Here is a 57,671-nt window from a genome sequence, read left to right as displayed (position 1 = left end):
GCATCAATAAAGTAACCTTTGTAGGCTAGCTCATTGCTATCAATATCAGGTAACCATCTAGATGAAAAAGCCAAAGTAATCCCACACCCAATAACCAAAGCAATTCCAAGTAAAGTAAACGAGAAAAATGATAGACTTGAGCCAGTTGCGTCAATAAAGAGGCTGTTTACAATGAGGTTGGTAGAAGTACCGATTAAAGTTAAAGTTCCTCCTAAAATTGCTGCATAAGATAGAGGAAGCAACAATTTACTAGCACTATGATGTGGATTATTCCGAATAGGAGAAATTAAAGTCGCGACAACGGCTGTATTATTCAAAAATGCGGAACATAAGGCTGTAATACCAAATAAACGTAGCCAAGTAGACTGATAAGAATTAACCATAACTTTGGCTGCAATAATGCGTAAAAAACGCGTTTTTTCTAGCGCAAAAGAGCAAAGAATCAATAATATTAAAGTCACTAAACCAGGATTAACCATACTCGTTAAAAGCTGCTCTTTACTGACAAGCCCTAACATTGTTAATGCAAGTAAAGCGCTACCTAAAACTGCTGCAGGCTTTCGTTGAAAGCGAATTAACCCTGCAATGGTTATAATGAAAATAAATACAGTTGTGTAAATCTCAATTGGCATAATTTTTAGTTAACCAGACAGTAATATTAAATCCGAAATATACAGTGACTTTTTATAAAGAAAAGTCGCTTAAAGTAAATCATCAGATTACTAAAAGCGACTTTAAACATCATAGAGGTATTTAGAATATGAGACTTTTCTCATACAATAATTTAGCCTCTTGAAATATCCTTCGAATTCCAATGAGGAAAGTGTTTACGAACTAAAGCATTCATTTCTAATTCAAATTCTGAATAGCTATGAGTAGTTTTTTCATTAACACTATCAATTGCAGAACGAATCATTCCCGCACCGACTGTGACATTTGTCAAACGGTCAATAATGATAAATGCACCAGTGGTTCTGTTTGTCTTATAAGCATCAAATTGAACTGGTGAGGTGACTGTAAAGTTGCAATTACCCATTTCATTCAAAGCTAATTTCTGAGCAGCATGTTTTTCTAAGGTATTGACATCAACTTTAAAATTAATCGCATCCGCATAACCGTAAACGGCTTTACTTCCCAGTTTAAAAGCATACTCTCTGTCTAATTGTAGTGGCTCTTCTGCCATCCATACGACATCTGCTTCTAAATGGCTTGACGATGAAGGTTGATCATGAGGTCTGACTAACATATCCCCACGACTAACATCAATCTCATCAATTAAGGTTAAAGTAACAGCCATTCCAGCTGAAGCTTTCTCGATTTCACCTTCAAAAGTTACAATAGACTTAATTTTGCTTTCTTTACCTGAGGGTAATGATACTACGGTATCACCAACTCGAATTTCACCAGAAGCAACCGTTCCACAAAAACCCCTAAAATCTAGATTAGGACGATTTACATATTGAACTTGAAACCTGAATGATGCACTTAGATCATGTGCAACTGAAACTGTGTTTAACAGCTTTAATAAAGTAGAGCCGGGATACCAATTCATGCTCTCGCTTTCATTAACAACGTTATCGCCTTTTAAAGCTGAAATAGGCACAAATCGAACGTCATCAAACGATAATTGTTCTGCAAATTCACGATATTCTTGTTTTATCTTTTGATAAACAGATTGATCGTAATCTACAGCATCCATCTTGTTTATTGCTATTATAACGTGCTTAATACCAAGCTGAGAGCAAATAAAGCTATGTCTACGAGTTTGAACTTGTAAACCATGCCTTGCGTCAATTAAAATTATTGCCAGATCAGAAGTTGAAGCTCCAGTGGCCATATTTCGTGTATATTGCTCATGACCTGGAGTGTCAGCAATGATGAACTTACGTTGCTCGGTAGCAAAATAACGATAGGCAACGTCAATAGTAATACCTTGTTCTCGTTCCGACTGTAAGCCATCAACTAATAATGCTAAATCAAATGCGTTATCAGTTGTATTAAAGCGTTTAGAGTCCTTTTCAATCGCTGCCATTTGATCTTCAAAAATCATTTTACTATCGTAAAGCAATCGACCAATCAACGTTGATTTACCATCATCAACACTGCCACAAGTTAATACTCGTAACATATCTTTGTTTTCATGTACTTTTAAATAAGCTTCAATATCTGATGCAATTAAATTGGCGCTATCGCTCATGTTTCTTCCTCTGCAACTACCCATTTAACACTAGTAGTGTTAAATCGCTTAAATTTTAATAATTTTTTCTTATTGAGAATAGATTTAAGTTTTAAAAGTAACCTTCCATCTTCTTTTTCTCCATAGAGCCCGAAGAATCATTATCAATGACACGGCCTTGCCTTTCCGAGGTAGTGCAAAGGAGCATTTCTTGAATAATTTCGGGAAGCGTGGTTGCTTGAGACTCTACTGCACCAGTTAGTGGATAACAGCCCAAAGTACGAAAACGTACCATTTTCTGCTCTACTACATCATTACTTTCTATTGGCATTCTCTCATCATCAACCATGATAAGTGTTCCATCTCGCTCTACCACAGGGCGTGGTTTAGCTAAATACAAAGAAGGAATCTCGATACTCTCTAAATAAATATATTGCCAAATATCTAATTCGGTCCAGTTCGACAATGGAAAAACACGAATGCTTTCTCCTTTATCAACTTTGCCATTGTAAATATTCCACAATTCGGGACGTTGATTTTTAGGATCCCAGCGATGTTTACTATCTCTAAACGAATAAACTCTTTCTTTAGCTCTAGACTTTTCCTCATCGCGCCTCGCCCCGCCAAAAGCAGCGTCAAAACCATGCTTATCAAGAGCTTGTTTCAGGCCTTCTGTTTTCATAATATCGGTGTGCTTAGCACTACCATGACTAAATGGACCAACATTCATCTCTAAGCCACGAGGGTTCTTATGGACAATTAAATCAAAACCATGCTTTTCAGCCATTTGATCCCTAAATGCAATCATTTCCTTGAATTTCCAATTGGTATCGACATGCATCAATGGAAATGGAATTTTACCGGGGTAAAAAGCTTTTCTTGCAAGGTGTAACAAGACCGAAGAGTCTTTACCGACTGAATAAAGCATTACAGGGTTATCAAATTCAGCAGCGACTTCACGCATGATTTGAATAGACTCTGCTTCCAACTGTTTTAAATGGGTAAGATTAACTGACATATAGAGTTCCGTATCCAACTTAAAGAAGACAAATGCTTGAGGCATTCCTCAAATTTGCGTTACATCATACCACCACAGGCAACATTTAAAAGTTATAATCATGAAGATTTATATAACAAAAGGTGATATTAAATTTATTTTTGTAGCAAAAACACTATTATAATTAAAAGTTATGTCTGGGGTTGAGAATTAACAAATATAGAGATTACCTCAGGTAACAAACACAAACTATCTGAGCAAGCCTGTAAAGTAAGTTGCAGATTTACAGACTTTAGGTTTTCTTCAACGTCCACAATGCTAACAATAAAATCGCCTTCCAATAGCGCAAGGTAAGAATCATCAAACCCAAGTAACTTTTTTACAGGTTCAGGGAATATAACTTTCGATTCCTCTAAATCTACTATGACATTAGTTGCAATAAACTTATTATTAGTTAATTTATGTGCATTAATGTGCCAGTTTTTTCTTAAAGAAAAATATAAGTTAATCTGATTGCCTATGATTTTAGCCGTTACCTTCCCATTTCCTCGGGCAAATCTAGCTTGATTAACTTGCACGTTTTCAGTAATTTTTGCTTGTTGAATGACATAAGAATACTCATTAATTAATTGAGAATGGCTGTTCAAACCTATCGAACTAACAGCTGTAGCATAATGCTGATATTGACGGTTATATCCCAATTCGTAACCAAGAATTAAAGCAGAGAAAGTTGCAGATCGAGCTGAAGGCAACTCTCCATCCCGATTTAAATTAAGGACTGTATTTAATTCATTAAGGTCTGACAGTCGTATTTTCACCTTATTCAATAAAAACTCAGCCCGTGACAATGGGCTGATCCTGTTATCTGAAGTATTACTATCAACCTTTGACCAGTTTTCATAAAAACTTAACATATATTGAGATGTAGCAAACCAAGCTAAATCTTCAATTTCAGCGTCGATAGCAACATTGTTGGCAAACGCACTGCGGTACACCAGATCACCTTTAACAAGGTTATTCCAAAGTTGTTGTGATATTAATTTTGCAGAATTAAGTAGCTGAATATGTCTTGTAACTTGATAAGCCTCTAATAGAGCAACAATATACAAACTATTCCAACTAAGAATGACTTTTTCGTCAATTGGAGGTGGAATTCGATCTTGCCTTTGCTTCACCATTTCTTGCACAGCTTGGCTATTAGGCCAATCTTTCGATAAATCGATACTTAGAAGCTGCGAAGGTGTCATTTGATAATACAAACCCTCAACGTTCTCTGACATTGCAGACATCGCAGAGCCAATCCCATTAAGCTGTCCAAGTCGTTGCTCTGTCCATTTGGCCGTCTGAATGATTGCCCTATCGTACTTAATGTTGCCAGTTACCGCATACAATCTGGCTAAGACACGCATCATATTTGCTTGCGTGTATAACATTTTTTCATAATGTGGTACTTGCCAGTTTGAATCCACCGCATAACGATGAAAACCGCCGTCAACAGCATCATAAGTTGGGCTAGCTAATATTTTGTCAACATGTAACTTTACTTGATTCAAGAATAATGAGTTATCAGTTCTTAAATAGTCATCTAATAAACCAATTGCCCAATAGGCCCGAAGAAATCTAGGTCCATTCGCAACTTGCTGTTTTGCTAGCCCAGTGGAAATATCATTGTGAATCTGAAGTAGCCATTGTTGCCATTCTTTTCTAGATAAATTTATACTCTTACTTAAAAGCACTGGAGGTTTATCTAGTAGTAATTTTTCTTCAATTCGATTTGCGAGCGCTATAACCGAAGATGGCTTTGATTGCCAACGAATAGCCAGCCCCTTAAGTACCTTATTGAACTCTTGTTTATTAACATATGAGTCAATCCAAACTAACTGTCCATCAGGTGTTAATATAGCATTTATAGGCCAACCAGCATCGCCTTTCATAGCCTCTAGTGCTGACTTAAACCGATTATCTACTAAAGGCCATTGCTCACGGTCTACTTTAACGCTGACATAGCTCTTATTTAAAATATTGGCGATGACCTCATCGCTAAAGCTCTCTTGCGCCATCACATGACACCAATGACAAGTAGAATATCCTATTGAAATAAAAAGTAATTTTTTATCGTTGCCGCTGCCTAAATTAAAATCGGAACGCCATTCAAGCCAGTCAATAGGTTGTAATGCATGGCTTAGTAAATAAGGAGAGTTTGCGTTTATAAGTGCATTAAGGTGTTGAGGATCACCAGAATCATCAGATATCACTTGTTGTGACACTAGCCAATCTTTTACTTGTATATACGCATTCATGCGTTCTTCATCGGCCAACACATTAATAGAGGTAGCCAATAAGCAGAATGCGCCCCCTAGTATCAACCCCTTTATACTTTTCAGAAAGTTAATCATAAAAATTTAGTTTGTATTCTTTGGATAAGAAATCGTATAACGGCGATTTGCATCTACTTTAGTGAAATTCTGTCGCTTACCATTTGGCCAAATTACAGTAACCTCAGCAACTGAAGCCTTACCTAAACCAATATGCTGTTCTTTCGGGTGAACTGACATATAGCCCTGACTGCCAGTAACCTGACGCCAACTGTAACCTTCATCATCGGTATGGACAATAACTTGAGCTCCAATTCCATCCAAATTCACCCCATTTTCAGGAGAGCCTTCCAAAGATATTTTTAGCCAATTATTATTTAATAGTTGGGCTTGATTAGAAAACAGTTGAGCAGTGTCATGATAGTTATTAACAGCAACATCAAGATCACCATCATTATCTAAATCAAAGTAACTCGCGGACCTAGAATTACCAATAAAGTCTAATCCACTCATAGTTGAAACATTCTTGAGTTTCCCATCTGTATTTAAGAAAAATACATTGCTAGCTTTGGCTGCATCAGGGAAATCAACATCTAGAGTTTCTCCAGTCATAGGATCGGTATAATAAGGGTTCTTTTTAGAGTACACATAATAATCATTCATACCATTTAGAACATAGAGGTCCTCATCACCATCATTATCAACATCAAAAAAATCAGCATCCCAAGCCCAGCCAGTAGAGGAGTAACCCCTCCCGACCAAATCACTGTGTTGATATTTCAAAGCACCTTTCGCATTTTTAGCCGATAAGAACAAATCATTGCCTTCAACAACACGCATATTCGCTAATTTTTCAGGATTGAATTCAGCAGTAGTATCTTCAGTGGGCAGCACATACTTTTGATCTTTGTTCATAGTGACAATATTTGAGACATAAATATCAGCAATACCGTCACGGTTTAAGTCACTAAGACTTAGATTCATCGTATACGAAGGCTTATCAGTTCCGATACTACTCGCATAATCATTAAAGCCTTTGCCTTGCTGATTTATATAATAGGCATTAACCCCAAAGTCATTTCCTACAATTAAATCTTGCCAACCATCTAAATTAAGATCGGTATGAGTAACAGCCTGCCCCCATCCCGTATTATTAGCACCTAAGGCTCCTTCTACTTTTTCAAATGTAAAATTACCCTTATTAATAAATAAAACGTTTTCACCACCATTATCATTTCTACGTTTTAAGGTTGGTAAATCTCCTTTTAAATAGTTTCCAAAATACTGAATATAAATATCTAACAGTCCATCATTATTTATATCCACCGTAGTAGCAGGCCCACCAACATAGCCTGAACCACCTAAATTAACTGACATAGTAAGATCTTCAAATTGGCCTTTACCATTATTTCTATATACATGATGGGGCTCATCAACATATGTAATGACAATATCCTGATCGCCATCATTATCCCAATCAGCAATTAATGGTTGCCTTGGTTCTCCCGAACTATGTTGAGAACCTGCTCGTCTACTAATGTTATTCAATCCAGATTTTTTAGTAATGTCGACCAACTGCTTACCGTTATTTAAAAATAACTTATTACCAAGTCCACTCAACACTAGAATATCTACAAAGCCATCTCCATTGATATCTTCAGCAGCAATACCACTCCCACCAAAAGCTGGCGGAATAGTGATAATTCCGGTGTCGGCATCTTTTTCTAAGTAGCTCCGTAGTTGGCGACTTAGCCAGTCAGATGATCTATGTTCAATTGCAAACTTTTGTAAATCTGTGACATTTTTAAAGTAGCGTACATCACTCTTTGTTTTTGGGCTGTCAGTACCAGCTGATACTATTTCAGTTTTCAACTCGTCATCAGGTTTATATTTTGTGTATAGCTCAATATCAAAATTAATTTTTTGATAACTTTTCTCGATAAGATCCGCTGAAAGCGTAGACTGGTTATTAGCCTTTCCTAACTTTCCAGCTTCTCGTAATAAAAGTACCCCATAATGGGCTATTGCTTCACTTAATAATTCTGCCGCAAAAGGATCTGCTTCAAGTTTAACCATGTCTTTAGCATCTTTTAGTGCTTCTTTCAGATAGACCCAGTGAAGGCCCGAATCTCTAAATGCATCCATATCATAGGATTCAATGATTATTTTTTTCTCTTCTTTATAATTGGGGTAAAAAATAACATCTTCATATTCATTAACTTCATGCGGTAATAAATAAGCAATTGCATCAGCTACATTTGACTCTTTGATCGTTTGACCTGCTTGAGCCTGAGCTTGTGAGTTCAAATATAATGTTCCAGAAAAAGCAATCATCGCTTCTGTAAAGTATTGTTTAAAATCTGCTATTTCTTGTTCAGATGCTGGCATGGATAACTTTGCAAAATATACTTGTAGATTTCTAAGAAACAAAGTTTGATTGACATCATTGTACTGTGAGAAAGCTGTAATTTTTTGCTCAATTAACTTTGTGAATAATCCAGAATTTACTTTTCTGCCCTCTATTTTAAGTGTATTTACCTGCGGTTTTTCATCTAAAGTAGGAAACAAAGTCCGCCAACTTTGCTCAATATAAACAGCTGTTACTTCGTAACTATCTTCTATACGGGCTTCTTGGTCCGCTAACTTTAATAAAGATAAAGTGACTAAATCAACTTGTTGAGTTAAGTAGCTAGCAGCATCATCAGAAAGGTCTGGTAATTCACTTTCAAAGTCTAATAAAACATCTTGCTGTGCTGCCAACATTGCTCTTAGCGTATAAGCTATCGACCCGTAATGCTGTTGGTCACGCTCAGTTATTTCAATGACTTTGTTTCCAACTTCAACTTTCCAAATAGGCAAGCTTGAGTTGTTATCTAAAGACGTTCTAAAAAGCTTGTTTGTAGTTAGTTCAACGGCACTTCTTGATAATGGATGTTGAGATGTAGATTGTGCAGCCTTTTTCCAAATTCGTTTAATTAATAGTTTCTGATACTCACTTTTAGCGTACCTGGCATCTTCACTTAGCGGCGTGCCGTAAATTAATCCTTCTAACCTTGTTGCTGTAGCATGACACTTGGGATCTTTGTCAGATTCAAGTTTTCCCATTAACTTTAAAATACCGTCATCAATAGGGTCGAATTCGAACTCAGAAGCAACGACATCAATAGTTAAAATAAACAAAATTAAGCAATTTAAAAACAGCCCTTTTAACATAAAAAGTGGTGTAAAACTAACTTCGGAATTTTTCCCATAGTTATACCAGCCCATGATCTTCTCCATTGCCATTGATATGGCATATCATTTTTATAGTTCAAAATTCATTACTGCTAAATTAATAAAATGCCGATATACATAGTACATCGGCATTCATTGTTAACGTCTCACTATACTAAAACGCCTTTGCTGCTTATATAATACCCACATTAGCAATAGCAATATTGTCCACCAAGACATCATGCCACCACTGCTGCTTTTCTTTTTCGGCTTTTCAGGTACTAACAAACTAATAGTTATATCGTTATTCTCTGCATTAAAGTCATTATCAGATACGGTGACTTGGCCAGTTATCGAATAAGTACCAGTATTATTAGTTGATACCCAAATAATTATCGATACCTGTTCAGCGGGTTGAATTTGAGAAATGCCACAAGTAACTCCAGAGTCATTTAAATTACACCCAGTAGGAAGCTGACTGAACGTAACTGCTGAATCTGCGTTAATCATCAGTTCAAGCTCATCGCTTTCCATTAATGAATTATTAGATATGATAAATTCAACTGGTCCAGTTTGATCTGATTGAGGAAAGTTTGGTGCTTCAGCAAATATACTAATATCAATTTCCTGGCCTCCATAACTAGCAGCACTTGTTAGGTACCACAAATTGACACCATCTTGGGCATCTAAGGTCACCATATCCATATCACCGTCAGTATCAACATCAAGTAACAACACTGCTGCAATCTCATTTCCCACAATTACGCTATCACCACTACGAATGTCTTCCGATGAGTAATAATGCCAAATACTTACTCCCTGTGGTGTTACAAAGAGTATTTCAATCACATTATCATCATCTATATCATGAACGACAATGTCGCTTGCCATAGGAAAGCTTACCGAACTTATTTGAGGAGCATCAGACAATAAGTCAAAGATTAAAGACCATTGCCCATCGTGAAAAACAAAACCATCAATATCTTCATTACCATTCAGCTCTGTTGGGATAATCCTTTCGACTTTACTAGGTAAATTATCGACATTTTCAGATAGCCACTCACCTTCTGTGTATTGAGCTAAAATGGGGGCTGACTCAGCATTAGAAATCAACAAATAAGGAACCTGTTCAATTTCTACAACATTAATATTCGAAATACTGTTGGTGCCTTGTAACTCTGAATTAACACTTAAGGTTTCTTCTTCTTTGTTCAGGCTTCTTTGAGATATCAGGCTGGCTTCTAAAGAAAGTTGCTGTAACTCAATAAGGTCAAAAAAGTTGACAATTTCTACGATGGTATTACCAGATCCAATGCCTGAATATATCGCAACCTCTGCTTGATATATGCCAGCCAAAATTAACTGTGGCCCCATTCCAGTGAAGTCTGCAACCATTGCAACATCAGCATTAACAGCATCCAAAAGCTCCTGACTAAGCAACTTCTGGTTACTGTCTAACATATAAGCGACATTACTCCCTTTATTCGCTCCTGTCGTAATAATATCAGCATTACCATCACCGTTAATATCTACCACTAAAACAGAAGTAACAGGTGAACTAACGGCAATAGCTTCTTCTTGAGTAAGGTGTCCTAGTCCATCATTAAAACGTAACTCGAGCTGGTTTGTTATTTGGTTAAACGTAATTAAATCAACTAAATCATCATCGTTTATATCTGCTGCATAACCGACAGTCATAGGAATGCTAGAGAGCAACTCACCAGCGTTTTTCGAAAGGGAATTAGCTACTAAGACTTGTGCCTGACTAGAGATTGATTGCTCAATATTATCCGCTGACACATCCACCTTTGCAGTTTCAAAGCCACTTTCATTTCCAGTTAATAACGTTACCACAGCTGAGAAAAGTACATCACTTGTAATAACATCATCAAGTGAACAGCTAACAAGAGCGCCAACATTAAAACATTCAGAAGGTAGCGATGATATTGTTAACCCTTCAGAAAAAGTCACATCAAAAGATACCATTTCAGCATCAGTTAGACCGGTGTTATTTAGCTCAACAATTAGACTAATTGACTGTTCTGGCGCTACTGGAGCCGGAGTAAAGTAAACATCTACCAGCAATTCCGTACTGCCAGGTTCAATAACTAAAAGTGTATATTCTTGCAACACTGGACTGTCTAATTCCCCATCAGTCACAGCAACAACAACATTAAAAATATCTCCAATTGCATCTGCTGGTGCTAGGCCTTCCACTAAGCCACTAGAAGTAATGCTAAGCCATGCAGGTCCTGAAACTAAGCTATATGTTAATTCATATAACTCATCGACATCTTCAGCATCTAATTGATAAACATACTCTTGCTCTGCAATCACCTCTGTAACAGGAGTAGAAGTAAATACTGGGGCATCGTTCACATTAATAACTTCAATACTAAATGGAGCAAGTGAATCGGTTTCACCAGCCTCATCAGTAACAGAGATTTCAATACCAACAGTTACACCAACGTCATTATTATCAGGTGTACCAGATAAGAGACCTAATTGCTCATCAAATACTGCCCATTCAGGCTTGTTAGTAATGCTAAAGGTTAAACTGTCATTGTCGTCACTATCTATAACAGTAGGAGTAAAGGAATAGTTTTGATCTTCAAGTACTGAAGTTGCTGCAACACCCGATATTTCAGGAGCATCATTCACATTAACGACTTCAATATTGAAGGCTGATAAAGATGCACTCTCAACCCCATCAGTAACAGTAATAACGATAGCTGATGTAATCCCAATATCAGAACTACTCGGTGTACCCGATAACAAACCATTAGTGCTATCAAAAGAAGCCCAACTCGGTTGATTAACAATACTAAAGCTAAGTGGATCGCTATCTTTGTCTGTTGCTGTAGGCATGAAGCTATAGCTTAGGCCTTGTTCTACCATAGTTTGTGGAGAACCAGAAATTTCTGGTGCATCATTAACGTTTACAACTTCAATGCTAAATATAGTTAATGACGCTTCTAATTCACCATCTGAAACTGAAATCTTAATATTCGTCGTTATACCGATATCTGAGCTTTCTGGAGTACCAGTAAGTGAACCACTTACCGTATCAAAGGATGCCCAACTCGGTTTATTTACAATACTAAATGTTAATACATCATCAACGTCTACATCACTGGCTGTAGGAACAAACTCATATAACTGTCCCTCTTCAACTTGAATCGTTGGAAGACCAGTTATCATAGGGGCTTCATTGACATTAACTATTTCAATAGAAAAAGCCGATAAAGACGCTGATAATTCACCATCACTTACACTGATAACAATACCTGTAGCTATTCCAATATCACTGGTTTGAGGTGTACCAGTCAAAGAACCATCCGCAGTGCTAAATAAAGCCCAATTAGGCTTATTAACAATGCTAAAGGTTAAATTATCACCACTATCAATATCATTCGCTATTGGAGTAAAGCTATAAGTATTACCCTCACTGACCTTGGAATTAGGTGCACCTGAGATAGTAGGAGCATCATTAACGTTTACTACTGTGATACTAAAGCTTGCTAAAGGTACTGAAACAGTTCCGTCAGAGACCGCAATAATAATGCCAGTACTCGTTCCAATATCATCATTAGATGGCGTACCCGTTAACGCACCACTTACTGAGCTGAAGTTCGCCCAACTGGGTTTATTAATAATACTAAAGACTAAATTGTCACCTGAATCAACATCATTCGCTACTGGAGTATAGCTATAAGCGGAATCTTGGTTAACAGTCAAACTCGGTGAACCAGAAATACTAGGTGCATCATTAACGTTTTCTACTGTGATACTAAAGCTTGCTAAAGGTACTGTAACCGTTCCGTCTGAGACGGCAATAATAATGCCTGTACTCGTTCCAATATCATCATTAGATGGTGTACCCGTTAACGCACCATTTACTGAGCTGAAATTCGCCCAACTGGGTTTATTCATGATACTAAAGGCTAAGTTGTCACCCGTATCAACATCATTCGCTATGGGAGTAAAGCTATACGCTGAATCTTGATTAACGGTCAAACTTGGTGAGCCTGAAATGCTTGGTGCATCATTAACGTTTTCGACTGTGATACTAAAGCTTGCTAAAGGCACTGAAACAGTACCGTCAGAGACTGCAATCACAATACCTGTACTTGTACCAACATCATCATTAGATGGGGTACCAGTGATTGAACCATTTACTGAGCTAAAGCTCACCCAACTTGGCTTATTAACAATGCTAAAGGTTAAGTTATCACCAGTATCAATATCATTTGCTGTGGGTATAAAGCTATAAACAGTATCTTGATCAACAGAGGAACTAGGAGAGCCAGCAATAGTAGGCACATCATTTACATTTTCAACTGTAATACTAAAGGCAGCTAGAGCTGTAGAGGTATCACCATCAGATACAGAGATAATAATGTTAGAAGTGGTGCCGACATCTTCATTGGCAAGTAAACCTGTCAACGTTCCATCAGCTGAATTGAATGTCGCCCAACTAGGTTTGTTCGCAATGCTAAAGGTTAATGTTTCGCCTGTATCAATATCATCTGCTGAAGGCGTGAAGCTATATACCTCCCCTTCACTCACAGTAGTAGCTGGAACACCTGAAATAGTTGGCGCATCGTTAGCGTTAATAACTTCTATATCAAAAGCAGCTAAATCAACAGGCAACGCCCCATCTGAAATGCTTATAATAATGCCAGAGTTTATTCCAACATCATCGTTAGTAGGGACACCTGATAATGTGCCATCAATAGCACTGAAAGTGGCCCATGTCGGTTTATTAATAATACTGAAAGTAAGTGTATCGCCAACATCTGCATCGCTGTAGTTCGGTGAAAATAAATAACTAGCATCTTCATTTATAGATGTCGCGGGGACTCCACTAATAAATGGTGCATCATTAAAGTCATAAATAACGCTATAACTATTAGAAGCCGTATTATCATTACCTAAGTTATCTATAGCAATGGAAGCATCTATTGAAAGTTCAACACCAGCTTGAGTGATTGGCGTGACAAAAACAGTATACTGCTGGCCATTAACATCACTAAAGCTCGATAATGTTGCATTGGTGAACTGAATATCCGCTTCAACAAAATTTGAGACGACCTCTGAGAAATCAATCGTTGCAGTAAAACCAGTAGTCACAGGGCCAACAGGGCCTGTGATATTTACAGTCGGCATTATGTCGTCATAATTAACGGTCACAGAATTAGAAACACTATTACCATTGCCTGCACTGTCATTAGCGACACTATCGACAACGACAAGCGAAATCGTCGTTTCACCTGTAGCACTGACTAACACTGAATAGTTCAGAGCATCATCAGCTTGAAAGTCAGACAGAGTACCGTTTGTCACTGATATATCACTAATATCGAAATCGGTAACCGCCTCTTCGAAAACAATACCTAACCTAAAATCGTCAATTTGATTATTCGATGATGTAGATAAAGTTACAGTCGGTTGATGGGTATCAACAATAAAAACATTCGAAGGGCCTGCGGCTGGCGCAAGATTAGTATTATTTCGCGCGGTTTCTGCAGCAATATTGATCCCCAAAGCACCGTCACCTGTAAAACCACTCAACACCACCGTCGCAGTAGTTTCATCACCATTTAAAATCGAAACATTAGCATGAGCATCATCATTGCCATTACTGTCAGCAGTCTTGTTGAAAGTGATATCGCCAGCGAGTAAATTAACTGTTTCTGCATCGGTATAAGTAACCGTATAGGTAATCTCATCGGCATCGTTTAATAAAGACGATGGGGCCGATATAGCAATACTTGGTGTCGGCGATGAAGGGGCTAACTGATATTCAAACGATATCGGCACTGCACTCGTATTGGTTAACGTCGCGTCCGATATATCTTTAGCCACACCAGCGGCAATATTCAATGTGACGATTCCGACCTGAGGCGTCACTTCAACAGTATATTTACTAGCAGAAACCACGGTAAAATTACTTAATGTGGCATTGGTAACACTGATATCACTTTCAATAAATTCCTGTACATCTTCTGAGAAATTTATCGACATAATAATTGATGTTGCTGAAGTTGGGCTACTTACATCAATAGAGGTAAGGACTGAGATTTCATTAACAGTAAATTTCGCGTTCATGGCCTCGAACACTGTATTGTTACCATTAACTGTCGCTGTTATTGCAGAACTAGTATTAGCGTAAACATTGGCTGGCATATCAGCAGGCAGGCTAAGTGTTACATTAAACGTACAACTTGTGAGTGGATCGAGTGCTCCGCCAGCAAGAATGAGTGTTGAGCCTGATACAATAACTAAGGAGCCAGTCCCACAAACATCAGCCTGATTGACAGAAGTCACCGTGACACCGCTATATATACTATTAAACTGCTCTGTAAAAGAAATATCAGTGACGGGGTGAATGGCATCTGCATTATTAATCACATAAACACTTGTAATTTCAGTAGCGACATTACCTACCCTTAACGTACTAGGAGAAAAGCTTTTTGTGGCTGTAACATTCGTTACCTGCAAGTCAGACGATGCCAAAGCAGAAGTTAATGTATCCCCATTTATTGATGCTGTTAATATTGAACTGTTAAACGTATATGAGCCGGATATGGCATTAGCAGGCACCGCAACAGGGACAGAAAACTCGCAAGTCTCATCAGGAGTCAATAAGCCTGATGCCAATGTTAGAGTAGAAGTACCTGAAATGACAGAACCTACTCCACATGGTTCCGTGGGTAAACTCTGCACTGTCATTCCGCTTAAAACCGAATCTAAATCGAGACTAAAACTAATATCATTAGCATTGTAGGTAGAACCTGCACCATGGCTAATTTTAAACTCGATAGTAGATGCACTGTCTGGAGCAACAGCCCCAGGGTTAAATACCATTGTCAGCTGTGGGGCTGCATCGACAGTAAAAGCACTCGAGGCTGATGGAGCTGGTGATTGTACTGCTATGCTATTTATGGTCGCATCGATAGCACCTACTGAGAAAAGGTACGAGCCTGCATTAAAATCATCAGGGACAGTATAGTCAACACTAAACGTACAGCTAGCGCCAGCAGCTAGACCCAAGCCAGAGAAAGACACAGAAGGAGCAACAAAACTATAAACATCATTAGAGGTCGGAGCAAAAGTGGCAACTCCACTACCGTTACAAAAATTGTCAGCTGGAACAGCTGCTGTAAAATAGGGCAATCCCGTCAACTCATGAGTCATCGATATAGAAGACGCTGCATTAGCGCCATCGACGTTAGTCAGAACATACTCAACACTAATCACATCACCTGCCGCAACGGATGTCGTTGGAGTGCCGCTTTGATTAGTCGAAATAGACAGCGCAGGAGCACTATTGACGGTAAACGTACTTAAGGCATCATCAGGAGTAATGGTCGAGCCATCGAGCTCGTAACTAATTGCTGAAATGGTGTTGATGTAATTATTAGGCGCTGCATTGCTTGGTATAGCCACATTGATACTAAAATCACAACTTGCGCCAGCAGCGAGGCTACCGCCAGAAAAGGTTAATAGACCTGTTCCAGTTAAAGAGGACCCTGTACCACATACATCGTTTAAATCCCCAGTCGAAACAAGACCAGTTAAAACGCTATCCAGATCATCGGCAAAGCTAATATTTGTGGCAGGATTAGCTCTATCAGTATTTAAGATAGACACTTCTATCGTACCTGTTCCACCCGGAACTAAAGCTGTTGGAGAAAAAGTAGCATTAATGAAGCTTAATTGGGATACATAAGCAGTACTGATTTTACCTATGGTTTGGCCATTTGCAGGATTAGAAAGACCCCCACTAATAAGTTCCATCGTACCCGCAGTACTTGCCACTATATCAAAAGTGATCTCACAACTCGTAGAATCAGCGAAAGAGCTAAATGGAAGTACAAAACTACTGCTTCCAGCTGTATTACTATTAGTGACAAGGCTTCCACAAGTTGTGGTAAAATTAACAGGAGAAGCAACAGACACCCCACTTGGTAGGTTAATTGTCCCTGTTGGTGTGTAATATCGTGTGCCAAACCAGAGCGGTAAGTTAGCCATCGAAACAGTCACAGTATTAACACTGCCAACGGACAATGACGCATTAGAAACAGCAAGCGAAGCTCTGATATAGTTAGGGTCAATAGATAACTGTACGGGCCCTGCAGGATTAGTACCTGCGCCAGCACTTGAAGATAAATCAGATACTGTAACCCCAAGCACCTCAATGCTCTCATCTACTTCAGTATGACTAGCAGTGACATCAAGGGTAAAATAACAAGACTCACCACTGACTAACAAATAATCCGTTACACTGAACTCCGTAGCAGTAAAAGAGTAATTACCACTAGAGCAATTAGTAGAAACATTGCTTGGTTCAGCAAAGTCCATAAAGGATGGGTCATCAATGGTTGCTAAAAAGTTTATACCAGATAAGGAGCCACCAGTTTGATTATCTAAGGTCAGTGTCAAAGAGTTAATATTACCACTACCAATAGTCGTACTACTGAAGTCACCAGAAATAGTTAGATCTGAACTAGCAGCTGATGTGACACTAGAAAAAGCAACTAATAAGCAATAAAAACCTACATAAAATACGTTACAACGAGCGTTTATTTTGATTAACAGATTAATCATGAAGGCATCCTTTTCTACTTATTCTGATTTTTTGCATAATGAATTAACATTATCTGGCCGGCCACACAAAAAAGCAGGCCATTAACATAATAGCATCATCAATAACAATTAGTAACAAACAGTAATAAACAGTAACAAGATATTGAGTAGAAAAAACATCAAAGTAGACACAAATAAAACGACATCACTTTACGCCACAAAGACCAAACCATGACTCAGTAAACCCAAACAAGCTTAACTTTAAGTCTCTCTTACCAATACTAAGTTAAAGGTTCATGTGCATTGATTGAGCAAAGACCATTGCAACAGAAGAGCGACAAACAAAGATCACCTTATGTTTTACTAAGGTGTGAATTTCATCAATCTCAATTGCAAAGTCATCACATAAAGTCCTAACTTCGGTAAAACTTTTTATTACAGCAAACTTTCTTAGAATTTCACCATCTATATCAGTAATACTTGAGTAAGCAGTATTTAAAAAAGGGTGACGTAACAATAGATGCCTTACAAAGTCTTCTTCAAGCCTTAAATGCACCTTGTAATCCTCCGTGATTTTCAACAATGGATTGAAAAATACTTGGCTTGTAGAGTTAATATTGATATTGGATTCATAAAGATAACTAAAATCTTCATGAGCCACCCAAATAAAGCCATTATAATGATCTGTTTCTGGGTTTGTGACCATCGATGATGTAGATGAGTTTCGGTAAACATCTAGCTCACTCATCACACTAACTTCACGACCATTATTTTTAATGTGTTGTTGAAAATAATCTTGGTAGTACTTTCCTTTTCGATATGTGCCACCTCGCTCGAAAAAAGGCTCAGGTTCAGCATTCGACAAATGTACATGAGCAAAATTAATAATCCCATCTGGTTTTGTAACTCTAAAAACCTCATCCGCAATACCTTGATAACGATGTAAACTATCGTAAGCAAAGCAAAATGCAACTGTATCGCTTTTTATTGGCAGTGGCTTATTCGGGTCGTGGAATATTATCGTATGATTTGAAGCACGATCTACTTCATTAAACAAAGCCTGAAATCCTTTGTAACCTAAAACCGAATTATCGCCCTCCCAAATAGAGATGACTTTTTGATTTGGAAAAGTCGTCGCTAGAAAGTCTCCAGTCCAACCTGTACGACACCAAGTGTCTAAAATAACATCACCAGGTTTAAGGGCATTCTTAAGGTTATCAATACAATTAAGCAAGGTTTGAAAAGACTCATTAAATGGCTGGAATGCGGCGTAAGGCTCAATAATTCCCCGTTGCTTTTTTAGCACCATGTATTGTGCAAAGTTATTCTTTTGCAATTTTGCAACTAAATTAGAAATGTCTGGTTTCGACCAAGGCGTAGTTTTAAACATAGGCAAAAAATAATATTGCCCATTAATCACAGGATAAGTATGACCTAAAGCACAAAAGCAACGATCGATATCACGTGTTAAGTCACCGCCACATTCAGGACAACTAAAAACATTAATCATATGTTGATATAACCACCTTGAGTCGTCCCTACAATCGAATAAGTATAAATGGCTAAGATAGCCAAAGTTAAAGTGATAACGGTTAACACAACGGCCAACCCAGAAGGAAGTGTTTGATTTAGTTTCTTATATAATTTGCTCATGTTACCCCAACAATTGCATGATAAATTGGTTGATAAAAGAAGTTATTGGGTAGCTAGAAATGACAAATGTCAAAGTAAATACAACTGCAATAGGTTTGGGTAAAGCAATACGCCAAGCTTGTTTGCAATACCATTGGAAAGCAATTAACCCCGTAGCATGATAAATTCCCCATAACACATACCTAAAAGAGAACTCATGCCATAGACCAATCACAACCATCGAAAACAAAGATGCAATAAATAACGAGCGAGTCACGGCCAAACTAGGAGTAAATACGTAGTGCTTACACCATTGAGATAAACTAATATGCCAACGCTGCCAAAATTCATTTATGTTCTGACTAACAAACGGGTAATTAAAGTTCTCTGCTATTTTAATCCCAAGCATCAACGAAAAACCTATCGCAATATCAGCAAATCCGCTAAATACAACATACAAATTTATCCAATCAAAAAAACTACTGGTTAAAGTCAATACACTCTCATTTAGCCCTTTACTTAAATGCAACCTGACTAAAGATAAAAGAGCGCCCGCCACAACAATCACTTTGAAATGGCCCCAAACCACCCTTTCTAATCCACAAGATATTTTCTCAAGCGTAACTTTACGGCGACGAATCTCTTTCTCAAAGTCATCAACTCGGTGAATAGGGCCTGCAATTAAACAAGGTAAAAAACATTGGTACCTTAAATATTGAAAGTAATTACATGGCAAACTCGCTGTAGTTAACGTTTCAATTAAAAAGTGTACTTGCCTACACACCACATAAATAACACCAATAAAAATAACACTACTGCTTTCTACATGTAGTTGCTGAAAAATAAAAAAAACACTAATACAAAAAGCAATGCCGGCAAAAATAACAACTTTGTTTTTTGTTTGAATGAAGCAGTATGCAATACCGAAACAAGCACTACTAAAGCTGATAAGCCCAATAACTGTAGGCATCGAAATAACACTCAAAACTAATAATGATAACAAAAAAAAGCAGTTAATCTGATACTCTTTAGCTGGCAGTAAGCTCAACCAAACCGCTAAAAAAATACCGACACTGATATACAAAATAGGCTCAGTCATTATTGCTGCACCTTACTCACTGCCTCAGCAACAACCTTTTCTAACCAGGTCATGTAGTAATCACTTCCATTGATATTGACATGCACTAAATCTGTGTAGCTTTGATACCCCTGACTTTCAATATAAGGTAATAATTCAACACCCGTTTCATGACTTAATTGCAGATGAGCTTTCTTTAACTTTTTCTGCCAGGCAGCACCTTTATGCTCAAGTAATTCACGAGCAAAGTTCGGATAAAAAAACTTAACTCTATCAGCCCGTCCCTCCAATGCCTGAAGAGTAATAGGTGAAAACCCAGTCACATAGGGTTGAAAACCACTAAACTTTTCAAAACTAGCACCATTGGGCATAACAAATTTGTCGGTATTATTCGCCATAAAACTACGTAAAAATATAAAACGATGGGGGGTAATACCAAAACGACTTTGAATCAATGTTGCAAGCCAATATCGATGTAATGTTAACGCATGCCCTATACCAAACCTTAAGCTCCAAGGATTTATCTCAACTAAAATTAGATCTGCTTGACTGCCAAGAGCCTTTATAATTAACGGTTCTAACTCCTTCGCCCCACTCGCTGTAATGGTCACTTTTGAGAAGTGAACTGGATAGGCTGAATCGGCAAAATGCAGATTTAATTTATCTTCAGGCAAAAAACCCAAAACAGACAAACTAGTGCCGATAATCATCACATTAAAATCGGTGTCTTGCATTTCATTCACTCGGTCAAATTGGGTTAACTCACCAATTAACTCGACTTTTCGCTCAGTGATTGAGAATGCAGACTGCCAACTTAAATACAATGCCAATATCACCAAAAAAACTATGCTAATCCAGACGGTTAGAATAACGCTTACTTTCATTAGTTAGCCTTCGAGGTGACTAACTTAAATAGTTGAGAAAGAGTCGTAATTTGCATGATTTCAATCGGCGAAAGTTGTACATTAAATTGTTGTTCAGCCTCTGTAATTAACATCAAGTGTCCTAACGAATCCCAACCTGCAGTAGTTTGTGCACTAGAATTTAAGGACAACTCAGCTAACTCAACGCTAAAAATGGATGCTGCTATGTTCAGCAACTTAAGTTGCTGGTTTTCATAATCGATATTCGTTGATGAATCTTGTTCATTAATTAATATCTCGGCTTGTTCTTGATTCACTTTTCCAGAAACACCCAACGGTATTGAAGCTGTAAAATAAACCGTTCGAGGCAGTTTATGTTCTTCTAGGTATTGTCTTGCATGATTAATAACATCAAAGCTTGATAATGTTGTAGACAACTCTATTAAACTAACTATGTACTCACCATATACATCATCATGACGTGACGTTGTGTAAGCGTTAGTAATACTTGGATGAATGCAAAGCGACTCATTAACCTCTTGTGGATAAATAGCATAGCCACCAGCATTGATTAAATCTTTCTCACGACCGATAATGGATAAAGTGCCATTACTATTCAATCGTGCAATATCACCAGTATTAAGCCATTCTCCTTTAAATACCTTATGTGTTTCATTAGGTGAGTTTAGGTAACCCGTCATAACGTTATTACCCTTGAGCCAAAGCACCCCTTCATCAGAGTCATTTAGCTGTTCTGGGACACCTAATACAAACTGCATATCAACTGCCTTGCCAATACAACCAATACGGGCAGGATCATTTGACACTTCAGTAAACACCCCTCCAGCACAAGTTTCCGTAAGGCCATATAAATTGCTGATTATAGTTTGATATTTCCCTTCAAAACCTTGCCATAATTCGGCTGATAATGCACCGCCCGTTGATACCACACAATAAAAATGTTCTGACTGAAAAGCATCGTCAAATGGCGCGTACTTGTACAACAGACCAAGAACGATAGGAACGGTTATCAAATGGCTGATATCGTTTGCGACAATGTAATCAAAAATATTTGCTGCCTTAGAAATTTCAAACAAACCAAGATGAGACCAAGTAATACTATTGAATAATGCAAGCATTGGCCCTTGAACCAAACCATCAGCATGTGACAATTTAAGAGAGTTTAAAATGTGACTGTCTTTTTTATATCGATAAACCTCAGACAAGGTTCTCAGGTGGCTAAATAATGCAGCGGTTGATATCTGCACTCCTTTAGGGGTCGAGGTTGTTCCAGAAGTAAATAAGACATAAGCCATTAATTGGTTATGCGAAAAATCTGGTAAGCGTTCTGTGTATTTTTTTAATACATGGGGGTAGCAATCTTTTTGACTATCACCTTTGAATATTGAAGCGATTGTAGAGGCGGGTTTTGATTCAGCTAACAGACAAAAATCATTTTTTAATTGAATCGTTAAACCTGAATCCATAAAAATAAAATCAGGCTTAAAGCAATCGACAACACTATCAAATCTCGGCTGTTTGGTATCAGCATCAACCACCGAGAAAACGACCCCATTAATTAAGGCTGCTATCGATATCTCAGCAATAAATTGTTCATTATTAGAAATCAATAACACCGATTTAAGGTTGTTATGATAAAAAAAACCAGACAACCTTTTAATATTTTCAGCTAGATTTTTATAGGTGATTTTTTTATTTTTAACATAAGCAAAAATTTGTTTTTTTGCTGCTTGTTGTTCGATCGTCTGCCAAAACGACATAGACAAATCATTTACGCTCATAATGTCAATCCTTGAAAGCTGCTACAGGAAGCTTACCTAAACTTGTTCGCTCAATCTTATCTACAATAGCGAAGTTGACAGGAATATATTTGGTTTCTAAATCGTTTTTCATACTAGAAACGAGATCAAGTTTCGTCAGACTGGTGACAAGTCGTGCATGCCAACCGTCTGGGGTTTTAATCACATGGGCATCATAAATATAATCAACTGACAATAAAATAATGACCAAATCATGTGGATAAACCAGCTCGGTACTTGACAGCAAAATACCATCATCTGCACGTCCACTTAATACTATTTCACCTAATTCATTTTTGTAGGCTAAATCTCCAGTTTCAAGCTCGCTTAAGGTCATTTCATCACAACCTAAATACCCTGCAAATAAGCGCTCACTTTTAATATAAAGTCGACCTACGCCACTTAAGTTCGGCTCTTTAATCACAGCTTCAACACCATTAACTTCAACTCCAATATTATTTTGGCTAGAACTATTAGCTGAAATTTGTTGTGCAATACAGAAACCATAAGTTTCAGTTAGTCCATAATAATTGAGCACTTTAACTGACAGGTACTGGCCAATTTTTTTGACATCATCACAGTTTAAATTTGCACCAGTGCAAAGAATATACTTTAGGGATTTGACTTGTTCTATTGAAATACGAGGGGCAATTAAAGCAAGCATTTTTACGAAAGGGGGGCCAACAATGACATGACTAATTGCTTCTGTTTCAATGATATTAATATAATCGAACACACTACAATTATCTTGACCAGAAAAAGAAATACTACAGCCGCTAATACTAGGTAAATAAAGTAAACTGCGCACACCTGACATAGTAGGCAAAGGGGCAAGTGACAAAATGGTTGATCTAGTATCAATATCAAACCAATGACAAAACTCAATAGCGGACTCATTAATTTTTACTGGGTCTAACTTAATACACTTTGCCGCTCCAGTGGAACCCGAAGTAAACAACATCACACATTGTTTGTTATTTATTGTTGAACTTAATCGATAGGTTAAGCCACTTTCAAAATTGGCTAGATCTTCATCCGTAATAATGGTCGTGAGTTTAAAATCAATTGCTGAACGGTTAATATCAATATGCTTTGCACATTTATCAATAAGAATTAAATTTTTACCTTGGGCGATGAGCATTAAGCAAAAATTGATAACAAACTGATTAACCACCGATACTTTTAATAGCACATTAGGTCTATCAAAATACACTTCCTCTACTCCCTAGAAACTTAAACCCAAAATTTAACACCTACAAAATTGCAACACTATAAACATAACTGAATTCATTAACCACAATAATTAACTGCCTATTTCTACCTGACTGACAATGCCTTGTAATTTCTTAGCTAAAGACTGCTTAGCATTTTCATCACCATGCACAATAATGACTTTTTGTGGACGTTTTCTTATCCGCTTTACAAAATTAACCAAATTAGCTTGATCCGCATGGGCTGAATAACCAGAAATAGTATGTATACCAGCCTTAATCGGGTACTTTTTAGCTTCAATAATCACATATCCACCATCAGGACCGTAATACTGAATATCCCGACCTAAAGTACCTTTTGCTTGATAACCCACAAACAACACATCGGCAGTAGGCTGCGATAAAAAGCGTTTAAGGTAATTAACCACCCTGCCGCCACTGCACATCCCACTCGCAGCAATGACAATAGCGGGTTTATTACGCTTGGCTAAATAATCTATGGTTTGCAAATGTTGCTGATGGCTGTCAACAGTATATAAGCTGTCGAAATTAAGCGGTTGTCGACCCTGTTTCACTCGTCGCTTGGCTTCTTTATCCCAAAGTAGCTGAAAGCGTTGGTAGTACTCGGTAAATTTTGCCGCCATGGGTGAATCGACGATAACCTCGATGTCTGAAAGTTTAGCGTAATTTGACTTCGTTATAATTTGTTCTAATTCATAAAGTAGTTCTTGAGTACGGCCAATACTAAAAGCAGGAATAATCACGACGCCATTATCAGCAATGGCTTTTTCAAGTACACTTGTTAATTGTGCTACACGTGCTTTTCTACCCTGATGAACTCTATCACCATAGGTACTTTCAATAATCAGTAAATCTGCTTTATAAGGACTTTTAGGCGCAGCTAACAAAGGCGAATAAGTCGCACCAAGATCACCTGAAAAAACCACTCGCTGACGGTTGGATATACTCGCATGATTAACGGAGTGATGAGCTCTGGTATCTATGTGGCTATTTATATCGATTTCAATATATGCCGAACCTAAAATATGCCCGGCAGGTTGAAATTTTACTTTAGCAGCAGCACCTGTTTGTAAAGGAATATCAAACCATTGCTTATAGGGCACTGCGACTAGTTGTGCTGTTAATCGAGACAAACATGCTTCAATAATACGTTTATTACGAGTAACACCGACTTTCAAAGCATCTTCAATCACCATAGGTAACAACGCGACCGTGGCTTCAGTAGCAACAATTGGACCGGTAAACCCTGCAGCAAGTAAATAAGGAATACGGCCAACATGATCAATGTGACAATGCGTAACCAATAAAGCTTGCACTGTTGAAATATCAAAATCGATGGTTAAAGGATCATTCAAGCTAGTGTCACTAGCCGCATCGGTGAATTTATTAGCCTTGTCGGCCTTTTCATCACCTTGGAACAAACCACAATCAACTAAAAGACTATTATTAGAATCAATCACTAACTGATGACATGATCCCGTAACCCCATTCACCGCTCCGTGGTGTAAAGTTTTCATAAAATCCCTTTATAAAATTGAACGCTAAGTTAAATCAGCACGTTACTCTACTTTAAGCAGAAAATAACACTCATCGACATAGTAAATTTAGTAAACACACAACCAGGCCCATAGTTAATAATTATATTGCATAATTCCAAGGTCTATTTGCGTAGGCCATTCCAGTACATTTACTCGTGAGTGGTCTTACCCCTGAATATATATACCAATTAAAGATACAATTAATTGCATTATGTTACCACTAGGTTAAAATTAAACTATTAAACCAACTCAAATGGCACTAAAAATATAAGATGACCAAATATCTGCTAGTACTAATCACCTTAGCAACGTGTTTCAGCGCTTTAGCTGAAGAGCCTGAAACAATCGTCGCTAGTGCCACAGAGTTAGACATTGAAGTATTCGAAATTGAATACGACATTGCCACAGTCACCATTAGTGGCCCTAACGGTTACCACAGTGAGTTGCAGCTCGATACAACTGATGCCGAACTTGATTTTGACAAATTAGGGATGCTGCCAGACGGTCATTATAAATACCAAATACAATACACCCAAAATACAGGGGTTGAGTTAGTGAGTGACAGAAAAACAGGCAGAAATAAATCGGTGAGGAATTTAGGTAAGGTACAAAAAAAATCGGGTTATTTTAATGTGAAAGATAACGAATTTGTCACAGGCAGCGAAGAAAGTGAACGCTTACTACCTAATATCACCGAGATAGAACAATAGATCCCGTAATAAATATCATTGCAATCGGTTCCGTAGTAATAGTTTCCTAGAAATTAATATCGTAGGAATTAGTACCGTAGCAATGATTAAAGTGAAACCTAAACAGAATAGCGTCAGTTTAATCGAACAGAATAGAGTTAATAGGGTAAATAAAATGAAAAAAATAACACTTGCCGCAATGACAATACTGCCACTAACAGTGATGGCGACAAAAGTTATTGCGGATCAACAAATACAAGATGATTTGATTGTTGATGGCAGCGCTTGTATTGGACAAGATTGCGTCAATGGCGAATCTTTCGGCTTTGATACTATCAGATTAAAAGAAAACAATTTAAGAATTCGATTTGAAGATACAAGTAACTCAGCAAGCTTTCCAGGCAATGATTGGCAGTTAACCGCCAACGACAGCGCTAATGGCGGTGCAAACAAGTTTTCAATAGATGATATAGATGGTGGGCGCACACCATTTACTATTGAAGCTGGCGCACCATCTCACTCACTCTATGTCGATGATGGTGGAAGACTTGGTTTGGGTACCAATATGCCAGTAGTCGATATACACACAAAAACAGGCAACACTCCAACACTTCGTTTAGAACAAGATGGCAGCTCAGGTTTCACCCCGCAAACCTGGGATGTGGCAGGTAACGAAACCAACTTCTTTATCCGAGATGCAAGCAATGGTTCAACATTGCCATTTCGAATCAGACCTGGTGCCCCAAGCAGCTCAATCTACATTGATACTGATGGTGATGTTGGCCTAGGCAGTGATAGTCCAGGCGCTCCTCTGCATGTAGTTACTGGAAATGACTTTAGCGGCTTGTTGGTTGAAACTGTAGACTCAGGAACAGCACCAGATGCTATCGTACATGTAAAAAGTACTACACCGAGAATAATTCTTGAGAACTCCAATAGCACATCAGCCTTAGATAAAAACTACTTATATTTCAAAAATCTAGGTGACACTCAAATGGTTTTTGAAAATAATACGAGTGGTGTTGACTGGAAAGTCGGTAACACAGCAGATAGCTTCACAATTGTATCACCTAGTGTAGCGGGTACTGAGTTCAGCCTAGACATTAACGGCAACCTAACAACAATGGGAACTGTAAACGGTGCTTCAAGTCGCGCATTGAAAGAAAACATATTAAATATCGATACAACTCAAATACTAGATAAAATAGCGAATTTGGGTGTTTATACATGGAATTATATAAAAGAAAATGATGCAGTGACTCATCTTGGTCCTATGGCAGAAGATTTTCATGAAGCTTTCGGATTAAACGGTGATAAAACAGACAAAATATCATACACAGATATAAGCGGCGTAGCGCTAGCGGCGATTAAAGAACTAAAAAAAGAATCGGATGCTAAAGATTCTAGAATTACAGCTTTAGAAAACAAACTGCTTAAACTAGAAAGTCAATTAGTAAAAAACATTTCGAATAAATAAATGTGAAACGCTATAAACATTAGGTAAAAGTCATCTTTCTAGATGGCTTTTACAAAAAAAGTACATCATAAAAGGAATAATGATGAAAAAAAAGGCTATAGCAATTTGCCTGTCTTTAGGTATATGTGCATCTACACCAGGCAAAATTTTTGCAGCAGCAGACCCTATGATCGGTGAAGTAATGCTAGTCGGGTTTACTTTTTGCCCTTTAGGTTGGGTTGAGGCTAATGGACAACTACTTTCAATATCAAGTAACACAGCACTATTTTCATTGTACGGTACTATTTATGGAGGCGATGGCATAACAACGTTTGCGATTCCTGACTTAAGAGGTAGAACTCCAATTCATAATGGTACAGGGCCCGGATTGCAGCCGTATAGTCAAGGCAGCAAAGGTGGAAATGAATATGTGCTTTTGACCGAAGGTAATATGCCTATGCATAGCCACGCAGTGAATACCACCAACAAAATAGCAAACAAAAACGGCCCAGGAACAGACTTCTTAGCAGTTCCTGACATGCCAATCAATATCTACCATGAAGGGCCACCGAATAGAGTAATGGATTCAGGAATGATTGGTAACACGGGTGGAAGCCAGCCCTTACTCAAGCGAAGTCCTTACTTAACGATGAAATATTGTGTCGCTACTGTTGGGATATACCCTTCTAGAAGTTAGTTTGAAAAATAGATTTCTGCACCTTGTAATTAGCTTAACCAAAAAGAATATGATTTAGCTAATTACAAGGTAAAATATATTTTTTGGTTTTATGTTTACCCACCTAAGCAATTACTCCACTATGTCTTCCCGTCACCTTTAACAGCAATAATAGAAACCGTTGTTAGCCAATAGTTCATTCGAGTCAGTAGGATGGTTACTACAGATTAAATTCATCTTTGTTCTGAAACACCTTATACATAAACAGCAGTGACAACGCCACTTACATAACATTTGTAGTGGCTAACTAAAACTAACACCATTAAAAACCTTCTAATGATAGCCCAAGTAATAAAAATATCTAAAACAAAAACACAGCCACAATAAACTAGAAATTATTTACTCAAGAGGTAAACTATAAGAAATTAATTAGGATAAAAATAGATGAATCAACCTTTAATAATTGGTGGCCTTGGTGGAAGTGGTACAAGGGTGATTTGTAAAATTGCACAAGAGCTAGGTTACTTTATGGGTTCTGACTTAAATGCATCTGAAGATAACCTTACTTTCACTTACTTATTTAAAGAGATTACTTTTAAAACAGCTACGAGTAAACTTAAGCACCAAAAGCTGAATATTCTAGCCAAACACCTAACAGCTGAAAGGGTAGAATGGAATGAAAATGAAATACAAATATTGCATGAATGCTTGAGTAATAGACCTCTACATCCAGAGAAATGGGCTCAAAAGCGTTTAGATAAAATACTATGTTTGAATAGATCTGAAAATCACATGGAACATTGGGGCTGGAAAGAGCCAAATTCTCATATTTATTTAAGAGAAATTATCGATGTATTTCCTGGTTGCAAATATATTCACGTTACTAGAAATGGACTAGATATGGTTTATAGTTCAAACCAAAATCAATTACAATTATGGGGTGAGTTAGTGCTAGGCAGAGAAATAACAAATAGCCCTAAAGATGCATTTGACTATTGGCACAAAGTAGATAAAGACATTCGACAACAATCAGAGTCTCATCCTGAGAGAATATTGATGCTTAATTTTGATCAAATTTGCAACGCACCCGACATGATAATTAATGAGCTTATGGCCTTTCTTAAGAAAGACACTTTTGACAGGGATTCAATTAAGCAATTGATAAAAAAACCGAGCTCTATTGGGCGCTATAAATCATATGACAATAGCTTTATAACAACAGAGCAAGATAATTATTTAAGCGAAAATAATTTTTATGTAAAATGAATGAAGTAACAATTTTTAAGCTAATGAATTTATAAAACTAGCTTTTCTAATATTTTTTTACTTATCGTTTCAGCACCATTTTTTGTAATATGTACTGCATCATAATACAAAGGCTTATCATCAATAACAAAGAACACATCAACACCAGCAAAACCACCTGGTAAAATTTCAGGGGAAAAGTGAAAGATAACTACGGTTATAACAGCTAGCGCACGCAGACTGTTGATGTCTTTTCTAAATTCCATATCTACTGAGTAACTCCCATTTGCAAAAATATAAGATTAATTAAAAATAACAATAAAGCTGAAAATAATATAACCAGACAGTCTCCATATTAGATAACGGCTTTAAGTAGTAAACTTGATATTTGTTGGTGATATAACAAAATTGATTCTATGTCAATTAACCTTAATTCCTGTTCACTTCTTAAAAACTTTAAAATTAGATTTAATTCGCACTCCTTATCTTTCGCAAATACACTACCATTAATATATTTCCCTTCTGGAAAGTTAAAATCAAACTGAAACTCATCAGCTAATCTAGTGTTCGAATCTTCAAAGTACCAAGAAACGTATAACTTAAGCTTATCGAGCACTTTGCTGTTAAAGCAAGGGGCGATATTTTGTAGGTTGGAGAATGATAATAACCTATCGTTATAATGTTCATTTGGTATCATATCCAACCCGAGCCTATTACCATTCGCAATAACTTCTACTAAATGTTCATTATAAGCAGGGTTAATTACATTCAAACTTGTAGCATATTTCGTAAAGTAGTCTGCATTTAAATCTGATAGCCGGCAAAAATTTTTAGCTAAAGTGACGTTAGTCCCCCCACTAAGCAACTGCTCTACTTTAACTTTAATGTTTAGTGGCTTTAGCATAATAGCTAGTTGGCTATAATGCTTATACCAATCCAAGATGTTACGACCAGAACGTTGTCGAGCACTATCAAAACCCGTCAATACTGCAGCTATGTAGTAACGCTCGACACCGCTAAATAATATGGGATTAAAACAAGCTTTTCTTAATATATCATCTATTTCGATAAGCCTAGTTTTATCTCTAAAGATCCACTGAGAATAGGCCGACGCTAAAAATGCAGACTGAGGACGACAAAAACCTACTACAGTGACGCTTCTCGCGAACTGTTTTACATTAGTAGCTAACTTAACAATTGCGTTTAAATTTTGAAAAAAGAACTCATGGCTAATAATTACTAGCGGAAAGCTATTTACCAGTTTCTTTATTGCATCAAATAATTCATCTACTTCACCTGTTTCTAAACTATTACTTTCCATTGCTTTAATGGTATTAGGTGCAACTTTTATATAGCCCAGATGCCTACTTCGACTAGCATCTAGAAAAATTTTTTGAAGGCTAAAGGAACCACACTTTCCAGGACCAACATGTATAATCACTTTACAACGATTCATTTTACAATCTTGAAAAACTGCCCTATTTTCCAAAAGTAGGATTTACGGATATGCTCACGTTCTTGCTTAAATCGAGCTATATTGTCTATTAAGTGAGAATTTTGTTTTTGTATTTTTTTGTTTTTATTGGTTAATGTTCCAATTTGCGTTTCCTTTGTACGCAATATTTTTTCCAAATCTAACTTTTCATTAATAAGAATGTTTTTCGTTTGTTGTTGCTGTCTAAGCTCACTGCTTATTTCTAGTACTTGACTTATACTTTTAGAGACTTGTTGTAAACGGGTGGTAGCAGTTTTTTCAATGGATTTCATTTGCCCACTCATTAAGTCAATACTGTTACCATTTGCACCCGCCCTAACCGATAACTCATTTAAATTAGCATCTAACTGCTCGGAATAAACGTTATAAAGGTACTGTTGCTGATTCAACATACTGTTAAATTCTGATTTAAATACATTAAGTTCTAAGGATATATCTGCAGTGTGCTCTTCTATAATTTTAACTGTATCAACTTGAACTGAGTCAGTTCTTTTAGGATCTAGTACTTCACTACTAACTGTTGCAGCTAACTTTTGAATTTTCTCTTTTAGTTTTTTTTCATTGTTTAGCCCAAGCCTGTGAATCTGACAAGCCATATCAGACGATGCTAACCATTGGGCTTGTAGCGCGAACACACCAATATCAGATAAATGATTAGGTGAAGTTATCAAATTCAATTTACGAAATATATCATGGCTAAAACTCAGCACATTGCCATCTACAGACAAATTGTAACTATTTGTCTGACTGTTAATGAGCGACTTGTCTAGAAAATCATGAGCAAATGATTCAAGTTGACTCTCAACATAACTAATTGAAAAATATTTTGCTATCCGTACCAATTGACTCTTAGAATCAGCTACAAATTCATTAAATTCTATAAAGACTACCTTATGTTTTGCTAGTTCAGAGAAGTAGTCTAAGTTATGGTGTAACCACAATAACTGACCTTCAATCAGTGGCTTTTTATCTCTTTTAAGTAATGATTTCATTACGTCAATTGGGCTTCTATATACAAAAATATAATTAGGCTTGATACCCAAAATTTCAAATACATCTGACCAAAAGGGAAATAGTCTAATTATACGTGGATCTTTAATGCATAAATCTGATTTTGCATTATTTAACTTATGTTCAATAAGTAATAGTGCTTCGTTTCTAAGGTTGATAATTTCTGGTTGATGATGCCATTGTTCTGGTAGCAGGCCTAAATAATCCCAATTAACATTAAGTAACTTAAATAACTTGTTATTTAAGCCAACTATATCAGTGTCTTCCCAATGACCCTTTTGATTACTTTCAGACTCTCCCATCAACTTATTACCAAAATCTAAGCCCAACGAATTAATACCCGCTGAAATTAGGCTGGTACCGCTTCGGTGCATGCCAAGAACAATATAAAGCGCCTTATCCATTACTCTTCTCCACAGTTCATGCTTCGACTAATTCTAAATACTGCTGGGTTTCGACAACTCTACATTTTATTGCATTACTTGAACTAGAAAGTTGATAGTTAAAACCAACATGCCCTTCCCTTGGGGCTCCCAAAGAAGACATTACCACATTAAAATCCTTAGCAACCAACTCGACGACCACTTGATTACCATCAATAATTTCTAACAACAAAGGTTTGTCAGTTTTACTCCGAAAAGCCCAGCCCTGTAATTTGTTATTGTTATTAATTGAAAATTGACCATGCGAGAATTCTAAACCTCTGCGTGCTAAACTCGACCTTAATTCAAGTAACTTCACCGCTCGCTGGTAAAGAATATAGTCTTGTTGGTTTAGCGCACGAATTTCATCTAAAATATTATCATCAATTCTATCCAATTGCTTTGCTGGCGCAATATTTTCACTTAACTGGGGTATTTCTATTGAAAATACACTCTTAAAGAGAGCAATAGATAATTCATATTGCTCAGTTATCCCAACTAGCCCAATGGATGCTAAAGGGACAGATCTTAAATAGCGGCTCTGAGTATTTATATTTCGATTTTCAGAAGCAAACTCGATTAAAGAACATTTTAAATTTTTATGACGCTGAAAGTGTTTATATTCCGAGATAACTCGTTCTACAGGATCACGTAAAAAGGTAACAAAATTGACACAAGGGATAATTCTAATATATTTTTCTACCGGGAAATGTCCAGCTAATACATCAATATCCTGATTAAATAAGTACTTTTTAAACTCAAATTTATCTTGCTTTTTATAAACATATTCGAGTACTGAACTCGATGTCTCTTTTGCTGATACTGTATAGTCATTTAAAACATTTTTCATTCCAAATATGGAAACTAAACCAGTTCTAAAGCTAGTTCCTGCGGATTTAGGTATATGTGAAAATACAATAGGTCTACTTTTTAACATCAAAAAGGCCTTTAAAAGTTGTACCTGTACTAATTGAGTCTATTTTCTTCAACATAGCTTTATTTTCTTTCTCTAATAAGCTAATTCGTTTGAACAAGGTTGTAAATAAATAAGAACTTATCTTTACTGTATTCTCATTAGTATATTTGAATTCTTCCTCCAAAAAAGAAGGTTCATCCAAGAATAGTTCGCCACTTTCTCTACCTAAATAATTTTTAGCAATTTCAGAATATTTTTCTTTATTTGCCTCGTATATTTTCTTCTGTGTATTTTTAGACAAAATACCGTGAGAGTGGTGAATCCTCTGACTATCACTAGCATATAGATCCGTAGAGTAATCAAGAAGCGGCTTAGATAATACTTGAGCAGTTTTTACATCTTTGCACACCGAATTTGAAATACTTTTAAAGTGCAAAGCATCAGGCGAAAGACGTGAATTTGAGTTTTTCTCTGGAAAACATATATTATTCGGCAATTCAACATTTAGTGCCCCAAAAAAATCACTAAAGATGTTACCATCTTTAAATTGTGACTTTTCAAACACTCTGACAATTATATTCTCTTTGCCAAAAACAGAAGAGAACTTCAGAAGTTGATCTGGTAAATTATTTTTATAAGCATCAACAAATTCTTCAATTGTTTGTCCCGTTCTTAAAGAGCCTGATTTAACCCATTGTTCATAAACACTTTGAATCCATTGATCTTGACGTCTAATGTAAAAAATAATCTTTATATTAAAATTACTGAATAAAGTATTGATCTTCTCGAAAAATAATGAGCCATCTTTTGCAGAAATTCTTGAATGAAAATATTCTGATGTTAAGAGTATTTTTTTAGATTTACTACTGGCAATACTTTTCCATAACGGCCACACATCAGTACTTCGGTGAGCCCCCCAAGCACTTAATTTGTGATGGGCAATAGAACCATCCGAATGAATATTCCCTTCTTCTGGAATATAAATCCCTTTATCTGACAATAATGATTTGTTTAAGTACAAAAAATCTTGAATTGCTGTAGTCCCAGTTTTCCCTGCACCAACATGTATATATAAAGTTTGTTTCATTTTATTATCTCTTTAATCTTTCCATTACCACACAAAAGGCTTTATCCCAGTCTAGTAGGTTAAGTGATTTTACCCCTTGATCCCTTTTATCTGACCAAGTTTTTGTATCTTTAATCAAGTCATGCATACGTTGAGCAGCGATTTCAGGGACAGGCTCAATAAGTAAACTGTTTTCATGATTCAATAGCCAAGTATTTGATTCATTTAGGTTTGTCACCGTCACACAACCGCTGGCCATGTACTCAGGTGGCTGATATGAGGGATGAGGGGTCATCATATAAACTAAACCTAAATCAGCGCTTCGATATAACTCCGCAACTTCCTCCATAGTCTTAAGTAGACCACGATTTTCCAAAACGCCATCAAGATCATAATCAGCTTCATTCCAATCTTCACCTACGGAAATGATCTCTACTGCGTCACCTAACTTTCTTTTTAAGGCTTTCAAAGTCTGTGTACCTGTCACAAAACAATTTCGTGGGTTACTCGGTCTACCATAAAAAACAACCCTTGCAGGTTTGCCTATGGCTTTTTTGTTAGCGTCAGGGAAATACAGCGAGGTGTCGACACCAGGAGTAAAGATGGTTACATCATCACTGTATTGTTTAAATTTATTACCTACACCTTGCGTATTGGCAATACAAGAAAAGCCAAAACGATATGTCTGTTCTATTGCACCATATATACCGCCAGCAGGATAAAAGGTAGGCTCATAATCCTGCATTAAGTAAAACTTTCGTTGTGTTTGATTATACTTTAATTGCAGATATGCGGTTGTCCAAAGAGTACAAATACAAGCGTTTGATGCTGGTATAACCGTTATATCGTCGACACCACGCTTAAATACAGCAACCGTATATTTAAGTGTTGGGAAATTAGTTGATAATGATTCACATAATTCTGATGTAGGTAAGTCTCTTCCCGAATAGGAATAAATAACGAATTGATTTAGGGTACCCCACTGTTCTGAGAACTTTTGTGCGAGCATAAAAGCAGTTCGAACTCCACCTTTAAGAGCATGGGAAACTGGGGGTAAAAACCAAGTAATCACTTTATTTACTGTCGGTTGCAGCTTACCTACCTCGATAGTTTCCGTATTAGCTACCATATCGCTGAAAGTGGCATCAGCTAGACGAAGTAATCCTATTTCATCTTTCATCGCTTTATTCATTTATTATTACTTCCATAGAAATATTCATTAGCTAACAACCTTACTCTAACTAACGCAGGATGCCCTTCCATAATCTTTATTGACTGTGTAAGTCTGTCGGTACCATGTAGTAATTTTAATTTATTACTCCCTTTCAGCATCAACTCTGCTCGGACTTTATCATCAGAATAACTCGCAGATTTTTTATGATAAACAAAGGCATTTAAAGCAATTTTTAAATCATAACCTGCATCCCCAGCTCTGAAACAGAAGTCATTTTCTTCACCATACCCATTAGGAAATGATGACTCATCGAATCCACCTAGTTCTTTTGCTACAGATGTTCGAATCAATTGACAAAAACCATGAATTAAGGGGACTGAAGGGCTTACAGAATTAGAACTCCACGAATTAAGTAATTCATTTATATGCTCTAAACTATGTTCTGATAAGTCATTAATTGCAGTTTGACTTGCATTACCTTTAATCTCTGGTATCGATTGAGTACTCGCAGCATTTGAAAGTGGACCAACAATACCTATTTTCTCGTTAGAAGCGCAAAGTAAAACCAGTTCAGTTAAAGCGGTAGAATACAGTTTCGTGTCACTATTGAGCATTAAGAAAAATGGATTTTTTACTAATGACATACCTACATTTGCACTTGAACAGTAGCCTCTTGCAGGGCCTTCGTGACTATTTAAAAAACAAATTTTACTGTGTTGCTCTGTAAAATAATTTAAATACTCTTTAGTGGCTAAATTGGAACCGTCATCAATAATGATTATTCTGTCCAAACCCTCTATAGAAGCTACAACACTTTGTAGACAATCTTTTACTTCTTCTAAAGCATTGTGCACACAGATAATAATATCTACAGCGGGTCTATCCACTTTGACTGTGGTTTTAATATTTCTAGGTTTTTTAATTTTGTCTTTAACATTAGATAACTTTGAAAATCGACTTCCTGAATTATTCGCATGCCCTAGGTAGGCAAACTCTCTACTATCTCTTAAAGAAAGCTTTTCAATCATTAAAGCACACCAATCTAAATCGTTTACCCAAAGAGCAAAATTTACACCTAGCTGATCTCTGTGGCTAAACCTTTGAATTTGAGCCCACCAACATGCAAAAAAGTCGTGGCTTTTTTTATTTTTTAAATTAGTTATAAAAAAGTTAGTCTCGATTAGGCCATTTTGTTTTGGATATTTTTGAGCATCGTAAAACTCCATTTGTTTCTCAACTCTGCCCGTTCGATCCCGTCCAAAATCAAGTAATACTTGAGCTTCGTTATAGACACAATGCCTCATCGGATGATCTATACTCCCGATAACCGTATTAGATTTGCTGTAACTATCAATATAATGTTTTATACACCCTTTAATAATAACATTGGCATCAATCCAAATTGCGGTATCATATTCGGATAAATAAAGATGTGGATTTGTCTTTATTCTGCGCGCCATTCTAACAGGCTCTGGATGCCAGTAATCTATTGCTCTTACATCCCAGAAGCCTTTTGAATCAAGTTCTGAGTCTGAAAATAAAACATAATCAAAATCTGGATCAAGAAACTCATGACAAACAACATCGTCATACCCACCAGTTAAAGCTGTGAATATAACTGTTTTATTGTTTTTACCTTTATTTTTTAAATATTGATTTATTTCATCTGATAAATCTTTGTCTTGAGCATACGGCCATTGCCCTGGGTAGTACCTTGTTAAGTTGTGTGGTCTGTCTGACTTAACTTGTAAAAGGTCATATCCAGATTGATGACACACTTCGCCAAAAATCCTTTCTATAGCATGTGCAGTAGTCCCATCAACCTGACCTGATTCTGTAGGAAAATCATCATAAGTTAATCCTGCAGTTAATAATGGTTTTAACGCTGCGCTTCTGGCCCAAAACATTGAACCTGCAGGGAATATCGTAAGCTTATCTTTTGAAATTGTTAACCCAATTCTATTTGAAAGTAGCTCACTAACATTATAATTAGTTCCCCATGAAATCTGTCCCTTTAATGAGTAGTGATACTCTGGAAACAACATTCCAATATTTTTACTTTCATTGAAAATTGACATTATATGGTTAATCAAACTTTCGGAGCCTAAAAGATTACCTAAAAGCTGCCGTCTCCAATCTGATTTATGAATATTATGTGGGCTTTTTTTAGTATGAAAATGAGCTATATATTCATGTTTTTGCAACTCTTTTGCAAAGCCGACTACAAATGCAGCAATATCTCTACCTTTATTTTCAAACACCTTCACAGTAACGTTTGCATTAGGTAATTTCATTACTAAAATACTGCTCAACTCTTTAACGTTGGCATGTTCTGTCACAGAAATATAGAGGCTAAATTTAAATTGAATCGCGGACAAGAAATCTATAAATTCGTCTAAAAATTCAATATAGTGAAGATGTATATGGATCCCAACATCCGGCTCTAGTTTCTTTTTTGACTTATAATGCTCGTAATTTAAGATAATGCAAGGAGAGTTGGGTATAGCTGATAAAGTGTAATCCTCTACATCATAAGCGGGCGAAGGGCTTAACTTAATTTTTGTGCCATGCATGTCAACTTCATTAACAACTAAGCCTTTACTTGGATTGTCACATTCTAATACTGTAGAAGTATCTGAATTTATTATTAGCGTTCGTTTAGTTAAACGTAACTCTTCTTTACCATGCAAAATATAATGGATTAAAGGGTTAATACCGCAATCTTTAACATCTTTATTAGAAGACAAATAAAATTCTGTACAAAATTGCTCACTTGGATCTCTCAGCTCTTTCCAGCCATGATAAATATAATGTTCAACCGGGTCGATATTATGCTGTAAAACATCTGGATTAGCTGATAAGTAATACTGACTATCGAACAAACCAGAACTCTTAATTAGTTCTAACTGCTTCGCCCGAGTATATTTCCTTTTTATAAATTTAATCATCTTTGCTTTCAAGTTCCTTTATCCAACTTTGATTGTCAAAATACCATTCAACGGTTTTTTTAATCCCTGTCTCAAACGATTCAACAGGTTTATAACCCAGCTCTGCTGTCGATTTACTGGCATCAATGGCATACCGTCTATCGTGACCAGCCCTGTCTTCAACATAAGTAATTAACGCAGTCGAATTAGCTTTAATTGCTGATTTTGCTTGTGGAAATTTGCTTGATAGGGAATGGTTATTTGTAAACTCTGCATTAATTAAATGACAAACCACTTTTACAATATCGATATTCGCCCATTCATTATGGCCACCAATATTGTAGTTCTCACCTACTTTACCTTTATTCAATACTAGCTCGATGCCACGCGCATGATCTTCAACGTATAGCCAATCACGAATTTGTTTACCATCACCGTAAATAGGTAAGGGCTTATCATTAAGTATGTTGGTGATAATAAGCGGTATTAGTTTTTCAGGAAAATGATATGGTCCATAATTATTTGAGCAATTTGACGTAGTAACATTTAACCCATAAGTGTGATGATAAGCTCTTACTAGATGATCTGACGCAGCTTTACTTGCAGAATATGGCGAGTTGGGTGCATATTGGGTTTCTTCTGTAAAAGCTGGTTCATCTGGCGACAAAGTGCCATATACTTCATCAGTACTGACATGATGAAAGCGATGCTCAAGTGCCGATTCACCTTGAGATTTTGGCGTATCAATCCATACTTTTTTTGCGGCTTTTAACAAACTATATGTGCCAATGATGTTGGTTTCAATAAAAGCATCAGGGCCTGTTATTGAGCGATCGACATGTGATTCTGCCGCAAAGTGCACTAAGGTATCGATGTTATGATCAATGAGTAATGCTTCCACCAAAGGAGTGTCACAAATATCCCCTTTTACAAAAATAAACCGCTTGTCTTCTAATACATCATTTAAACTTGCTTTGTTGCCTGCATAAGTTAGCGCATCTAGTACGACTACATTATCCTTTTCGTTATTCTTGAGCCAATAATGTACAAAATTAGCACCAATAAAACCGGCTCCGCCAGTGACTAGAATGTTACGCTGTGTCATTTTACTTTCCTACTACTGAATTATTGCTTTTATTAATTTGAATAAATTTTTAATTATGACATTACAAATTTGATTTAAGCATATTTTTCAATTGCTTCTGCCAATGTATAGTATTGATTTTCGACTGTCTTTCTGCCTCAGTTTTATCTAATACACTATAGTTTGGTCGCTTGGCAGGCGTTGGGTACTCACTAGCCAATATTGGTCTTATGGGTATTTTATTTTTAAGTATGCCTTGTTCAAAAGCAAGCTCTTGAATGGCTACAGCAAAGTCGTACCATGAAGTCACCCCAGCGTCAGTCCAATGTAAAATATTCGTCGCTGTTTGCTGTATAGGCTTGGTAATAAATCTGTTTTCGATGAGGCCCCAAATCATTCTGGCCAAACCATCAGCCCAGGTTGGTGTGCCAATTTGATCATAAACAATATTGAGCTTGTCGCGCTCTTGCATTAAACGAAGCATTGTTTTTACAAAGTTATTACCAAATTTAGAGTAGACCCATGCGGTTCTAATAATAATGGCATTGAAGGGCATAACTGATAGTAATTTATGCTCACCTTGTAACTTTGTGTCTCCATAAACACTGATGGGTGCCGTTTCATCTGTTGGTAAATAAGGCTGACATGCATTGCCGTTAAACACAAAATCTGTAGAAATATGAATCAAACCAATGTTGTTAACAGAGCAAACTTTAGCAAGGTTTTCGGTACCTATTGCATTAACAGAATAGGCCAATTCTTTTTCTGACTCAGCCTTATCTACTGCAGTATAGGCAGCTGCATTAATAATAATATCGGGATTTACTTCCGATACAACCTTATTAATTTTGGCAATATCAGTGATGTCTAAGTCTTTTGAGTCTAAAGAAAAAACTTTAATATTATTAGGTGCAGTGTTCGCTAACTCACTTGCTAACTGCCCCCCCCTACCTGTTATCAATACTTTAATTGGCATACTAAAAACCTGTCAATGTGGGAGCGTTAGAGAAAGCTAAACCCAATTCATCTTTTTCAGATAATAATGGGTTTTTGTGGTTTTCTAATGGCCAATTAATTGCGAGAGATGGATCATCCCATTTAATGGATACTTCAGCTGATGGGTTATAAATATCGGTACATTTATATACAAATTCAGCTGAGTCAGAGGTGACAAAAAAGCCGTGAGCAAAACCTTCTGGTACCCATAATTGACGTTTATTCTCGGCTGATAATATTACCCCAACCCATTTGCCAAAGGTTTTTGAATCACTGCGCATATCAACGGCAACATCAAACACTTCACCACTCGTCACTCGCACTAACTTACCTTGAGTATTTTCTGTTTGATAATGTAAGCCACGTAATATTCCATTGGATGATTTACTGTGATTTTCTTGTACAAAGACTCGCTCACCGCAGTGTTGATTAAATAGCTCGGTGCGGAACGTCTCCATGAAAAAACCACGGTCATCACCAAATACAGCAGGCTCGATAATCTTTACATCAGGTATATTGGTTTCAATAAATTTCATATTATGTATCTACACTTTTATACGTTATTTGTACTGAGTTATTAGAATACTTTCTGTTCAAGCATGTTTAGCAAATATTGGCCATAACCCGATTTTTTTAACGGCATGGCTAAGTCCCGTAATTGCTCCTCAGAGATGTAACCCATTCGGTATGCAATTTCTTCAGGGCAGTTCACCTTTAGACCTTGTCGTTTTTCTATGGTTTCAATAAACTGTGCAGCCTGCAGCAAGCTATCATGGGTGCCAGTATCAAGCCAAGCTGTACCACGCCCCATAAGTTCAACATTAAGATTACCATTAATAAGGTAGCGCTCAATCACATCTGTTATTTCTAGTTCGCCTCTTACCGATGGTTTAACTTCTTTAGCAAATGCCACGACATTATTATCAAAAAAGTATAAACCTGGAACTGCATAATTTGATTTAGGATGTTCAGGCTTCTCTTCAATTGAAACAACTTTCCCTTCTGAGTTAAATTCTACAACGCCGTAAGCTGTTGGATTTGATACATGATAACCAAATACTGTTGCTCCAATTGATTGCTGACTCGCGTGCTGTAACGAGTGCGATAACTCATGGCCATAAAATAAATTATCACCTAGTACTAATGCTGCACTAGCACCATTTAAAAACTGTTCAGCTAGTATAAAGGCTTGAGCGAGTCCGTCTGGAGACGGTTGAGCTACATAATCAAAACTTATGCCCCAATCTTTACCATCACCTAATAAGGCTTGAAAACGAGGTAACTCATCTGGTGTTGCAATAATTAATATCTCTTTAATTCCTGCATTCATCAGCGTGGATATTGGATAATAAATCATTGGTTTATCATAAACAGGCATAAGTTGTTTACTGACAACTTTGGTTAGGGGATATAATCGAGTACCTGACCCACCGGCCAATATAATTCCTTTTCTATTCATATTAAATCTTCACTTCTTCCTGTTTATTTTCTAAATACTTAGCCATCACTTCTTTAGTCGGCCCCAAAGCCATGGTTTTACCTTTTTCTAACCAAAGGCAACGACTGCATAATTTGTTGATTTGCTGGATACTATGAGATACAAAAATGACCGTTTGTTCACCAGATATCTTATTGAGCAAAGCATTCTCTGCTTTTTGTTTAAAGGCATTATCACCAACGCTTAATGTTTCATCAATAAGCAAGATATCTACCTTAGCAATAATTGCTGAGGCAAATCCTAGTCGACTTCTCATCCCTGATGAATAGGTTTTTACTGGTTGATCAAAAAAATCACCTAACTCAGCAAACTCGCCCACTTCATCAGCAAGCACTATAGATTCTTTTTTGGTATAACCATTAAGCATACAGCTAATCAATGCATTATCACGCCCACTCAGATTATTATTAAACCCTAAACCTAAAGCTAATAACGAACGAGATATCTCTTTGCCACAAGTCAAGTTACCACTGTCTGGCAACAATGTTCCTGCAAGCACCTTAAGTAAAGAGGATTTTCCTGAACCATTTCGGCCTAGTATGCCAAAGACCTCGCCACGCTTAATGTCGAAACTGACGTTATCTACCGCTTTATAATTAAATTGTTGTAAAAAACCAATTCTACTTTTGTATTCTAGTGATAGTGAATCAGCTTTTAAAATAACATCTGACATTACATAAACACCCGTCTAGTCAAAACGCCATCAAACTTTTTAAGCGCACCAAAACCAATAACATTAAGGATTACCGATATCAGTAACGCGGGCATAAAAGCTAACCAATGTAATATTTGCCCATGCATTAACACTTGCCTGTAGCCATCTATGATTACTGCTAAAGGATTGAACAGTAATATTGCTTTCTGTAATTGTGGGTCAGCAATATCTCCAATACTCCAAAATATCCCTGAACAAAACATTAATCCCATCATAAACATTTGCAAAATTAGCCTAAAGTCAGGTAGATAAGTCACAAATAACGCAAAACAGCTACTAACACCACAAATAAGCAAATACTGTAATACAATCAGAGGCACTATCTGCCACCAGAGTCCAAAGTGGCTGTAACCACTTAAGACGACAAAAAGTAACAGGACACCAAAAGTCACGAACTGCTGATAGGCAACTTCATTTATGTTTACCATTGGAAATACAAATTTAGGAATGGCGCGCTGATTAATGAGTCCTCTATTTTCAATTAAGGAATTTGCGGCAGAAGTGACACTTTTTGAAAACCATAGGAAAGGAATTTTCCCGATGATAAGGAAAATTAAAAAATCCTCACGCCCTCTATGCAGTAAAAACTTAAAGACAAAATAAAACATCAGCACAAATAGTAAGGGCTCAAGAATCCACCAGATATAGCTTAATACTAACGTATTCGCCTTCGACTTTAATTTCATTCTTGCCATCAGATGAATCAGTGGCAAATATTGGAAAAAGGACATTTAACTTTTTTCCTTAACTTCGGCTGCTTGTTGATTTTTTTCAATGGCTTGTTCTAATATTGAGACCTTTTGAACCAGCCTTTCAAGCTTCACCCTATCTTTTGTGCTTCGAATATCGCTTAACAAGGCTTTCAATAGCAAAATCATGCAAGCAAAAAGAACTGGCAGAATAGGCGGGTAACCTATACCAAGCAATTTAGCAGCATAATCCGATAACTGAGGAAATAAGCCTAGGATTAGAATTAAAATAGACAAAAATGTCCATCTAAGCGCTGAACCAGGCAAGATTGTGTCTCTCCTTACAAGAAGGAAAGCAGTAGCAAAAAAGATAATTGCTATGACTGCGGTGAAGAGTTGGTAATTATGCATTATATTTTTGTTTATTCATTAAAATTAGATTATGTTGTTTTTTTATTTTACTTATACATAGTAAACTTGTGTGGGCCATATAATAAGCAACGGCCCACCAAGAATGAAAAATTCTTGAGATACCATCTTCCCTAGGTTTCATAGGTACTTTTAATTCTGTAAAAGTCAAACCGTGATTTTTAAGCATTAAAAGCACACCAACGTCCTGGTACTCGAGTAATGTCGCCTCTTTTCCACTTAGAACGTCTATAGCTTCAGCGTTATAAACTCTCAATCCCGAAGTTATATCAAATATCTTAATGCCTGATAACAGCCGAAAAAATCGCCAAGCAATGTGGCGGGCTAAACTCCCTCGCTGAGTGCAAGAGCCAACGACTACATCACAATTTGTTTTAGTTTGATGCTCAATTAACATAGTCAAAGTAGCAGGCAAGTGCTGCCCATCTGCATCAAAAGTAATAACCCTTTTATATCCAAGGCTATGGCAATATCGAATGCCAGTTTGCATTGCTTTCCAAGCACCTAAATTTACTGTTAAAGATAATAAAGTCACCTTGGGAAATTTTTTTACTTCTTCACGCGTTTTATCAGTACTACCATCATCGACCACAATGATGTCAAAAGCGTTTAGTCTCTGTAAGGAACTTATCACTTTACTTATAGTTTTTTCTTCATTAAAAGCAGGAATAACAACAGCTTGCCTCATTAATATCCCCATCATACAATCAGATAATTATTCTTATTTAAAGTTCGGATATTATAGCAAGTTAACAAGATAAGTGTGCATAATAAATGATTAGAGCAATTAACATACTCTTAACTGGTTATTGCGTATTTACTTGCTTCAAACTCTGCATTTGTTGATAAAGCTGTAATATCACTTTATCTTCTTCTTTAATGACCGCAAATTCTTCTAATAACTTCATTGCTTTTTCTTGCTCACCCATTTTCCAAAGCACTGAACCTAGTTGGTAGGTCGCAAAACCATTTTTAGGGTCTAAACGTAAAGATTGATTTAATAAGCCTTTAGCAAATCCAAGACGACCAGCTTGAATATGACTAACTGCAATCAAAGCCATAATCTCGCTCCTATCTTTTCTTCTATGTCCATTAGTGTATTTCATCACTAGGGTTGTTAATGGGCCTGCTGATTCATATTGGCCTAAGGTATATAACACTCTTATATAATCTCTAAGTAGGTCAAAACTAACTTGGTTTCTTGTAGCACTTAAGTTTATTGCTGCTTCATATTCAGCCAATGCTTCAACCGGTTTGTTATCATTAACATAAACAGAGGCCAGCATTGTATGTGCTCTAATTGAATCAGGGGCTATTGATACTTCATTTTTAGCAAACGCTAATTTATCGGCCCATAAAACATTTCGTTCCAGAGTTAAGTATCCTAAAACCCCTAATATTATTAAGCTCGCCAGAATTTGAATTTTATTTATTTTTTCTAACACCAAGCTTGATAAGATCCCTGCGAGTATGATCACAAGGCCAACATTTGGTAAATATGTACGATGTTCAAACCCCACGTCGGTAATAGGAATAATACTAGATTCTATAATATGAGTGATGTAATAAAAAAGGATACCTAGCGCTATCAATGGATTATTTTTTTTAACTAATACCGCAAATAAAATAGCGGCTACATGACCAACAATAGCAGCAATGGTTACCTGAGAAGTTATGCCCTTATTAATGATATTGGCATAATTAAGCTGCAATCCGGTAGGTATAAAAAACTTTAAAATATAATCCCACAATATGATTAATTGTGTAGAGAAATATTCTGCACGACTAATTAACGTCGTCTCTTTAGTTGCACTATCAACAGCGGAAAAAAAGGAAGGGAAAGGATTGAATAAGTAAGTAGCACCTAAAATGGCGACAAAACTAACTGACAATAAAATAAGTAGCTTTTTAAAACTCTTATTTGCAAAGAAAAAACATTCCAATAGCAAAATAACTAAAGGTAGAGTTGCAGCATTTTGCTTAGTTAGCATAGCCAACATTCCACAAACTATACAGACCACAGTTGCAAAATACCTTGTTGTCTTGGTTGTTGACAACCTAGCAATTAAGTAAGCAACACAGGCAAAAATATAAAACAATGTAACTAAAGAAGCTAAACGTTGAACAATATAAGTGACTGCTTGTGTATTCAATGGATGCATTAAATATAAACAAGCTAAGAACAATGGTATCCAAAACTGGTAAGTGACAGCAGTAAGTTGCCTGTATTTTAAACTATCGTTAAGTTTAACTTTATTTGCATTGGCCACAAACAACAATTTAATAAAAGTATAAATCGAAAAACTAACAAAAACATGTATTAGAATATTAATTAAACGAAAATGTAGCGGTTCAGCGCCTACGTATACCGTATTTAATGCAAAAGAAAAATAGCCAACAAATCGTAACCCGTAGCTTTGTAAAAGGTCAGCGACTTCGATAGAAGATAATTTAGCATTCCCTGTGATCGAGCCAAAATCATCAAGGTAAAATGGGGCATTTAATGCAGGGTAGTAACAAATAAAACTAAGCCCTAAAAGCAATAAAAAGCAATATAAGCTCGTTTTATTTAGTACCACTTTTGACTCCGACAAGAAATTGAAATAAAAAAAAAGGCGACCTAAGTCGCCTTTTATTAACAAATACTAAGGATTAATTACTTAATACCTTTGTATTGGCTGTTGTTTACCATGCCACGGTCAGAACCGTTAACATTGTAAGCAGAGTATACTGTGATGTCATCTTCAGGAGAGTTAACAGTTACAGTAAATGCAACTTTTAACTTATCATCAGAAGCTGAATCGCCAAGGATACATTCTTTAAGCTCGGCAGTAAACTTAGTAACAGTACCAGCTGTAGCAGTTACGCCGTAGTCAGCAGTAAGGTCACAAGTTCCACCCATACCAGCTTCATCATACCAATCGATGAAGATTGAACCGTCTTGAGAACCACGGTTATCAACATATACGATTTGGCTAATGTTAGCACCGTAAGGCATGTAAGGAACGTGAACGATAGAACCGTTCAGAGTCCACTCACCAGCATTAAGGTTAGAACCAGCGTCAAACACACCTAGAACATCAGTTGCTAAAATACCATCATTTAAGACAGAACCAGCAATAGGAGCGTTATAGAACTCGTAGTTAACGTCAGCAGTAAAGCTTTGTGGTGCTTTAAGAGTACCAGTACCGTTTGGAGTAATAACAAACTGAGCTGAAGTAGTTAAAGTACCTGCTGCATTGTAAGTATAAGTTGCAGACATTTTGTCAGTTGCAACAACAGTATTAAGACTATCATTGTTTGCAATAACTGAATTGTTTGTAAAATCACCTTTCAGTACGAATACTTGGTTTTCTACAGTAGCAACTTCTGGGTCAGCAGTAGTTGTAGAAGCAGCCCAAGCGATACCTGGAGTTTCTACAGCAGCAGTGATAGTTACTACATCAGTTGTACCTGAAACGAAAGCTTTACGCTCTTGCTCGATATCAACAACTTGTGATGCGCGACCAGTCGAATCGATAGTAGAACCACCGAATTGATCTTCTGAAGTAGCAACAGGCTCAGTAACTTTATTACCATCGACGTTAGTACCGTCAACAAGTTGGAAGTCAACTGAGAAATCTACGCCACCAGCAAGAATGTCAACAACATCAACTTCGTAACCAGTGAAAGAAGTGATAGAACCGATAGTGTTTAACTGATCAGAACCTGTATCTAAGTTAGTAAGACGGTAAGTAGCAGTAGTGTCAGTGCTATCTAAAAGACCCCAAACACCTGTAGCTGTTGCGCCAGTAGTTCCAGAAGGAATTACTGAATCCATGTCAACAGAAGCAGGCCATGTAACTTGAGTGTTGCCACTTAGCTCAACCAACATACGGTCACCAACCTGTAGAGCAGCACCATGTGCAATCTCAACAGTAGCGCCATTTACAGTACCAGTCTTTAACTCTAAACCTTGCTTAGAGAAAGTGCTATTTGGCACAGTAACAGTAGGTGTAGCAAGAGCTGCACTACATACGGAAGCTAGCGCAAGTGCCAGCGTAGTTTTTTTAAAAGACATTCTTATCTCCAATTTCATGAAATTGGGAACGAAATACAAGCGTCGCTTGCTGTTGTTCCGCATTTACTTTTTTTATCCTAAAAAGAGTAAGATGCGAATTATTTCCGCACCCACGTTGAACTCTAAAATACCACGTAGATCATGTCAACACTTGACTAGCTCTAATCTCGGTTTTTTTCAACATTATTTAATAATAATTAATAATTGTTCATTATTAGTACTGTTTTGTTACGTTATGACCAAAAATAGACAAATGTTAACTTAATTAGTAATTAACAAACTTAAATTAGCTATTCGTTAATTACTGGAACACAATATGATAAAAGCATCATCCTCGGGGATAATAGTAATTTGTTGTCTTATTTGCAAACACCAAAACACCAAAAGATGATATTTATCAAAATGGTTCAATATTTACTCACTAGCTTGAGAGAAACACTCGCTAATAAGACAAATTTTTGACAGAATTTGTAAGATCCCGTTAATTTAAAGATGACTAACAATTAAATCTTACAATTAATCCACAACTGTTTCTAAAGGTGAATTTTTCATATCTATGTCACTTGCTTGCGTCGAGCCAGGAATTACTAAATTTTGGAACCCTTTCGCAAAGCTATTCTTTATTTCTCCCCATTTATCTGATCGCTCTACAACACGTGGGGTAACCAACATGACTAATTCAACACGGCTTGTAACTTCTTTTTGCCCTTTAAACAAATTTCCAATAAATGGAATATCGGCAGCCCATGGCGTTTCATCACTTTGTTGATCTATATTTTCACTTATCAATCCACCGAGAATGATAGTAGACCCACTATCGGCAACGACTTCAGTTTGAAGCCTTCTTTCTGATATATTTGGATTGCCACCGGTGCCACTTGCTTCAGTCGCACTTGATATTGATTGTGTAATTTCCATTATCACAACACCTTGTGCATTCACTGTAGGTGTAACAGACACATCTATACCGGTTTTTCGGTAAGCTGAAGCTGTAGTTTGTGAACCATTTCCACCAGTTGGGTCATCTGTTGTTTCACCAATGATAGAAATATCATCACCAACTACAATGCTTGCTGAAACACCATCGCGCACTAACAATGAAGGGTTTGATAATACATTTACAAATTGGTTCTTCTTAAAAAAATCAACGCCCAAGGAGCCATTGACACCCTCTAGAGCTAATTTAAAACTATCCCCTCCAGAACCTAACTTGCCACCAAGGGATAAATCACCCTGACTTAAAGCCCATTCAACCCCATATTGAAAAGTCCCCTCTAATTTAACTTCTGCAATAATAATATCTAACATTACCTGTTTAGGTAAAATATCAAGTTGGTCAATCAGCGGCATGATGTTCTGATATTCTGTGCCTGTCGTATAAAATATTAATTGATTGGAACGTTCATCAACAACGAAACTCATTTTGTCACTACTCGCGCCGATTTTAGACTTACTAGCAGTTGGTGCTTTCCCCGTACTTTCAGACACCTTGCGAATGTTACTTGTTGAAGAGCTAGAGCTCGACTCTCTTTGCTGAGCGGCAGCCGTATCAGTGCTAGCCTTAGCGCCTAATAAAGACGATAAACTTTCCCCTATGTCAGATGCTCTAGCATATTGTGGCTGATAGGTATAATACCTAAAACCTGACCCTGCTTTCGGTTTATCTAATATTTGTGCCCAATAACGAATTCTATTTAGTATTATTTCGTCAGAGGTAAAAGCAGCAACCGCACCAATTTGTGAAATAGGGACTAAAACTGCATTTTTATTATCGGGCTTAACAGCTGAGATGGGTACACCTTCATTTTCTAATAGTGCTGTTATATCTTCAATAAAGTCACTAATCTCAATAAAGGTTAAGTTAATAAGCCCTATGTTTTTACCGCGATTTGCGGGAGCATCAAGTAAATTAACAAGTTCAAGTGCCCTAATGACTTCAGTTCGACTACCACTAACAAAGATCGTACTTTGCTCATAGTCTGCTGTTATTCGAGCATCTATAATTTGATTAAGTGTTCGTTCTATAGAAATTTTTACTCCATAGAGTAATGGCACAACTTGTAGGACTTCGCCTTTGGTATATGGCACTGAATCAGGCGTTCGACCGATACCTGTAGTTACCTTTTTAGCTGAACCAGCTGGTAGCTTTTGTAAGAAGTAAATATCATTTTCAAAAATGATCTGGCCTTCACGTTGCTCAAGTAAAGTCGTTGCTAACTCGAAAAGTCTTTTTTTAGAAACCGGCTCAGCTATGCTAAGAGTCACTGGAGCAGAATCAGACTTTATTGTTTCGTCTACGACATAATTCACGCCTAGCAATTGACCAAAAGCATAATGAATAAAATCTTGTAACTTCATATCTTCAGCGGAAACTCTAACCATTTGCTTAGATGAAAAAGCATTAGCTAATTGTTCGCTACCTGCAAATTTAATTTGATTTGCAGGTAGTGATTTTAAAGGTTCTACTAGCGGTTTATCATTATTAAAGTTTTTATCTGATTGCTCAGCTGTATCACTTTCAGCCTGTTCAGGAGTACTTCCTTCTAAATAAGAATCTGGAACCCTGAATCTTGGGTCCTCTAATGACCCCTGTACTGGTTCATCTGTAGATGCACAACCACTCAACGCTGCAAGAATACAAACTGAAATAATTTTTTTGGTCGAGTTTATGGTTAATATCCGCTTTTTCATCATTTTTTCGCTTTTTGTTTAATGTCGAATAATCGAAGAGTTATCTTCCTATCATCTGCTTCGATATTTATTTCATTTAATTGAATTGTACTAACTTTATACTTACCAATCGCCTGGCCTTTAACAACTTTTATTCTTTTCGTTTTTTTATTCTTCATGTGACGTTGTTCTAGCAATGCAAATTTTGAATCATAATCAAAAACACCTATGGGTTTATATGAGTAATCTCCGATAAATAAAGTAGACAAACTACCTCGTTGGTTATCTTGAAACTCTTTGCCCAAGCGTGGATTTGGTTTTGCATTTACAACCTTGGTTTTATCTGATTTAACGACCAAAGGTTGGTCATACTTCTGAAAATTAGAAAAAATCTTTTCCACTTTTTCATTTTCAAATGGAGAGAAAACCTTAGATTGGTCTATTGTTTCAAGTACCCTGTCATCAGAATCTTTTGTATTTAAATTATATCGTTGACTTAAATCAATAATACTCAATAACATCGCGCTAATTACTGCACCTTGAACCCATCGATTACTCAACAGCATCTTTTAATTCCACCCCATACTTTTCAGCCATTTCTGGACCAAGAACATAAAAGCTTACAACGATGCTGCCCCCCGCATCCCCTAAACTATCATCTTTCATCTTAACAATGCGAAAAGAAAGGTCATCGATTGCTGTTGCAGTTTGCATTTGACGGATTCCTAAAACTGCTCTTAAAACATCTTTAGTCGTTCCTCTAACCCCAACTTTTAAATTCAAAATGATTAAATCCACACCGGTATCAGCCATCCATGAAGAGCTGGTCACTCTAACATTATATGACGATAACAATTGATCTAGTTCTTCCATTTTTGCTAATTTTAAGTTGGCTAAATTATTAGTTACATTTATGGACTCTAAGCGCTGTTTATTAATTTCAGTAGCTTGTTGGAGTACATCTTCAAATTTAGACCCTTGCTCAAATAGAGATTCGGCGCGATCTAATCTACTTTTTAATTGTTGTATTTCTGAAATTTTACTCGTTTGCCAATCCCAAACAGGTACAGCGCCAAATTTCAAAAATACAAGAAAACCAACTGTTATTAGTAGGTTTTTCTTATTTAAAAGTGGGTTCATTAGTATGCCTTAGTTTTAAAGTTAATCCCAAAGCGTTCCCCAGAACGAGACTCTCTGATTGGTCCTGAAAAGCTAGCTTCATAAACTGATTTATTAGAATTAACTAAACTTAAAATAGTCGTAGCCTTCTCTGCAACGCCAGTAACTCGATATTCCCCAGCCCTGAAAGAGATGTTAGTAATTTGCATTTCAGCATTAACAAGACTGCCAATAACCTCAAGCGCTCGCCACGGTGTGTCGTCGATTTTAATTTGTGAAGATAAAATCCGATTTAATTCAACTTGATTCGCTAATTTGTTTTGAGAGTCCAGCACTTGTTCTACTTGCACTTTCTTTTCTTCAAACTCGTTGACTACACTTGACTCACGCCAGGAAAGAAAACTACTTAGCAAAATGTTATACAGAAAAATAATACTACAAAAAGATAGCAGCATCGCTTTATAAGGGATCACAACGGTACTTTTAACTACACTGGAACCCACAAAAAAACGATAAAATGAGCTTGGTAAAGCAGATTTTGAAAAATGTAATAAATCTTTTGGAAATGAACTTTTGTTTACCAATTTACTTTCTGAGGGTAATGCAATCTCAGCTAGCTGGCAGAAAGACTCGGTATCTTCGATAAAATCATCAACAATATAAGAAACAGGGCCTTTACGACTTTGTGATATAAAGACTTGACAGTTATTTTCTAATTCCACAGTGACCAATAAGCCATCTTGTGCGAAGAGGAAAGACTCCGGAATTATAAATAATGCGTTCTTACACAAAGAGTCTAATATTGCTTCATTAATGGTCCAAACTGTCACAGAGTAGCTCTGTTCATCAAGACGATATGCGTTAAAAAATTGTGTTGAACCAGAAATCTTTAGTTCAAATTTTGCAGCTTTCAGAGCTTCACGTTCATCTGGAATAGGATAAACGTGATGACTTTCACTATAATGCTGCCGACCAAGTATGACAAACCACGGTTTGTTGTACCCTTGAGTAGTGAGCAAACCTTCGGGAGTAGTTTCATTAAAAACAATTGTATTTACTCGGTCTGTAACGTAAGCGACTCGGTTAAGTGCTTTATTTATAATATTAAATTTCAATTTTCATACCGTAAAACATTTAATTTAAAATTTTTTCTACACAGCACTATAATTTACTATTTAGTGAAGGTATAGAAATCATATATTTCGCTCTTGCAATAAAAACACAAATGGTTTCACCCTAGGCTGCAACATTAAATCCAACGTTCTTGTTACTTCAATCTGATTGACAACAGAGTGTATGTTAACTTTATAAATGCCCATTGGATAAGTTTGAATATCAAAGAAAAAATTATCATAATCATAAATGCCTGTTACTTGCCTCAAGTTTGAAGCTGTTAGCTCTCCCTTTTCTCTTTGCTCTAATATTCCGGTCACAGCTTCGGGTTCAAAGAGCAGAGGTAACAATTTATCAGGCATCGTTAACGGGTTTAAATATGTTGTAGGGTAGATAGTCGCAGTTGAAGCCATAATATCAGCAATATCAGCTGGTACACCTAATAATTTGAATTCATGTTTAAGAAATTGAAGATTTCGCTTCACATCATTGTTATTAGCCCAGCCGTTTTTATTGGAAATTTGTTTTTTATGTTTGGTCAACTCAGAAGCCGCTTTCTCAACTAAACTATTAGACAATCCAATTGCATTTAACCAACGAGTATCAGTTGTTCGATTGAACAAATTGACTGGATATAACCCAGCAACATCTTGAATTTCTATACTTACGCCTTCAGCAATTGTAAAAGGTTTTCCATAAAGATTGAAACCTTTAGGTAATGATAAAGCTAAGGGGAAACGCGAGACATTTTCAACACTCAACCAATACATAATCTCAGCTTTAGCTGAATCTAACTTTAAATCGGCTTCGATTCTAGAAACAAAATCACTGGCTATTTCAACCTGATCTCTAGCATTATATGAAAAACCTATCGCCATAACAGTAATAACTAACGTGATTAACAAAGCCTGTAAAAGGGCAATACCTCTTTGCTTAAATATCATGATTGGTCCTATCACTCCAAAGTAACCATCTTGGATGCTGATCTACTAAATTGAACTCCCAGCTTATAAGGTTAGGTCCATTAATTAGATTAATTTTTATTTTTTCAGGAAGCATTCCTTTTTCAAGACTATTATAATCTTTATACCAGCCTCGATCCTCTATACCTATTGGGGGGGTTGCCACCCTGCCCTTTACTTCATTAGAATACCAACCGAAATATTCAAATTGAATGTCAGAATAATTATCCATTACAGTAAAGCCATGATTAAATTCAAAATCTTGCTCTAAACTTGTAAATACTCTTTCATTCATTAACCATTCTTCGTAAAGTAACGAATATGTAAAATTTGATTCTTGATTTACCGAAAAACGGATTACTGCAGGAGTAGATGTGTCATACATTGCATTTTGCACAACACCAACAAAACCATCACTATTTCCTTCAAAATATATACGCCCATTACCATCTGCATTTTGAACTACGTAAGGAAAAACCCCACGCAGTACACGTGGTAATAAAGTCGTCTGTTTTGCTTTGGAGAATGTTTCATTAAAACGTCCAATATCTTCTCCCCATTTATTACTAAAAGTGGAAAAAGCATAACTCCCAACTAGCATGGTTAGGGACATTATAGTAAGCGCCACTAGCAATTCTACTAGCGAAAAACCTAAAACTATTTTTCTTGCCATCTGAATAGCCTATAGTTTAATGTTTTTTGGTAATTGTTAATTTGTAAGGTTAATTGAATTTCCCAATTTTGGTACCTAGTCGAAGGTACAGAGAAATCACCATCAGGATTCAATATAGATTGACCTTTCTTATCAAGTATATTTTTGCCAGTCCAAGAGTATTTAACGCCATTAACTTGTCCTGCTCCAGCGACCTCTGATTCAGTAAGGTTGATTCCACTACTTAAACGGTTTTTTATGTCTGCGGTGGCAAAACCAACAATTTGATGTGAATCGATACTTCGCTCAGCAATTCGGCTAGAAAGCAAGGCCCCACGATAAACCATCGTCATTCCCGCTAAAACAATAAACAATATAAATGAAGCTAATAAAACCTCTAAAAGTGTAAAGCCTTTTTGTCTCGATTTCATGATGCTTTTTCGTTAATACTGATAATGCGTTCATTTTTACCCGCTCGTAAAAGCAGCTTCTCTTTATTAGCAAACCCTAAAGGGCCAAATATTATTTGTTGCTTAGGAAAACTGATATGTTCAAACAGATAACTATTTTCTATTTTGTTAGATAATTTTACTTTAAGAGTTTTGCCATCAAATAAAAGCACAACATTTTTCTCGTTTACAAAAGCTTTAGCTGAGTAAACTTTTAGTCGACTAACTAGTCTTATCTCTTCACTACGAGCTTGAGAAGACTCTATTGTTCTAACCAAAGGGGGAGCTGCTAAACTCATAACTACACCAATGATCACCAGAACGACCAATAATTCGATTAGAGTAAAACCTAGCAGAGATTTTCTTGAATATGTCAGCATTTAAAAGCTTATATCATTGACTGATACAATACTCAGTAACATAACAACGACTACACCGCCAACAATGCCACCCATTACCAGAATTAATATAGGTTCAAGTAAGGAAGTAAACTTTGTAGCCCAGCTCTGAAAATCATCCCTTGAACGTTCAGCTATCTCATCAAATACTGGGGCTAATTGACCACTTTCTTCACCAACCTCTAGTAATGACACAAAAAAGTCAGGATATATCACACTTTTTGACAAGGACTCTGTCAAACCAGAACCTTTCTTAATTGCACTACCTGCACTTTGTAAACCAGTTCTAATATCGCTATGTCCTACACTCTCGGCAGCTAATTCAATAGCCTTATCTACACTGATGCCAGCATTTAACATCATTGACATAGCGGCATTGAATCTAATTCGTTCAATCATTACAATCACCCTATGAACAATTGGTGCTTTGGTGATAATTTGATCGAACTTAGACTTATCCGACTCTCTTTGATAATACAAACCCATCACGCAAGCGATAAGAGCGACAGCAACATAGAGTTGGTAGTCCTGAACCCATTTACTAATATCTAATAATAACTGTGTATAAAATGGTAAATCTTTCATACCATCAAATAATCCGCTCATTTGAGGAACGATGTAATTAAAAACAAACAAAATACAAGTTACGCAAACAAAAAATATGACCGTAGGATATGTTAAAGCTTGTATTAAGCTTCGCTTTAAATCACGTCTAAACCTTAAGTCCTGTGATAACTTAGTGAATACTTTATCTAAGGTTCCACTTGCTTCACCCAATTTCACCATGCTGACATATAAGTTATCAAAAACTTTGGGATGCTTACTGCATATTGATGCAAATGTTTCTCCCCTTTTTACATCCGTATGGATCTGCATCAACAGCTGCGATAAGGCCCCACGACTTTTATTTTTTGCTAAAATTCCCACGGCACGATCGATTCTAACACCGCTTTTAAGAAGTAAAGCTAGCTCTGAAGTCACAAACTCAATATCTTCTAAAGAAATAGATCGCTTACTTAAATCACTTAAATTAGCAGAAGGTTTAAATGCGACAATAGAGGTAGGCTTTATACGCTGAGATATTAATGCCTTTTTAGCATGTTCTATATCTTCAGATTCTATGGTGCCTTGAATCTTTGCACCATGAGAATCGTAAGCGACATATTTATAAGTAACCATTAACCTGCAACCCTAATGATTTCTTCTACTGTAGTAATCCCACGTATAGATTTATAAAAACCATCTTCCATAAGAGTCCTACGACCCTTTAATTTATTGTGTGTTCTAGCTTTAAGAACAAACTCCTGATCTTTAGGTATCATTTTGAGTTCATCATCGCACCTTAAATATTCTATTACTGCAGTTCTTCCTTTATATCCACTGCCACCACATAAATCACAACCCACAGCTTCAAATAGTTGAATTTCATCTATATTATTTTTCTTGGCAAGTTTTTCAAGATTATATTTATCAATTAATTTTTTTGGTTCAGTATGAGGCTTGGCACAATGAACACATAACTTTCTTGCAAGACGCTGTGCAACAATCGATACAATTGCAGCATTTAGTAAGAACTCCTCTACACCTAAGTCCATTAAACGGGTGTATGCACTTGGAGCATCATTTGTATGTACGGTGCTAAAAACTAGATGACCCGTTAGAGCCGATTGCATTGCAATTCTAGCTGTTTCTTGATCTCGAATTTCTCCGACCATTATAATATCGGGATCTTGCCTTACTATACTTCTTATGCCAGCCGAAAAATCAAATCCAATTTCTGGCCTGACCTGAACTTGATTAATACCGTCTAATTGGTACTCTACAGGGTCTTCCAGCGTAATTATTTTTACTTCTGGAGTGTTAAGTTCATTTAAAAAAGTATATAAACTTGTCGTTTTACCACTACCAGTTGGACCTGTTAGTAATATGACTCCTGCAGTATTCAATAAATCTTCTTTGATATATTCTTGAATATCTTCAGATAACCCTAAAACCGACATATCATAAGTAACAGAATCTTTTCTAAGGAATCGTAACACTACACTTTCTGATTCATTTAGCGGTAAAGCAGAAACTCGGATATCCAAATCTGTACTAGCTATACGCATTTCAATTTTACCATCTTGTGGACGCCGTTTTTCAGCGATATCCATACCAGATAAAATTTTAAGTCTTGAAACTAATGGTAATTGAAGTCTAGATGATATTGATTCGACTTCATGTAATACGCCATCAATTCTGAAACGAGCACGGTATCTTCCTTGCCAAGGTTCTAAATGCATATCTGAAGCACCAGATTTGACA

43 protein-coding genes and 1 pseudogene (2 of these 44 running past the window's edge) are annotated in these 57,671 nt (G+C 36.7%); 4 read left to right on the top strand and 40 right to left on the bottom strand.

Going from position 1 to position 57,671, the window contains the following annotated elements; genetic code table 11:
* The 12 genes from FPK91_RS19910 to FPK91_RS19855 form a co-directional block, all read right to left on the bottom strand.
* Positions 1–632: the 5' end (the start) of an SLC13 family permease gene (locus FPK91_RS19910; protein ID WP_144213697.1), read on the bottom strand. 1,096 nt of this gene lie to the left of the window's left edge; only the first 632 of its 1,728 coding nucleotides appear in the window; its start codon is at positions 630–632; its stop codon lies off the left edge, out of view.
* A gap of 152 nt (positions 633–784) precedes the next feature.
* Positions 785–2,197 carry a sulfate adenylyltransferase subunit CysN gene (gene cysN / locus FPK91_RS19905; protein ID WP_144213695.1) on the bottom strand — a complete coding sequence of 471 codons (1,413 nt, stop codon included), beginning with the start codon at positions 2,195–2,197 and terminating at the stop codon, positions 785–787.
* Between the two features lie 91 nt (positions 2,198–2,288).
* Complete coding sequence (gene cysD, locus FPK91_RS19900) at positions 2,289–3,194, bottom strand: sulfate adenylyltransferase subunit CysD (protein ID WP_144213694.1); 906 nt, start codon at positions 3,192–3,194, stop codon at positions 2,289–2,291.
* A gap of 170 nt (positions 3,195–3,364) precedes the next feature.
* Positions 3,365–5,440, bottom strand: a complete 2,076-nt coding sequence (locus FPK91_RS19895) for a thioredoxin domain-containing protein (protein ID WP_158638103.1) — start codon at positions 5,438–5,440, stop codon at positions 3,365–3,367.
* 135 nt (positions 5,441–5,575) lie between these two features.
* On the bottom strand, positions 5,576–8,773 hold the full coding sequence (locus FPK91_RS19890; protein ID WP_227006633.1) for a CRTAC1 family protein: 3,198 nt from the start codon (positions 8,771–8,773) through the stop codon (positions 5,576–5,578).
* Positions 8,774–8,860: 87 nt separating this feature from the next.
* A complete protein-coding gene (locus FPK91_RS19885) occupies positions 8,861–17,314 on the bottom strand; it encodes a putative Ig domain-containing protein (protein WP_144213690.1) in 8,454 nt (2,817 codons plus the stop codon).
* Between the two features lie 265 nt (positions 17,315–17,579).
* Positions 17,580–18,803, bottom strand: coding sequence for a hypothetical protein (locus tag FPK91_RS19880; protein WP_144213688.1), 1,224 nt, complete (start codon positions 18,801–18,803; stop codon positions 17,580–17,582).
* Positions 18,804–18,947: 144 nt separating this feature from the next.
* Positions 18,948–20,024: an MBOAT family O-acyltransferase gene (locus tag FPK91_RS19875; protein ID WP_144213686.1), complete on the bottom strand. Its 1,077-nt coding sequence runs from the start codon at positions 20,022–20,024 to the stop codon at positions 18,948–18,950.
* A complete protein-coding gene (locus FPK91_RS19870; protein ID WP_144213684.1) occupies positions 20,024–20,887 on the bottom strand; it encodes a hypothetical protein in 864 nt (287 codons plus the stop codon). The genes FPK91_RS19875 and FPK91_RS19870 overlap by 1 nt, the downstream gene beginning before the upstream one ends.
* A complete protein-coding gene (locus tag FPK91_RS19865; protein WP_144213682.1) occupies positions 20,887–22,668 on the bottom strand; it encodes an AMP-binding protein in 1,782 nt (593 codons plus the stop codon). The genes FPK91_RS19870 and FPK91_RS19865 overlap by 1 nt, the downstream gene beginning before the upstream one ends.
* Before the next feature lie 4 nt (positions 22,669–22,672).
* Positions 22,673–23,899, bottom strand: a complete 1,227-nt coding sequence (locus FPK91_RS19860) for an AMP-binding protein (RefSeq protein ID WP_144213680.1) — start codon at positions 23,897–23,899, stop codon at positions 22,673–22,675.
* Positions 23,900–23,989: 90 nt separating this feature from the next.
* Positions 23,990–25,435 (bottom strand): MBL fold metallo-hydrolase RNA specificity domain-containing protein, encoded by a 1,446-nt coding sequence (locus tag FPK91_RS19855; RefSeq protein ID WP_144213678.1) that lies wholly within the window; start codon positions 25,433–25,435, stop codon positions 23,990–23,992.
* Positions 25,436–25,728: 293 nt separating this feature from the next.
* Here FPK91_RS19855 and FPK91_RS19850 point away from each other — a divergent pair, with 293 nt between their 5' ends.
* The 4 genes from FPK91_RS19850 (at position 25,729) to FPK91_RS19835 (ending at position 29,543) form a co-directional block, all read left to right on the top strand.
* Positions 25,729–26,166, top strand: a complete 438-nt coding sequence (locus tag FPK91_RS19850) for a hypothetical protein (RefSeq protein ID WP_144213676.1) — start codon at positions 25,729–25,731, stop codon at positions 26,164–26,166.
* A gap of 154 nt (positions 26,167–26,320) precedes the next feature.
* Positions 26,321–27,622, top strand: coding sequence for a tail fiber domain-containing protein (locus FPK91_RS19845; protein WP_144213674.1), 1,302 nt, complete (start codon positions 26,321–26,323; stop codon positions 27,620–27,622).
* Between the two features lie 79 nt (positions 27,623–27,701).
* Positions 27,702–28,298 (top strand): phage tail protein, encoded by a 597-nt coding sequence (locus FPK91_RS19840; RefSeq protein WP_227006632.1) that lies wholly within the window; start codon positions 27,702–27,704, stop codon positions 28,296–28,298.
* A 423-nt stretch (positions 28,299–28,721) separates the two neighbouring features.
* Positions 28,722–29,543, top strand: a complete 822-nt coding sequence (locus tag FPK91_RS19835; RefSeq protein WP_144213672.1) for a sulfotransferase — start codon at positions 28,722–28,724, stop codon at positions 29,541–29,543.
* Positions 29,544–29,572: 29 nt separating this feature from the next.
* Here the strand turns inward: FPK91_RS19835 and FPK91_RS19830 are convergent, their stop codons facing one another.
* The 28 genes and pseudogenes from FPK91_RS19830 to FPK91_RS19700 all read right to left on the bottom strand — a co-directional run.
* On the bottom strand, positions 29,573–29,788 hold the full coding sequence (locus FPK91_RS19830; protein ID WP_144213670.1) for an acyltransferase family protein: 216 nt from the start codon (positions 29,786–29,788) through the stop codon (positions 29,573–29,575).
* A gap of 89 nt (positions 29,789–29,877) precedes the next feature.
* Positions 29,878–30,978 (bottom strand): hypothetical protein, encoded by a 1,101-nt coding sequence (locus FPK91_RS19825; RefSeq protein ID WP_144213668.1) that lies wholly within the window; start codon positions 30,976–30,978, stop codon positions 29,878–29,880.
* Positions 30,975–32,432, bottom strand: coding sequence for a hypothetical protein (locus FPK91_RS19820; RefSeq protein ID WP_144213666.1), 1,458 nt, complete (start codon positions 32,430–32,432; stop codon positions 30,975–30,977). The genes FPK91_RS19825 and FPK91_RS19820 overlap by 4 nt, the downstream gene beginning before the upstream one ends.
* Positions 32,433–32,448: 16 nt before the next feature.
* Positions 32,449–33,387 (bottom strand): sulfotransferase family 2 domain-containing protein, encoded by a 939-nt coding sequence (locus FPK91_RS19815; RefSeq protein ID WP_144213664.1) that lies wholly within the window; start codon positions 33,385–33,387, stop codon positions 32,449–32,451.
* Positions 33,374–34,453: a hypothetical protein gene (locus tag FPK91_RS19810; RefSeq protein ID WP_144213662.1), complete on the bottom strand. Its 1,080-nt coding sequence runs from the start codon at positions 34,451–34,453 to the stop codon at positions 33,374–33,376. Before FPK91_RS19810 ends, FPK91_RS19815 begins: the two co-directional genes overlap by 14 nt.
* Positions 34,454–34,457: 4 nt before the next feature.
* The gene (locus FPK91_RS19805) at positions 34,458–35,624 is read right to left on the bottom strand and encodes a glycosyltransferase family 4 protein (RefSeq protein WP_144213660.1); all 1,167 of its coding nucleotides are present in this window, start codon (positions 35,622–35,624) and stop codon (positions 34,458–34,460) included.
* The gene (locus FPK91_RS19800) at positions 35,621–38,566 is read right to left on the bottom strand and encodes a rhamnan synthesis F family protein (RefSeq protein ID WP_144213658.1); all 2,946 of its coding nucleotides are present in this window, start codon (positions 38,564–38,566) and stop codon (positions 35,621–35,623) included. Before FPK91_RS19800 ends, FPK91_RS19805 begins: the two co-directional genes overlap by 4 nt.
* Entirely contained in the window at positions 38,547–39,638 is a 1,092-nt protein-coding gene (gene rfbB / locus FPK91_RS19795) for a dTDP-glucose 4,6-dehydratase (RefSeq protein ID WP_144213656.1), read from the bottom strand. Before rfbB ends, FPK91_RS19800 begins: the two co-directional genes overlap by 20 nt.
* 61 nt (positions 39,639–39,699) lie before the next feature.
* A complete protein-coding gene (gene rfbD, locus FPK91_RS19790; protein WP_144214615.1) occupies positions 39,700–40,587 on the bottom strand; it encodes a dTDP-4-dehydrorhamnose reductase in 888 nt (295 codons plus the stop codon).
* Between the two features lie 7 nt (positions 40,588–40,594).
* The gene (gene rfbC / locus FPK91_RS19785) at positions 40,595–41,149 is read right to left on the bottom strand and encodes a dTDP-4-dehydrorhamnose 3,5-epimerase (RefSeq protein WP_144213654.1); all 555 of its coding nucleotides are present in this window, start codon (positions 41,147–41,149) and stop codon (positions 40,595–40,597) included.
* Positions 41,150–41,190: 41 nt separating this feature from the next.
* Entirely contained in the window at positions 41,191–42,072 is an 882-nt protein-coding gene (gene rfbA / locus FPK91_RS19780) for a glucose-1-phosphate thymidylyltransferase RfbA (protein WP_144213652.1), read from the bottom strand.
* Between the two features lies 1 nt (position 42,073).
* Positions 42,074–42,730 (bottom strand): ABC transporter ATP-binding protein, encoded by a 657-nt coding sequence (locus FPK91_RS19775; protein WP_405127375.1) that lies wholly within the window; start codon positions 42,728–42,730, stop codon positions 42,074–42,076.
* A 53-nt stretch (positions 42,731–42,783) separates the two neighbouring features.
* Complete coding sequence (locus FPK91_RS19770; RefSeq protein ID WP_144213648.1) at positions 42,784–43,557, bottom strand: ABC transporter permease; 774 nt, start codon at positions 43,555–43,557, stop codon at positions 42,784–42,786.
* Positions 43,558–43,926, bottom strand: a complete 369-nt coding sequence (locus FPK91_RS19765) for a DUF2304 domain-containing protein (RefSeq protein ID WP_144213646.1) — start codon at positions 43,924–43,926, stop codon at positions 43,558–43,560.
* A complete protein-coding gene (locus FPK91_RS19760) occupies positions 43,919–44,632 on the bottom strand; it encodes a glycosyltransferase family 2 protein (protein ID WP_144213644.1) in 714 nt (237 codons plus the stop codon). The genes FPK91_RS19765 and FPK91_RS19760 overlap by 8 nt, the downstream gene beginning before the upstream one ends.
* Before the next feature lie 118 nt (positions 44,633–44,750).
* Positions 44,751–46,523 (bottom strand): tetratricopeptide repeat protein, encoded by a 1,773-nt coding sequence (locus tag FPK91_RS19755; protein WP_144213642.1) that lies wholly within the window; start codon positions 46,521–46,523, stop codon positions 44,751–44,753.
* Between the two features lie 77 nt (positions 46,524–46,600).
* Positions 46,601–48,004 carry a hypothetical protein gene (locus FPK91_RS19750; RefSeq protein WP_144213640.1) on the bottom strand — a complete coding sequence of 468 codons (1,404 nt, stop codon included), beginning with the start codon at positions 48,002–48,004 and terminating at the stop codon, positions 46,601–46,603.
* A gap of 516 nt (positions 48,005–48,520) precedes the next feature.
* Positions 48,521–50,698 (bottom strand): secretin N-terminal domain-containing protein, encoded by a 2,178-nt coding sequence (locus FPK91_RS19745; protein WP_144213638.1) that lies wholly within the window; start codon positions 50,696–50,698, stop codon positions 48,521–48,523.
* Positions 50,695–51,240, bottom strand: a complete 546-nt coding sequence (locus tag FPK91_RS19740) for a hypothetical protein (RefSeq protein WP_144213636.1) — start codon at positions 51,238–51,240, stop codon at positions 50,695–50,697. The genes FPK91_RS19745 and FPK91_RS19740 overlap by 4 nt, the downstream gene beginning before the upstream one ends.
* Complete coding sequence (locus FPK91_RS19735) at positions 51,227–51,814, bottom strand: hypothetical protein (protein ID WP_144213634.1); 588 nt, start codon at positions 51,812–51,814, stop codon at positions 51,227–51,229. Before FPK91_RS19735 ends, FPK91_RS19740 begins: the two co-directional genes overlap by 14 nt.
* Positions 51,814–52,908: a hypothetical protein gene (locus FPK91_RS19730; RefSeq protein WP_144213632.1), complete on the bottom strand. Its 1,095-nt coding sequence runs from the start codon at positions 52,906–52,908 to the stop codon at positions 51,814–51,816. The genes FPK91_RS19735 and FPK91_RS19730 overlap by 1 nt, the downstream gene beginning before the upstream one ends.
* A gap of 78 nt (positions 52,909–52,986) precedes the next feature.
* Positions 52,987–53,850 (bottom strand): hypothetical protein, encoded by an 864-nt coding sequence (locus FPK91_RS19725; RefSeq protein WP_144213630.1) that lies wholly within the window; start codon positions 53,848–53,850, stop codon positions 52,987–52,989.
* Positions 53,840–54,541, bottom strand: a complete 702-nt coding sequence (locus FPK91_RS19720; protein ID WP_144213628.1) for a PilW family protein — start codon at positions 54,539–54,541, stop codon at positions 53,840–53,842. Before FPK91_RS19720 ends, FPK91_RS19725 begins: the two co-directional genes overlap by 11 nt.
* The gene (locus FPK91_RS19715) at positions 54,526–54,951 is read right to left on the bottom strand and encodes a PulJ/GspJ family protein (RefSeq protein ID WP_144213626.1); all 426 of its coding nucleotides are present in this window, start codon (positions 54,949–54,951) and stop codon (positions 54,526–54,528) included. Before FPK91_RS19715 ends, FPK91_RS19720 begins: the two co-directional genes overlap by 16 nt.
* Positions 54,948–55,268 carry a hypothetical protein gene (locus tag FPK91_RS19710; protein ID WP_264371772.1) on the bottom strand — a complete coding sequence of 107 codons (321 nt, stop codon included), beginning with the start codon at positions 55,266–55,268 and terminating at the stop codon, positions 54,948–54,950. Before FPK91_RS19710 ends, FPK91_RS19715 begins: the two co-directional genes overlap by 4 nt.
* A gap of 15 nt (positions 55,269–55,283) precedes the next feature.
* Positions 55,284–55,349, bottom strand: a pseudogene (locus FPK91_RS21285) (prepilin-type N-terminal cleavage/methylation domain-containing protein); the annotation flags it as partial.
* Positions 55,350–56,546 carry a type II secretion system F family protein gene (locus tag FPK91_RS19705; protein WP_144213622.1) on the bottom strand — a complete coding sequence of 399 codons (1,197 nt, stop codon included), beginning with the start codon at positions 56,544–56,546 and terminating at the stop codon, positions 55,350–55,352.
* A protein-coding gene (locus FPK91_RS19700; RefSeq protein WP_144213620.1) for a GspE/PulE family protein crosses the window boundary here: on the bottom strand, positions 56,546–57,671 show its 3' portion. 533 nt of this gene lie beyond the right edge of the window; the window shows 1,126 of its 1,659 coding nt (coding positions 534–1,659); its start codon lies off the right edge, out of view; it ends in the stop codon at positions 56,546–56,548. Before FPK91_RS19700 ends, FPK91_RS19705 begins: the two co-directional genes overlap by 1 nt.

The sequence above is a fragment of the Shewanella donghaensis genome (genome assembly GCF_007567505.1).
GTDB classification, from domain to species: Bacteria; Pseudomonadota; Gammaproteobacteria; order Enterobacterales; family Shewanellaceae; genus Shewanella; species Shewanella donghaensis.
Note: the sequence above shows the minus strand (reverse complement) of the source record. Positions and strands in the feature narration are given on the sequence as shown.

What these genes read in the sequence shown, in the direction of transcription:
- FPK91_RS19875 (WP_144213686.1), bottom strand. Translation starts at nt 20,024, where the DNA reads ATGACTGAGCCTATTTTGTATATCAGTGTCGGTATTTTTTTAGCGGTT.
- FPK91_RS19865 (WP_144213682.1), bottom strand. Translation starts at nt 22,668, where the DNA reads ATGAGCGTAAATGATTTGTCTATGTCGTTTTGGCAGACGATCGAACAA.
- cysD (WP_144213694.1), bottom strand. Translation starts at nt 3,194, where the DNA reads ATGTCAGTTAATCTTACCCATTTAAAACAGTTGGAAGCAGAGTCTATT.
- FPK91_RS19720 (WP_144213628.1), bottom strand. Translation starts at nt 54,541, where the DNA reads ATGGCAAGAAAAATAGTTTTAGGTTTTTCGCTAGTAGAATTGCTAGTG.
- rfbC (WP_144213654.1), bottom strand. Translation starts at nt 41,149, where the DNA reads ATGAAATTTATTGAAACCAATATACCTGATGTAAAGATTATCGAGCCT.
- FPK91_RS19885 (WP_144213690.1), bottom strand. Translation starts at nt 17,314, where the DNA reads ATGATTAATCTGTTAATCAAAATAAACGCTCGTTGTAACGTATTTTAT.
- FPK91_RS19705 (WP_144213622.1), bottom strand. Translation starts at nt 56,546, where the DNA reads ATGGTTACTTATAAATATGTCGCTTACGATTCTCATGGTGCAAAGATT.
- FPK91_RS19750 (WP_144213640.1), bottom strand. Translation starts at nt 48,004, where the DNA reads ATGTCTTTTAAAAAAACTACGCTGGCACTTGCGCTAGCTTCCGTATGT.
- FPK91_RS19710 (WP_264371772.1), bottom strand. Translation starts at nt 55,268, where the DNA reads ATGAGTTTAGCAGCTCCCCCTTTGGTTAGAACAATAGAGTCTTCTCAA.
- FPK91_RS19770 (WP_144213648.1), bottom strand. Translation starts at nt 43,557, where the DNA reads ATGTCCTTTTTCCAATATTTGCCACTGATTCATCTGATGGCAAGAATG.
- FPK91_RS19715 (WP_144213626.1), bottom strand. Translation starts at nt 54,951, where the DNA reads ATGAAATCGAGACAAAAAGGCTTTACACTTTTAGAGGTTTTATTAGCT.
- FPK91_RS19855 (WP_144213678.1), bottom strand. Translation starts at nt 25,435, where the DNA reads ATGAAAACTTTACACCACGGAGCGGTGAATGGGGTTACGGGATCATGT.
- FPK91_RS19825 (WP_144213668.1), bottom strand. Translation starts at nt 30,978, where the DNA reads ATGAATCGTTGTAAAGTGATTATACATGTTGGTCCTGGAAAGTGTGGT.
- FPK91_RS19745 (WP_144213638.1), bottom strand. Translation starts at nt 50,698, where the DNA reads ATGATGAAAAAGCGGATATTAACCATAAACTCGACCAAAAAAATTATT.
- FPK91_RS19805 (WP_144213660.1), bottom strand. Translation starts at nt 35,624, where the DNA reads ATGAATAAAGCGATGAAAGATGAAATAGGATTACTTCGTCTAGCTGAT.
- rfbB (WP_144213656.1), bottom strand. Translation starts at nt 39,638, where the DNA reads ATGACACAGCGTAACATTCTAGTCACTGGCGGAGCCGGTTTTATTGGT.
- rfbA (WP_144213652.1), bottom strand. Translation starts at nt 42,072, where the DNA reads ATGAATAGAAAAGGAATTATATTGGCCGGTGGGTCAGGTACTCGATTA.
- FPK91_RS19850 (WP_144213676.1), top strand. Translation starts at nt 25,729, where the DNA reads ATGACCAAATATCTGCTAGTACTAATCACCTTAGCAACGTGTTTCAGC.
- FPK91_RS19890 (WP_227006633.1), bottom strand. Translation starts at nt 8,773, where the DNA reads ATGGCAATGGAGAAGATCATGGGCTGGTATAACTATGGGAAAAATTCC.
- FPK91_RS19830 (WP_144213670.1), bottom strand. Translation starts at nt 29,788, where the DNA reads ATGGAATTTAGAAAAGACATCAACAGTCTGCGTGCGCTAGCTGTTATA.
- FPK91_RS19740 (WP_144213636.1), bottom strand. Translation starts at nt 51,240, where the DNA reads ATGCTGTTGAGTAATCGATGGGTTCAAGGTGCAGTAATTAGCGCGATG.
- FPK91_RS19820 (WP_144213666.1), bottom strand. Translation starts at nt 32,432, where the DNA reads ATGGATAAGGCGCTTTATATTGTTCTTGGCATGCACCGAAGCGGTACC.
- FPK91_RS19810 (WP_144213662.1), bottom strand. Translation starts at nt 34,453, where the DNA reads ATGAAACAAACTTTATATATACATGTTGGTGCAGGGAAAACTGGGACT.
- FPK91_RS19835 (WP_144213672.1), top strand. Translation starts at nt 28,722, where the DNA reads ATGAATCAACCTTTAATAATTGGTGGCCTTGGTGGAAGTGGTACAAGG.
- FPK91_RS19870 (WP_144213684.1), bottom strand. Translation starts at nt 20,887, where the DNA reads ATGAAAGTAAGCGTTATTCTAACCGTCTGGATTAGCATAGTTTTTTTG.
- FPK91_RS19760 (WP_144213644.1), bottom strand. Translation starts at nt 44,632, where the DNA reads ATGAGGCAAGCTGTTGTTATTCCTGCTTTTAATGAAGAAAAAACTATA.
- FPK91_RS19725 (WP_144213630.1), bottom strand. Translation starts at nt 53,850, where the DNA reads ATGATATTTAAGCAAAGAGGTATTGCCCTTTTACAGGCTTTGTTAATC.
- FPK91_RS19735 (WP_144213634.1), bottom strand. Translation starts at nt 51,814, where the DNA reads ATGAACCCACTTTTAAATAAGAAAAACCTACTAATAACAGTTGGTTTT.
- FPK91_RS19845 (WP_144213674.1), top strand. Translation starts at nt 26,321, where the DNA reads ATGAAAAAAATAACACTTGCCGCAATGACAATACTGCCACTAACAGTG.
- FPK91_RS19840 (WP_227006632.1), top strand. Translation starts at nt 27,702, where the DNA reads ATGATGAAAAAAAAGGCTATAGCAATTTGCCTGTCTTTAGGTATATGT.
- FPK91_RS19880 (WP_144213688.1), bottom strand. Translation starts at nt 18,803, where the DNA reads ATGATTAATGTTTTTAGTTGTCCTGAATGTGGCGGTGACTTAACACGT.
- cysN (WP_144213695.1), bottom strand. Translation starts at nt 2,197, where the DNA reads ATGAGCGATAGCGCCAATTTAATTGCATCAGATATTGAAGCTTATTTA.
- FPK91_RS19815 (WP_144213664.1), bottom strand. Translation starts at nt 33,387, where the DNA reads ATGTTAAAAAGTAGACCTATTGTATTTTCACATATACCTAAATCCGCA.
- FPK91_RS19765 (WP_144213646.1), bottom strand. Translation starts at nt 43,926, where the DNA reads ATGCATAATTACCAACTCTTCACCGCAGTCATAGCAATTATCTTTTTT.